Origin of the sequence: Pseudodesulfovibrio hydrargyri (assembly GCF_001874525.1) — a bacterium.
GTDB classification, from domain to species: Bacteria; Desulfobacterota; Desulfovibrionia; order Desulfovibrionales; family Desulfovibrionaceae; genus Pseudodesulfovibrio; species Pseudodesulfovibrio hydrargyri.
In genome coordinates this window covers 1,861,242-1,917,287 of the sequence record NZ_LKAQ01000004.1, presented here as the reverse complement: position 1 = coordinate 1,917,287, position 56,046 = coordinate 1,861,242, and the positions used below count along the sequence as shown (strand labels likewise).

51 protein-coding genes (2 of these 51 running past the window's edge) are annotated in these 56,046 nt (G+C 65.6%); 21 read left to right on the top strand and 30 right to left on the bottom strand.

From position 1 onward, the window contains the following. The 4 genes in view from BerOc1_RS13195 to BerOc1_RS13180 are tightly spaced (at most 42 nt apart) and all read left to right on the top strand, a layout consistent with a single transcriptional unit that may run on beyond the window. Nucleotides 1-821, top strand: the 3' portion of a protein-coding gene (locus BerOc1_RS13195; RefSeq protein WP_071546137.1) for a 2-hydroxyacid dehydrogenase. It extends 160 nt beyond the left edge of the window; only the last 821 of its 981 coding nucleotides appear in the window; the start codon falls outside the window, past its left edge; the stop codon is at nt 819-821. 12 nt (nt 822-833) lie between these two features. After that, a complete protein-coding gene (locus tag BerOc1_RS13190; RefSeq protein WP_071546136.1) occupies nt 834-2,177 on the top strand; it encodes a glycerate kinase type-2 family protein in 1,344 nt (447 codons plus the stop codon). Between the two features lie 42 nt (nt 2,178-2,219). Beyond that, a complete protein-coding gene (locus tag BerOc1_RS13185; RefSeq protein WP_071546135.1) occupies nt 2,220-2,867 on the top strand; it encodes a phosphatase PAP2 family protein in 648 nt (215 codons plus the stop codon). 41 nt (nt 2,868-2,908) lie between these two features. Continuing rightward, nucleotides 2,909-3,160: a zinc-ribbon domain-containing protein gene (locus BerOc1_RS13180; protein ID WP_071546134.1), complete on the top strand. Its 252-nt coding sequence runs from the start codon at nt 2,909-2,911 to the stop codon at nt 3,158-3,160. An 89-nt stretch (nt 3,161-3,249) separates the two neighbouring features. On the opposite strand, the gene BerOc1_RS13175 is transcribed toward BerOc1_RS13180, so the two are convergent. From BerOc1_RS13175 to BerOc1_RS13150, 6 genes are all read right to left on the bottom strand, one after another. Then, on the bottom strand, nt 3,250-4,998 hold the full coding sequence (locus tag BerOc1_RS13175; RefSeq protein WP_071546133.1) for a M14/M99 family metallopeptidase: 1,749 nt from the start codon (nt 4,996-4,998) through the stop codon (nt 3,250-3,252). Then, nucleotides 4,949-5,659, bottom strand: a complete 711-nt coding sequence (locus BerOc1_RS13170; RefSeq protein WP_071546132.1) for a hypothetical protein — start codon at nt 5,657-5,659, stop codon at nt 4,949-4,951. The genes BerOc1_RS13175 and BerOc1_RS13170 overlap by 50 nt, the downstream gene beginning before the upstream one ends. Then, nucleotides 5,656-6,915 (bottom strand): L,D-transpeptidase family protein, encoded by a 1,260-nt coding sequence (locus BerOc1_RS13165; protein ID WP_071546131.1) that lies wholly within the window; start codon nt 6,913-6,915, stop codon nt 5,656-5,658. Before BerOc1_RS13165 ends, BerOc1_RS13170 begins: the two co-directional genes overlap by 4 nt. Nucleotides 6,916-6,975: 60 nt before the next feature. Further along, a complete protein-coding gene (gene pyrE, locus BerOc1_RS13160; protein ID WP_071546130.1) occupies nt 6,976-7,533 on the bottom strand; it encodes an orotate phosphoribosyltransferase in 558 nt (185 codons plus the stop codon). 1 nt (nt 7,534) lies between these two features. Continuing rightward, on the bottom strand, nt 7,535-8,833 hold the full coding sequence (gene purB / locus BerOc1_RS13155; RefSeq protein ID WP_071546129.1) for an adenylosuccinate lyase: 1,299 nt from the start codon (nt 8,831-8,833) through the stop codon (nt 7,535-7,537). A 128-nt stretch (nt 8,834-8,961) separates the two neighbouring features. After that, nucleotides 8,962-9,279 carry an FmdB family zinc ribbon protein gene (locus BerOc1_RS13150; protein WP_071546128.1) on the bottom strand — a complete coding sequence of 106 codons (318 nt, stop codon included), beginning with the start codon at nt 9,277-9,279 and terminating at the stop codon, nt 8,962-8,964. A 423-nt stretch (nt 9,280-9,702) separates the two neighbouring features. Here BerOc1_RS13150 and BerOc1_RS13145 point away from each other — a divergent pair, with 423 nt between their 5' ends. Next, the gene (locus BerOc1_RS13145; RefSeq protein ID WP_071546127.1) at nt 9,703-10,206 is read left to right on the top strand and encodes a hypothetical protein; all 504 of its coding nucleotides are present in this window, start codon (nt 9,703-9,705) and stop codon (nt 10,204-10,206) included. Between the two features lie 68 nt (nt 10,207-10,274). On the opposite strand, the gene BerOc1_RS13140 is transcribed toward BerOc1_RS13145, so the two are convergent. Next, entirely contained in the window at nt 10,275-10,523 is a 249-nt protein-coding gene (locus BerOc1_RS13140; protein WP_071546126.1) for a hypothetical protein, read from the bottom strand. A 161-nt stretch (nt 10,524-10,684) separates the two neighbouring features. Continuing rightward, complete coding sequence (locus tag BerOc1_RS13135) at nt 10,685-11,296, bottom strand: hypothetical protein (protein ID WP_071546125.1); 612 nt, start codon at nt 11,294-11,296, stop codon at nt 10,685-10,687. Between the two features lie 174 nt (nt 11,297-11,470). On the opposite strand from BerOc1_RS13135, the gene BerOc1_RS13130 reads away from it, so the two are divergent. The 5 genes from BerOc1_RS13130 to BerOc1_RS13110 all read left to right on the top strand — a co-directional run bounded on the left by BerOc1_RS13130 (nt 11,471) and on the right by BerOc1_RS13110 (nt 17,354). Next, nucleotides 11,471-11,743 (top strand): acylphosphatase, encoded by a 273-nt coding sequence (locus BerOc1_RS13130; protein ID WP_071546124.1) that lies wholly within the window; start codon nt 11,471-11,473, stop codon nt 11,741-11,743. Nucleotides 11,744-11,859: 116 nt separating this feature from the next. Further along, a complete protein-coding gene (locus BerOc1_RS13125; RefSeq protein WP_071546123.1) occupies nt 11,860-13,275 on the top strand; it encodes a HAMP domain-containing sensor histidine kinase in 1,416 nt (471 codons plus the stop codon). An 11-nt stretch (nt 13,276-13,286) separates the two neighbouring features. Next, nucleotides 13,287-14,669: a sigma-54-dependent transcriptional regulator gene (locus BerOc1_RS13120; protein WP_071546122.1), complete on the top strand. Its 1,383-nt coding sequence runs from the start codon at nt 13,287-13,289 to the stop codon at nt 14,667-14,669. A gap of 114 nt (nt 14,670-14,783) precedes the next feature. Then, nucleotides 14,784-15,737 carry a chemotaxis protein gene (locus tag BerOc1_RS13115; protein WP_071546121.1) on the top strand — a complete coding sequence of 318 codons (954 nt, stop codon included), beginning with the start codon at nt 14,784-14,786 and terminating at the stop codon, nt 15,735-15,737. A gap of 27 nt (nt 15,738-15,764) precedes the next feature. Continuing rightward, entirely contained in the window at nt 15,765-17,354 is a 1,590-nt protein-coding gene (locus tag BerOc1_RS13110; protein ID WP_071546120.1) for a DUF885 family protein, read from the top strand. A 21-nt stretch (nt 17,355-17,375) separates the two neighbouring features. On the opposite strand, the gene BerOc1_RS13105 is transcribed toward BerOc1_RS13110, so the two are convergent. The 4 genes from BerOc1_RS13105 to BerOc1_RS13090 form a co-directional block, all read right to left on the bottom strand. Then, nucleotides 17,376-19,115: an HD-GYP domain-containing protein gene (locus BerOc1_RS13105; protein ID WP_071546119.1), complete on the bottom strand. Its 1,740-nt coding sequence runs from the start codon at nt 19,113-19,115 to the stop codon at nt 17,376-17,378. 31 nt (nt 19,116-19,146) lie between these two features. Next, nucleotides 19,147-19,527, bottom strand: coding sequence for a response regulator transcription factor (locus tag BerOc1_RS13100; protein WP_071546118.1), 381 nt, complete (start codon nt 19,525-19,527; stop codon nt 19,147-19,149). 113 nt (nt 19,528-19,640) lie between these two features. Beyond that, nucleotides 19,641-22,148 (bottom strand): ATP-binding protein, encoded by a 2,508-nt coding sequence (locus BerOc1_RS13095; RefSeq protein ID WP_129586538.1) that lies wholly within the window; start codon nt 22,146-22,148, stop codon nt 19,641-19,643. Beyond that, nucleotides 22,136-23,407 carry an ABC transporter substrate-binding protein gene (locus BerOc1_RS13090; protein ID WP_084641522.1) on the bottom strand — a complete coding sequence of 424 codons (1,272 nt, stop codon included), beginning with the start codon at nt 23,405-23,407 and terminating at the stop codon, nt 22,136-22,138. Before BerOc1_RS13090 ends, BerOc1_RS13095 begins: the two co-directional genes overlap by 13 nt. A 308-nt stretch (nt 23,408-23,715) precedes the next feature. Between BerOc1_RS13090 and BerOc1_RS13085 the strand changes: the two genes are divergently transcribed. Continuing rightward, nucleotides 23,716-26,520, top strand: a complete 2,805-nt coding sequence (locus BerOc1_RS13085; protein ID WP_242652991.1) for an SIS domain-containing protein — start codon at nt 23,716-23,718, stop codon at nt 26,518-26,520. Between the two features lie 131 nt (nt 26,521-26,651). Here the strand turns inward: BerOc1_RS13085 and BerOc1_RS13080 are convergent, their stop codons facing one another. Then, complete coding sequence (locus BerOc1_RS13080; RefSeq protein ID WP_071546115.1) at nt 26,652-27,392, bottom strand: GntR family transcriptional regulator; 741 nt, start codon at nt 27,390-27,392, stop codon at nt 26,652-26,654. 432 nt (nt 27,393-27,824) lie between these two features. Here BerOc1_RS13080 and BerOc1_RS13075 point away from each other — a divergent pair, with 432 nt between their 5' ends. The 7 genes from BerOc1_RS13075 to BerOc1_RS13050 all read left to right on the top strand — a co-directional run bounded on the left by BerOc1_RS13075 (nt 27,825) and on the right by BerOc1_RS13050 (nt 33,494). Beyond that, on the top strand, nt 27,825-28,109 hold the full coding sequence (locus BerOc1_RS13075; protein WP_071546114.1) for a UxaA family hydrolase: 285 nt from the start codon (nt 27,825-27,827) through the stop codon (nt 28,107-28,109). Nucleotides 28,110-28,111: 2 nt separating this feature from the next. Further along, nucleotides 28,112-29,275: a UxaA family hydrolase gene (locus BerOc1_RS13070; protein ID WP_071546113.1), complete on the top strand. Its 1,164-nt coding sequence runs from the start codon at nt 28,112-28,114 to the stop codon at nt 29,273-29,275. An 82-nt stretch (nt 29,276-29,357) separates the two neighbouring features. Continuing rightward, complete coding sequence (locus BerOc1_RS13065) at nt 29,358-30,308, top strand: tripartite tricarboxylate transporter substrate binding protein (RefSeq protein WP_071546112.1); 951 nt, start codon at nt 29,358-29,360, stop codon at nt 30,306-30,308. Nucleotides 30,309-30,449: 141 nt separating this feature from the next. Beyond that, nucleotides 30,450-31,973, top strand: a complete 1,524-nt coding sequence (locus BerOc1_RS13060; protein ID WP_084641519.1) for a tripartite tricarboxylate transporter permease — start codon at nt 30,450-30,452, stop codon at nt 31,971-31,973. Next, nucleotides 31,963-32,424, top strand: a complete 462-nt coding sequence (locus tag BerOc1_RS18705; RefSeq protein WP_165610821.1) for a tripartite tricarboxylate transporter TctB family protein — start codon at nt 31,963-31,965, stop codon at nt 32,422-32,424. The genes BerOc1_RS13060 and BerOc1_RS18705 overlap by 11 nt, the downstream gene beginning before the upstream one ends. A 233-nt stretch (nt 32,425-32,657) precedes the next feature. Continuing rightward, nucleotides 32,658-33,173 (top strand): periplasmic heavy metal sensor, encoded by a 516-nt coding sequence (locus BerOc1_RS13055; protein ID WP_071546111.1) that lies wholly within the window; start codon nt 32,658-32,660, stop codon nt 33,171-33,173. A gap of 18 nt (nt 33,174-33,191) precedes the next feature. After that, a complete protein-coding gene (locus tag BerOc1_RS13050; protein WP_071546110.1) occupies nt 33,192-33,494 on the top strand; it encodes an SHOCT domain-containing protein in 303 nt (100 codons plus the stop codon). A gap of 56 nt (nt 33,495-33,550) precedes the next feature. Here the strand turns inward: BerOc1_RS13050 and BerOc1_RS13045 are convergent, their stop codons facing one another. Further along, the gene (locus BerOc1_RS13045; protein ID WP_071546109.1) at nt 33,551-34,474 is read right to left on the bottom strand and encodes a transporter substrate-binding domain-containing protein; all 924 of its coding nucleotides are present in this window, start codon (nt 34,472-34,474) and stop codon (nt 33,551-33,553) included. A gap of 326 nt (nt 34,475-34,800) precedes the next feature. Here BerOc1_RS13045 and BerOc1_RS13040 point away from each other — a divergent pair, with 326 nt between their 5' ends. Together BerOc1_RS13040 and BerOc1_RS13035 are read left to right on the top strand one after the other, a co-directional pair. Beyond that, nucleotides 34,801-35,952, top strand: coding sequence for a PQQ-dependent sugar dehydrogenase (locus BerOc1_RS13040; RefSeq protein ID WP_071546108.1), 1,152 nt, complete (start codon nt 34,801-34,803; stop codon nt 35,950-35,952). A gap of 150 nt (nt 35,953-36,102) precedes the next feature. Further along, nucleotides 36,103-36,495 carry a DUF2721 domain-containing protein gene (locus BerOc1_RS13035; RefSeq protein WP_071546107.1) on the top strand — a complete coding sequence of 131 codons (393 nt, stop codon included), beginning with the start codon at nt 36,103-36,105 and terminating at the stop codon, nt 36,493-36,495. A 347-nt stretch (nt 36,496-36,842) separates the two neighbouring features. Here BerOc1_RS13035 and BerOc1_RS13030 read toward each other — a convergent pair whose 3' ends face one another. Further along, on the bottom strand, nt 36,843-37,331 hold the full coding sequence (locus tag BerOc1_RS13030) for a hypothetical protein (RefSeq protein ID WP_071546106.1): 489 nt from the start codon (nt 37,329-37,331) through the stop codon (nt 36,843-36,845). A gap of 285 nt (nt 37,332-37,616) precedes the next feature. Between BerOc1_RS13030 and BerOc1_RS13025 the strand changes: the two genes are divergently transcribed. Next, nucleotides 37,617-38,879 (top strand): cyclic di-GMP phosphodiesterase, encoded by a 1,263-nt coding sequence (locus BerOc1_RS13025; protein WP_084641510.1) that lies wholly within the window; start codon nt 37,617-37,619, stop codon nt 38,877-38,879. On the opposite strand, the gene BerOc1_RS13020 is transcribed toward BerOc1_RS13025, so the two are convergent. The 15 genes from BerOc1_RS13020 to cpaB form a co-directional block, all read right to left on the bottom strand. After that, nucleotides 38,876-40,576, bottom strand: a complete 1,701-nt coding sequence (locus BerOc1_RS13020) for an ABC transporter permease (protein ID WP_071546104.1) — start codon at nt 40,574-40,576, stop codon at nt 38,876-38,878. The two genes, BerOc1_RS13025 and BerOc1_RS13020, sit on opposite strands and share 4 nt — an antisense overlap. 2 nt (nt 40,577-40,578) lie before the next feature. Further along, on the bottom strand, nt 40,579-41,634 hold the full coding sequence (locus tag BerOc1_RS13015) for an ABC transporter ATP-binding protein (protein WP_071546103.1): 1,056 nt from the start codon (nt 41,632-41,634) through the stop codon (nt 40,579-40,581). 13 nt (nt 41,635-41,647) lie between these two features. Continuing rightward, the gene (locus BerOc1_RS13010) at nt 41,648-42,676 is read right to left on the bottom strand and encodes an extracellular solute-binding protein (protein WP_071546102.1); all 1,029 of its coding nucleotides are present in this window, start codon (nt 42,674-42,676) and stop codon (nt 41,648-41,650) included. 49 nt (nt 42,677-42,725) lie between these two features. Next, nucleotides 42,726-43,532 (bottom strand): protein phosphatase 2C domain-containing protein, encoded by an 807-nt coding sequence (locus BerOc1_RS13005; RefSeq protein ID WP_071546101.1) that lies wholly within the window; start codon nt 43,530-43,532, stop codon nt 42,726-42,728. Nucleotides 43,533-43,727: 195 nt separating this feature from the next. Further along, a complete protein-coding gene (locus BerOc1_RS13000) occupies nt 43,728-44,966 on the bottom strand; it encodes a glycerophosphodiester phosphodiesterase family protein (RefSeq protein ID WP_071546100.1) in 1,239 nt (412 codons plus the stop codon). A gap of 151 nt (nt 44,967-45,117) precedes the next feature. Then, nucleotides 45,118-47,265 carry a response regulator gene (locus tag BerOc1_RS12995; RefSeq protein WP_084641507.1) on the bottom strand — a complete coding sequence of 716 codons (2,148 nt, stop codon included), beginning with the start codon at nt 47,263-47,265 and terminating at the stop codon, nt 45,118-45,120. Nucleotides 47,266-47,433: 168 nt separating this feature from the next. Continuing rightward, nucleotides 47,434-48,795, bottom strand: a complete 1,362-nt coding sequence (locus BerOc1_RS12990) for an SPOR domain-containing protein (protein ID WP_071546099.1) — start codon at nt 48,793-48,795, stop codon at nt 47,434-47,436. A gap of 23 nt (nt 48,796-48,818) precedes the next feature. After that, nucleotides 48,819-49,775, bottom strand: coding sequence for a type II secretion system F family protein (locus BerOc1_RS12985; protein WP_071546098.1), 957 nt, complete (start codon nt 49,773-49,775; stop codon nt 48,819-48,821). Between the two features lie 10 nt (nt 49,776-49,785). After that, nucleotides 49,786-50,760, bottom strand: coding sequence for a type II secretion system F family protein (locus tag BerOc1_RS12980; RefSeq protein ID WP_084641505.1), 975 nt, complete (start codon nt 50,758-50,760; stop codon nt 49,786-49,788). Between the two features lie 3 nt (nt 50,761-50,763). After that, the gene (locus tag BerOc1_RS12975; RefSeq protein ID WP_071546097.1) at nt 50,764-52,194 is read right to left on the bottom strand and encodes a TadA family conjugal transfer-associated ATPase; all 1,431 of its coding nucleotides are present in this window, start codon (nt 52,192-52,194) and stop codon (nt 50,764-50,766) included. After that, complete coding sequence (locus BerOc1_RS12970; protein ID WP_071546096.1) at nt 52,191-53,384, bottom strand: CpaE/TadZ family protein; 1,194 nt, start codon at nt 53,382-53,384, stop codon at nt 52,191-52,193. Before BerOc1_RS12970 ends, BerOc1_RS12975 begins: the two co-directional genes overlap by 4 nt. Before the next feature lie 27 nt (nt 53,385-53,411). Next, nucleotides 53,412-53,564 carry a hypothetical protein gene (locus BerOc1_RS19145; RefSeq protein ID WP_165610820.1) on the bottom strand — a complete coding sequence of 51 codons (153 nt, stop codon included), beginning with the start codon at nt 53,562-53,564 and terminating at the stop codon, nt 53,412-53,414. After that, nucleotides 53,564-53,842, bottom strand: coding sequence for a hypothetical protein (locus BerOc1_RS12965; protein ID WP_071546095.1), 279 nt, complete (start codon nt 53,840-53,842; stop codon nt 53,564-53,566). Before BerOc1_RS12965 ends, BerOc1_RS19145 begins: the two co-directional genes overlap by 1 nt. A 19-nt stretch (nt 53,843-53,861) precedes the next feature. Then, nucleotides 53,862-55,286: a type II and III secretion system protein family protein gene (locus BerOc1_RS12960; RefSeq protein WP_071546094.1), complete on the bottom strand. Its 1,425-nt coding sequence runs from the start codon at nt 55,284-55,286 to the stop codon at nt 53,862-53,864. A gap of 9 nt (nt 55,287-55,295) precedes the next feature. After that, on the bottom strand, nt 55,296-56,046 hold the 3' portion of the coding sequence (gene cpaB, locus BerOc1_RS12955; RefSeq protein WP_071546093.1) for a Flp pilus assembly protein CpaB. Its footprint extends 62 nt past the window's final position; only the last 751 of its 813 coding nucleotides appear in the window; its start codon lies beyond the right edge, outside the window; its stop codon occupies nt 55,296-55,298.

Here is a 56,046-nt window from a genome sequence, read left to right as displayed (position 1 = left end):
TGACCGAGAGGATCGACGCCGAATTCTTCGACGCGGCCCCGAACCTCAAGGGGTACGCCAACTACGCCGTGGGCTTCGACAACATCGACGTGCCCGAGGCCACCCGGCGCGGGCTGCCCGTGACCAACACCCCGGACGTATTGACCAACGCCACGGCCGAGTGCGCCTGGTCCCTGCTCTTCGGCGTGGCCCGGAGGGTCGTGGAGGCGGACGCGGTCATGCGCTCGGGCTCCTGGGCCGGCTGGGGCCCCATGCAATTCATCGGCGGCGACGTGACCGGCAAGACGCTGGGCATCGTGGGCGCGGGCCGCATCGGCACGGCCATGGCCCGCATGAGCCGGGGCTTCGACATGCCGGTCCTGTACACCAGCTCGTCCGGCCGCAGGAACGAGACCCTGGACAAGGAGTTGAACGCCCGCCTGGTCTCCTTCGAGGAACTGCTGGAAGAGTCCGACTTCATCTCCCTGCACGCCCCGCTGAACCCCGGCACCCGCCATCTGTTCGGGGCCGATGCGTTCAAGCGCATGAAGAGGACCGCCTACATCATCAACACCGCGCGCGGCCCGGTCATCGACGAGCAGGCCCTGCTCGAGGCCCTCAAGGCGGGCGAGATCGCGGGTGCGGGGCTGGACGTGTACGAAAACGAGCCCGCCCTGACCCCGGGCCTGGCCGAGCTTGCCAACGTGGTCCTGCTGCCGCACATCGGCTCGGGCACGGAGTCCTCGCGCACGGACATGTCCATGCTGGCCGCCCGCAACATGCTGGCCATGCTCAAGGGCCACAAGCCCGAGACCTGCCTCAACCCCGAAATCTACGATTAGACCCGAGAGAACATGACCGCTTACGCCGAGAAAAAGGCCCGCCTGCTGCGCATCGTCGACGGTGCGCTCCAGGCCGTGGCCCCGGATCCCGCCCTGAGGGCGGCCGTGAAACGAGAGGGGAACATCCTGGCCGTGGACGGCCGGAAGTACGATCTGGACGACTACGACCGGGTGCTCCTGCTCGGCGCGGGCAAGGCCTCGGCGGCCATGGCCGCGACCATGGAGGACATCCTGGGCGACCGGTTGGACAGCGGACTGGTGGCCACCAAGTACGGCCACGGCCTGTCCCTGGCCCGGACCGAGGTCATGGAGTCCGGCCACCCCGTGCCCGACGAGGCCGGGGTGCGCGCGGCCGGTGCGCTGCTCGAACGCGCGGCCGACGCCCGGGAGCGGGACCTGATCCTGTTTCTCCTGTCCGGCGGGGCCAGCGCCCTGGCGCCCTCGCCGCTCGGCGCGGTCTCCCTGGCCGACAAGCAGGAGGCCACGCGCAGGCTGCTCGAATGCGGCGCGGCCATCGGCGAGATCAACGCCATCCGCAAGCACCTCTCGCGGTTCAAGGGCGGACACCTGGCCGAGACCCTGGCCCCGGCCACGGTCGCCACCCTGATCATCTCGGACGTGGTCGGCGACCGGCTGGACGTCATCGGCTCCGGGCCCACCGCGCCCGACGACTCCACCTTCCCGGACTGCCAGGCCATCCTGGACAAGTACCGACTGTGCCACCGCATGCCGGACAGCGTGGTCCGGGCCGTGGCCGACGGCTGCGCCGGGCGCGCCCCGGAGACGCGCAAGGCGGGCGACCTCTGCTTTGCGCGGGTGCGCAACTCCATCGTGGCGGGCAACGCCATGGCCGTTCACGGCGCGGCAACGGCCGCCCGCGACCTGGGCTACACCCCGGTGGTTGTGGACCTGGCCATGGAGGGCGAGGCCCGGGACCAGGCCGCCCGGCTCATCCGGTTGGCCGGGAAATACAGTCTCGGCGGGGGCGAAACACGGCCGCCCGTCTGCCTCCTGGCCGGAGGCGAGACCACGGTAACCATCAAGGGCGGCGGCAAGGGCGGCCGCAACCAGGAATGGGCCCTGGCCGCGGCCCTGGAGATGACCGCCCTGGGGGACGCGGGCGAGCGGATTTCGGCCATGAGCCTGGGCACGGACGGCACGGACGGCCCCACGGACGCGGCCGGGGGCATGGCCTTCCCGGACACGGCCTGCGGCGAGCGATCCGAGGCCGCAGGGCGAGCCCTGGCCGAGAATGACGCCTACCACTTCCTGGACGGCGCGGGCGCCCTGCTCAGGACCGGCCCCACCCGGACCAACGTCATGGACGTGGCCGCCGTGCTGGTGGACCCGGCCTGACCGGGTACGCCCGAAACGTCGGAGCATAGGAGAAGGCGGACCATGCGCACCACCCTGATCCGGACCGGATGGGCCGCCCTTGCCCTCGGAGGGCTCATCATCGTCTGCTATCTTTTCGTGGACCGGCCCGCGGCCGAGGCGGCCCTGAGCCTGCGCGGCACTGCCTGGCACGCCGCGGCCAAGGGGTTGTCCCAGGTGGCCAACCACCTGTTCTTCAACGTTCTGGTCGCGGCGGGGTTGATCGCTGGGGCCGTGGACGGGCTGGCCAACGGCCTGACGAACCGCTCGCGCGGCCTGCTCTATCTCTGCCTGTCCGTGGCCTGCGCCATGCTCGTCGGCGACGTGTTCAAGGAGCTCTTCGGCCGGGCCCGGCCGCCGCTGCTCTTCAACAAGGGCGTGTACGGCTTCTTTCCCCTGGCGGGAGGAGGCATGCATGCCTCCTTCCCCTCGGGCCACACCCTGCGCATCTTTTCGGCCATGACCGCCCTGGGGGTGCTCCTGCCCCGGCTGCGCGTGCCCGCCCTGGCGCTGGCAACGGCCGTGGGTATAAGCCGAGTGCTCGCCCTGCGGCATTACCCTTCGGACGTACTCTGCGGCGCGTTCATCGGTGTGACCGCCGCCCTGTGGGGCTGGCGGTTGGTCCGCAACGGGACCGGCCGACCGGCGGCTGGCCCCATTCAACCGGAATAAAATGATTTTCTTGAACGACAAACCATGGTAACCCCCTGCCCATGAAGTGCCCGATCTGCGGTGCGGCCGTCCGGCCGCACGCCTCCCGATGCCGCAACTGCGGCCGCCCCCTGGCCCGGACCAACGACGCCCTCAAACGGACCATGCCCCTTTCTCCGCGCCTGGCCATGCTCTGCGGCGCGGGGCTCGCGGTCGCCGGAGGCCTGCTCCTCCTGTACGGGGCCGACGAGTTCGCGACCGTGCTCCTGGGCCTGGGGTTGCCCCTCGCCCTCATCGGCCTGCTCATGCGCTGACCACTCCGCCCGGTTTACGCGACAAGCCCCCGCCGGAACGCATCCGGGCGGGGGCTTGTCGCGTGGACCGGGTGGCACGGGCCGTTCGTCTACCGGCTGGCCAGCCCGCTGGCGGTGAAGGTCATGGTCCCGATGTCGCCGAAGGTGGTGGCCTGGCGCACGGTCAGCTTGAGCGGAGCGCCATAGTCCACCTTGAAGGACTGGCCCTCGTCGAGGGGCCTGTCCCCGGTCGTGGCCACCAGCTTGTCGTCCGGGCCGTTGCTCCAGGCGGATTCGAACACGTACTCGCCCTCGGGCAGCCGATAGCTGCCCCCCGCGTTCCAGGGAATGAGCAGGTTCTGGCCGTGCCTGTCGCCCAGGCGCAGGGCCAGGACCGTGCGCGGCCGGATGTCCACGTAAAAACTTGCCTCGGGCGCGCCGGGCGTCTCGCGGACCACCCGGAACCGGGTGGCCCCGGGATGGTCGGATTTGAGCGCGTAGTGGGACAGGAAGTTGTCCGGGTCCAGGATGATCTCCCAGCCCAGATCCTGGCCGTTGTTGGCCCAGGGGATGGCCACGAACCCCTTGAGATTGATGACTTCCTTGAGGTCGCTGCCCCACATGCCCTCGAGGATGAGCTGGTCGCCGAGCACCGCGTTCAGGGTCTCGCCGTCGCGCACGAAGACCGGGTTGCCGTTGAGCCAGCAGACAAACACGGGGGTGTCGTCGCCCGGGGCGTTGGGCAGTTTGCCGGTCCAGCGGATCTTGGTCTCGGCCACCTTGCTGCCGTCCGAGCGCAACTCCAGCTCCGAGAACGGCTCCAGGACCATGCGTCGGGCGTTGATCAGGTTCACGCCGGGCCGGTCCGAAGCGAACAGGGCCAGTTCCGGGGAAAATTCGCTCGGCCCCGAGGATACGGACTTGACCGCCAGAGTCGTGCCCGGAGCCAGGTTGATGATCCCGTCGCTGCCCAGCGTGCGGCCGTTGACCGTGACCTTGATCCCGGTGCGGGCATAGGCCCGGACGTCCTCGTCCGTGAACTCGGGAGGGGTGACCTCCACGCCGAGCCGGTGCAGGAGCATGCGCGTGGCGGTCAGCTGCTGGCGGACCTTCCAACCGATCTGGCGGATGGACTTGGAGACCTCCACGGCTATGGCCGGGATGTTGTGCTCGGCCAGGGCGTAGCAGGTCAGGGATTTGCGCATCTCGGGATAATCGGTCCCCTGATCGAAGGTCCGGGTGTTGAACAGCTGGAACTTGTAGTCGCTCATGCCGATGTGGTCGTTGAGCTCATCCAGGACCGGGTTCACGGTCCGGGCCAGGTCGATCTGGTTGTAGACCAGGGTGTCCACGATGATGGACTGGCCGTACCGCTTGGGATTGCGCAGGTTGTCCACGTAGGTCGGGTTGTAGAACCCGCTGCCCTCGTGGAGATGGATGAAGGCGTCCGCCTGGTTGAGCAGAAAGCGGATGACCCGGGCCACGCGGTCCTCGTAGAAGCGGTTGTAGTTCTGGTCGAAACGCCGGTTCATGTCCACGTTGATCTGGCGCTTGCACAGATTGATGGACGGCACGTTGGCGCGCGGCAGGACGATCAGGTTGCCGCGCAGGACCTTGCCCTTGGACAGGAGCTGGGCCGTGATGTAGCCCGCGGACTCGTCGCCCTGGATACCGCCCTGGACCATGACCGTGGGGCCGGGCTGTTCGCCCTGCAGATAAACGACCCGGAGCGGATACTGGGTGCCCGCGAAAAAGGAGTGCTCCCACGACCCGGCCAGGGCGGGGGAGGCGGCGGACAGGAGGATCAGGCTAAGAAGCCAGAATGTGATAGAAGGGATATGTTTCGGCAAAAATGACATCGCCATCCTTTCCCTTGATCTCAAGGCGCAGCCCGAAGAGGTCCTTGCGCTCCATGCCCTCGGGCAGGAGGAAGGTGGTCCGGATGCGCTTGAAGCGTTGAATCTGGAACGACAGATCGTCCTTGTTGGTCTCGGCGTCCTCGGCCTGCCCGCCCTTGGTCAGGTAGATGAAGTCCGCCTGCCCGGCCATGGACTTGGAAGCCTGCAGATTGTTCAATTCGAAGGAGACGGTCAGCTTGCGCCCGGTCAGCTTGGCCTGCATGTTCTCCACGCCCACCTGGCGGGTGTCGGTGCGGGTGAAGATCTGGTTCAGGTTGATCTCCTCGCGCGGCTCGGGCTGCTGCTCGACCTCGGTCGTGGCCGCGGACAGCAGGGACTGCAACTCGGCCGGATCGTAGGATTCGAGGATCTTCTCCATGTTTCCCAGCCGCTCCAGGCGGACCTCGGCGTCCACCAGCCGCTGCTCCAGATCCTTCTTCTGGGACTGGAGGGCGGCGTTGACCCTAAAGCCGCGCACGCCCATGTAGATGCCGCCCGCGGCGCAGAGCAATAGAAAGACCTGGCTGAAGACGAACATCTTCAACCAGAACGGGCTGAGGCGATACCGGGTCACGTCCCGGTCGTCGCGCATGAAGAGCACGCTGTACTTGGAATCGCTCATCTCATCCGTCTCCACTGCTCGCTGTCGATTTTCCAGGTATCGCCCTCGGGCACCAGGATCAGGGTCTTTCGTCCCCGGTCCGAGTAGCCGCTGGCGTCGGCGAACTCCTGGTCAAAGGCCACCTTGAGCCCCATGGGATGCAAAGCGACTTTCAGATCATCAACCTCCAGTCTAACAGGAGGCTTCTCCTCCCACAACGTCTTTTTGTATTCTGCGATGTTCGCCGCACCCTTGCGGCCGCCCTGCTCGGCGTCGTGTTCGTAAAAATTCTCGTAGGCTTCGGCGTTCCCGGCGAGCCACGCCTCGCGCCACTTCTCCACCAGCGCCCTGGCCTCGCCCGCCTTGGAGGCCAGGTACTTGGCGTCCAGCTGTTCCGAGGCCGGGACGTACTCGCGCCCGGCGATGCGCCAGCCGCCCTGGTCGTCCTGGACCCAGTAGAACCGCTTGCCCGTGGTCGAGGCCATGCCCCTGGTGCGGTAGTACTGGTCGAACCAGGTCACCCAGTAGCCGGGGCCCGGGACGGCCCGGACGTTGCCGACCATGACCTGTATCCAGGGCTGGGAGGCGAAGATGTTGCGCTTGTGCTCCTCGAACCCCTCGAAATCCAGTCCCTCGGACAACTCCAGCATCGGGCCATCGTAATAGGAGAAGAACTTGTCGTCCTTGGCCCCCCAGTCGCGGGCCCAGGCCTCGAGGGTCTTGGCCAGGGTCAGGGCCGTGACCTCGCTCTCGCCCGGATCGGCGGACCAGCTGACGTCGTCGGCGATGACCACGGGCGTGCCGTAGGAGGCCTCCAGGGCCACGTCCTTCATGTCCGGAACCTTGAGGGCCACGCAGCCGAGCGTGTCGCGCGGCAGGAAGGTCTTGCCCCGGCCGTGCAGCCAGATGCCGGACCCGGTCTTGCCCTTGATGCGGTCGATGGGGTTGGGATAGTTCAGGGAGTAGGCGATGTTGCCGTACAGCCCCCAGTCCAGTTTGCGGTTGATGCGATGGCCCACGAAGTAGACGCCCTCGGGAGTGCGCATATCGCCCTCCACGGCCTTGTCGCCCATGGACTGGCCCGTGGTGCAGGGGAAGCGGCGCACCTCGTGCAGTGGAGACTGCTGTTCGAGGACGATCAGTTCCTGGGCTTCCTTGTCCACGGCGATGATCCGCTTCGGCCCGTAGGTGTGGGAGGAGAGCAACGGCGTCCAGCCCCCGGCCAGGGCCGTGGTCGCGGACAAAACGATTGTCAGGACGATGAAAACTACCCGCATATACTCTTACTACCGCTCCTGGTTGCCCCCGAACCGGACCTCGCGTCTCCCCGGCGAGCCCTATTTCCCCGCCGCCAGCAGTTCCTTGCGGGTGAAGATGGCGTTGAGCTCAAGCCCCGCCTCCTTCAACCGCTCCCGGCCGCCCTCTTCGCGGTCCAGGACGGCCAGGACGCCGACGATCTCGAGCTCGGCGTCGCGCACCCGCTCGGCCGCCGTGATCAGCGTGCCGCCGGTGGTGCAGACGTCCTCCAGCAAAACGACCTTGTCGCCCCGCTTGAAGTTGGCCAGTCCCTCGAGATACTGGTTGGTGCCGTGGCCCTTGGATTTCTTGCGGATGATGAAACCGGGCAGAGGGCGTTGCTCCAGAAAGGAGACCACGGTCACCGAGGTGACCAGCGGGTCCGCCCCCAGGGTCATGCCGCCCACGCCCTGCACAGCGTAGTCTTTGAGCATTTCGACGAACAGCCGGCCGATGAGGTAGCCGCCCTCGGCATTCAGCGCCGTCTGCTTGCAGTCGAAATAATAGTCGCTCTTTTTCCCCGACGTCAGCGTGAAGTCGCCCTCCTTGTAGGAGAGCTTGAGCAGGAGCTTGGCCAGCCTTGATTTGAGTTCCGTCATCCTAGTTTCCCTCGAAAACGCGGTCGAAAACCACATCCTCATACCGTTTGTAATACGAAGGGTCGAAAGCTTCGTCAAGATCGTTAGAAGCGAGATGCTTGTTTACTTCCGGGTCGTTACGGACCTCGTCCTCGAACTGGACGCGGTTTTCCCAGCAGCGCATGGCCACCTTCTGGACCATCTCGTACGCCTCCTGGCGCTTGAGGCCCGTGTTGATGAGCTTGTTCAGGACCCGCTGCGAGTAGAAGAGGCCGAACGAACTCAACAGGTTGCGCTCGATGACGTCCTCCTTGACCACCAGCCGTTCGAGCACGCCCGCCATGCGGTGGAGCATGTAATCGACCAGCGCGGTGGAGTCCGGCATGATGACCCGCTCCACCGAGGAGTGGGAGATGTCGCGCTCGTGCCACAGGGCCTGGTTCTCCATGGACGCCACGGCGTTGCCCCGGATGACCCGCGACAGGCCGCAGAGGTTCTCGGCGGAGATGGGGTTCTTCTTGTGGGGCATGGCCGAGGAGCCCTTCTGGCCCTTGGTGAAGCCTTCCTCCACCTCGGAGACCTCGGTGCGCTGCAGGTGCCGCAATTCCAGGCCGAGGCGCTCGATGCCCCCGGCCAGCATGGCCAGGGCGGTGAAATACTGGGCGTAGCGGTCGCGCTGGACGATCTGGGTGGAGTGCGGGTCGGGCGTCAGGCCGAGGAAGGCGCAGGTGCGCTCCTCCAGCTCGGGGCCGGAGTGGGCGAAGGTGCCCACCGCGCCGGACAGCTTGCCCACGCGGATGTTTTCCAGGGCGGCGGCGAAGCGTTCCCTGTGCCGGGCGAACTCGGCGTAAAACCCGGTGAACTTCAGGCCGTAGGTGGTCGGCTCGGCGTGGATACCGTGGGTCCGCCCCATGCACAGCAGCCCCTTGTGCTTGAAGGCCAGCCCCTTGAGGACCTCGAGCAGACGGTCGATGCCCTCGGCGATGATCCCCCCGGCGCGGGTCAGGAGCAGTCCGTTGGCCGTGTCCACGATGTCCGAGGAGGTGCAGCCCAGATGGATGTAGCGGGAGCTCGGTCCGACCTTTTCCTCCACCGCGGACAGGAAGGCGATGACGTCGTGCTTGGTGGTCTCCTCGATTTCGAGGATGCGGTCCACGTCGAAATCCGCCTTGCCGAGAATCTCGTCGCAGGCGGCCTGGGGGACCTCGCCCATTTCGGTCCAGGCCCGGACCACAGCCAGCTCCACTTCCAGCCAGACCCGGAACTTGTTCTCCAGGGTCCACAACGCCCGCATCTCGGGACGGGAATACCGTTCAAGCATCGTCTTGTCTCTCTCCGTGTTAAGGGGTGTTCGGCCGCGCGAACGGCATACTATGGCAACGGTGCCGCAAAAACTCAAGGGGCGCGAACCCATAAAAAAAGGCAGCGGGTGCTGCCTTTGGCGCGTGTCTAGGACGCGGACCCCGCGCTGGACGTGTCCGACTTGGCGGGACAGGTCGAGGCCGGGGCCGATTCGGGCTTGGCCGGTGTCGAGGAACCGGCGTCCGCGGCGGGCGTCTGCGCTTCGCCGGGCTTGTTCCCGGCGCTCTTTCCGCCGTAGCCGTCCGCGTACCACCCGCCTCCCTTCAGATGAAAGGAGGAATGGGAAATAAGCTTCTTGGATTCCCCGCCGCATTCGGGGCAGGGTACTTCATGGTCCTGGAAACCGGACTGCCACTCCTCGAAGATGGCGTGGCAGACTTCGCATTGGTACTCGTAGATAGGCATGACGTAACAAATTCCTTCGACGGAAAAGGCGAATATTCTCTGCGCCTCATGCGGGGCGCGATTGCAATCCGGAGCCGCGCGGCGGCGGCCCGGTGACGCGATGCGCCGCCGCAAACGCGGCGCACGCGAACGACTGGCTAGGCCGCGGCGGCCTTGGCTTCCCTGATGCGGGCCTTGATGGCCTTCTGACGGCGGTGACGCTTGCGGTCCAGTTCCTTCATGCGTTCGTGCTTCTTGTGGCGTGCCATGATTGTCTCCTTAGATATTTCGGCCCGGTAAGGGCATTTCTTTCTTGCGAGCCGCACTTCATATAACAACTGCATCCCGTTTGTCTACCCCCCGGGCGCCCGATTTCCCCTTGACTCCAAACGGTATGATGTCCATATTCCCGTCTCCAAGCCCCCATTCCAAAGGATCGGTACAATGCTCAGAAGCGTCAGCGTGAAAAATGCGATCAAGGATGCCGTCGAAATCTTCCAGTTCGACCAGTGGCTCCGCTTTTACTTCGTGGTCCGGAAGGACGACAAGTTGTGGATCGAAATTCCGGAGGACAGGCTGAAGCGGATCGAGGAAGACTTCCCCGGCCTGTTCCGGTTCGCGGACATGATCAACGACGCGGAACTCGACTACCAGCGTTCCCAGGACAACGTCTGCACCTTCGTGGCCGCCCGCCTGGATGGCCAGAAGTACGAGGCCTCGATCCTGCCCCAGGTCTTCGACGACGCCAAGTTCAAGGTCGAGATGTACCTGTTCAACGTCTGGCTGAAGATGCACGAGCCCCACCTGGACGAGGCGTTCATGGAGTTCGGCGAATGGCTGGAGATGTACGAGGGCTGGAATTCCCTGGACGAGGTCAAGGAATACCGCACCAAGCTGCTCGAAAGCGGCACCGACCCCCAGGTCCCGACCTGCGGCACCGCCCAGTAGCCCGTCCGCCTGCGGCGCGCAAAAAGCCCCCGGAACCGATGGTTCCGGGGGCTTTTTGCGCGGGCCGGTCAGCGCTGCGGCTTTTGGCGCGGCCGCCTGTCCGGCTCCCGTTCCACGCCGGTGACCTTGCCGCCCTTGCCCTTGATGATGACCGTGCCCGGCTTTTTTCCGCCCCTGTCCTGGCGACCGTCGTTCCGGCCCCGGTCATCCTGTTTGGAGGCCACGAGCAAAGAATCCGCCGGGAAGCGGACGTCCGCCGCCCGGACCGGTGAGAGCATCAAGAGAGTGATGACCGTTGCCAGGATAATCTTCTTCACTCGGGCCTCCTACACCGCACGAAGCAAGGGGCGTGCCGCCGTCAAACCACAACGATTCCGGCAAGCTGCCCCCGTCCGTGCGGAACGTGCGCGCGCAAAAGTGCGCACCGGGAACCATCCGTTCCCGCCTGATCCGATGGTATCCGGCCCGCTCCCGCGCGTCAACGCTCGGCGGCAAGGCGCAGCCTGTCGTCCAGGTAGACCGAGAGCACGGCCTTGTCCACGGCCTGCCGGGTCTCCCGGTCGGCGGGGTCCACGAAGGCAGTGAAGGCCAGCATGCCCTTCCGGGTGTAGACGATATAGGCCATGCTGAGCACGGCTCCGCCGCTTCCCGCCACCTCGGTCTCGATGCGCAGGGTCTTCCGGTCCCGGAAATAGGTGGCGTCCTTGAAGACCGTCACCGGCTCGCCGGGCAGCCGGACGTCTTCGCGGATGGACCGGGCCAGGGAGCGGACCAGGAAGCTGTTGAAGTTGGAGATGTCGGCGTCCCGCATGGTCCGGCCGGGCTTGGCCTCCACCAGGAGGGCGCATGTCCGCCCAGGGCTCGGGTGGACGTAGCCCGCCCGCCAGTCCGGGGCGACCGTGCCCCGCACAGGCAGGGCGCAGCCCGCCAGCTCGTGGGCGTTCAACGAATCCGGCGGAGCCTCGTTCCAGCTCTCGGGCAGCCAGATGGTGTAGCCCAGGTCGGCATTGTAATAGGGCAGCGACGCCCGGGCCGGGACGGAAAGGACGATCATCGCCAGGACGGCGACGACGAAAAACAATATGCGCATGGGAATTCCTCGCTTCACGGGTGCGAAGCGCTCAGAGCAGGACGACACCATACAGCAGGCCGCCGGGACAGGCAACCGCAAAGGGGGCTATTTTCCTCATCTCCCACCCTTTTCTCTTTGCCGGTTTTACTGTATATTATAGACAAAGCGGAAACATGAAATCGGAGGTTCATCATGCTGAGCTACACATGCGTCGTCGAAGGAAAGGTCACTGGCGGCAATTTCCAGTCCTGGGTCCAGAGCACCGCACAGCTCCTCGGCCTGAAGGGCTGGGTGCGCAACGTTGCCGACCGCAAGGCCGAAATTCTGCTTCAGGGAGATGCGGCGAAGTTCACCGCCTTCCGCGAACACCTCCTGGCGGAGGCCCCCATCGTGGACCGGGGTGAGATAACGTGCAATACCATCGAATACGACAAGGTTTTCGACGTCTTTGAAATCCGGGGCTGATCCAGCCGTCCCGGACCCGTCGGCCTGCCCGCCGCGCCGTTGGCGTGACGGGCGGGATTTTTTTGGGTGCCCGGCCCGGTTTGCCCGGCCCCCGGGAATGCGGTAGGATTCGCGCCATGCCCAAGGCCCGCCACCTGACCATCGCCGCCAAACTGACCGTCTGGGCCTGCGCCCTGATCGTGGTTTTTTTCGCCACCTCGGCCTACCTTTTCCAGCAGGTCCGGAAGGACGCGGAGATCGCCGGGCTCATGGTCACCGAGAACCACGACCTGGACTCGGCCATCCAGCGCATGCTCGAGCGCCTCTACAACGTGCAGAACAACATCCGACGCTACCGCATCCTGGGCGGCGACCAGGCCGCCGTGGGCTTCATCGTCGAGGATCTGACCCGGTTCGGCGAGATCCTCAACAGGACCATCGAAAAGCACCCCCGCTACGCCGACGAGTGGAGGGAGCTGACCTCGGAGTACCAGATCACCCTGGACCCGGCCAACACCCCGGGCGAGAACCTGACCCCGGACGACACGGTCAGCGACTGGACCGATATCCTGGAGCAGTCCCTGCTGGACAACCAGGCCGACACCGAGGCGCGCCTGACGCAGCTTCGCGACGCGGGCCGCCACGCGGCAAACGTGGGCATGTACGGCCTGGCCTTCTGCCTCGTCGTGGGCGTGGGCGGCAGCCTGCTGCTGGCCTGGACCCTGAACCGCTCGCTCGGCGAGGTGCGCCGGGGCATCCGCGAACTGGGCACCGGAGCCACGCCCCGCGACGTGCGCATCCTGTCGCGCGACGAGCTGGGCGAGCTGGCCCTGGCCTTCAACGCCATGGCCGCGCGGCTGCGGCGCGAGGAGCGCATGCGCGCCGACTTCATCGCCATGCTCTCCCATGAAATCCGCACCCCGCTGACCTCGGTGCGCGAGGCCGTGGACCTCATCGGATCCGGGACCTTCGGCGCGGTCAACGAGAGGCAGAAGCGGTTCCTGGACATTGCCGAAAAGGAGTCCGGTCGCCTGTCCGGCCTGCTCTCGCGGCTGCTGTCCGTATCGCGCATGGAGACGCAGGAACTGGAGCTGAACCCGGAGCGCGTGGACGCGGCCGGGCTGGTGGACGCGGCCCTGGAGCGGCTCGCGCCCACGGCCAGGGGAGCCGACGTGACCCTCGAAGCCGAGGTCGGGCCCGGGCTGGCCGTGACCGCCGACCCCGCGCACATCAGCCAGGTGCTGACCAACCTGGTGGGCAACGCCGTCAAGTTCTCGGGCCGGGGCGGCAAGGTCCGGGTCAGCGCCGAGCGCAGCGGCGACGAGGCCCTCTTTTGCGTCCGCGACAACGGGCCGGGCATCCCGGAGGACGAGCGCGAACGCATCTTTCTCAAGTACTACCGCGAGCCCGGCGTGCGCGACTCCATAGACGGGGCCGGGCTGGGCCTGGCCATCTCCCGGCGCATCGTCCTGGCCCACGGCGGGCGCATCTGGGTCGAGAGCGAACCGGGCCGAGGCGCCACTTTCCGTTTCACCCTGCCCGCAACCGCCTGACGAGGAAAATCATGAGCAAACCGGACATTCCGACCATCCTGGTGGTCGACGACGACGAGAGCATCCTGGAGGTTCTCGAGGCGCGCCTGCTCTCCGCGGGATTGAGCCCGCTGTTGGCCGACCGGGCCGAGACCGCCCTGGAGATGCTGGCCGACGAGCCCGTGGACCTGATCATCTCGGACGTGAAGATGCCCGGCATGGGCGGCCGGGGGCTGCTCAGGGAGGTCATGGAGAACTGGCCGCACATCCCGATCATCATGCTCACGGCCCACGGGACCATCCCGGACGCCGTGGGCTCCATCCAGGACGGGGCCGCCGACTACCTGACCAAGCCGTTCGACGGCAAGGAGCTGGTCCGCCGGGTCCGCGCCCGGCTCGAAGCGCGCGGGGAAACGGCCGATCCGACGGACGCTTCGGCCCCGAGGCCCGCTTCCAAGCCGACGCAGCGAACCGCGTCCCAAGCCGAGCGAGGCCTGATCGGCGGCCCGGCCCCGGCCATGGCCCGTTTCCTTGAACGGCTGGACCGGGTGGCCAAATCCACGGCCACGGTCCTGCTCTTCGGCGAATCGGGCACGGGCAAGGAGCTGGCCGCGCGCATCCTGCACGAGGAAAGCCCCCGGTCCGACGGCCCGTTCGTGGTCGTGGACTGCGGCTCCACCCAGCCCACCCTGCTCGAGAGCGAGCTGTTCGGCCACGTCAAGGGGTCCTTCACCCACGCGGTAAAGGACAAGAAGGGGCTCATCGAGGAGGCGGACGGCGGCACCCTGTTCCTGGACGAGATAGGCAACGTCTCCCCGGACATGCAGGCCCGGCTGCTGCGCTTCCTGCAGGAGGGAACCATCCGCCGGGTGGGCGACAACCGCGAGCGGACCGTGTCCTGCCGGGTGGTGGCCGCCACCAACGCGGACCTGCCGAAGATGGTCGCGGAGGGGAAATTTCGAGAGGATCTCTACTACCGCCTCAAGGTGGTCACCCTGACCATCCCGCCCCTGCGCGAGCGGCGCGAGGACATCCCGGCCCTGGCCGACGGGCTGCTGGCAAGGCTCTGCGCCCGCCAGCAGCGGCCCTGCGCCGGACTCTCGGCCGAGGCCATGCGCCTGCTCGAATCCCACCCCTGGCCGGGCAACGTCCGGGAGCTGGAAAACGCGTTGGAAGCGGCCCTGGTCTTCTGCGCCGGGGACGTCATCGAGCCCGGCGACCTACAGCTGGAGACGCCGCCCGTCAACTCCCCGGCCGCCGGGACCAGCCTGTCCCTGGAGGACAACGAGCGGGAGACCATCCTCCGCGCCCTCGAGGCGGCGGGCGGGGTCAAGAAGGACGCGGCCGACCGTCTGGGCATCAGCCGCCGGGCCATCCACTACAAGATCAAAAAGTACGGCATAGGCGGGGAATAGCGAGTATTCCGCCGCGATTTGCCGCATGCCCGGGGTTGCGCCCGGCAAACCGCTTGTATATGTTCGGGGTCACCATACCGTCGGGCACGCGGAGGCCCCTGGAGAAACCTGTTCATGAGCGAAACCAAGATCCTGTTGGAATCGGGCACCAATGAGCTCGAGATCGTCGAGTTCTATCTCGACGAATCGCGCACGGGCGGCGGTTACCGGGGCTATTACGGCATCAACGTGGCCAAGGTGCTGGAGATCATCCAGATGCCCGAGCTGACCGAGATGCCCGAAGCGGCCCATCCGTCCGTGCTCGGCGCCTTCAACCTGCGCAACGAGATCATCCCGCTCGTCGACCTGGCCGGGTGGCTGCGCAAGAGCCGTGTCGAGACCGAGCCGCCCAAGGTCATCGTCACCGAATTCAACCGGACCAAGAGCGCCTTCCTGGTCTCGGGCGTGACCCGCATCCACCGCATCGGCTGGCAGGAGGTGGAGGCCCCGACCAACTACGTCTCCTCCCTGACGGTCAACTCCATCACCGGCGTGGTCAAGATCGCCGGCAGGATCACCTTCATCCTGGACATGGAGAAGATCTGCATGGACCTGAACCCGGGCGGCGAGCCGGACCCGGAGGCCACGGAGAAGGTCCGCGAGGCCATCGCCCACAGGAAGTACCGGGTGCTGCTGGCCGACGACTCGGCCATGGCGCGCAAGATGATCGCCAACATCCTGACCTCGGCCGGATTCAAGGTCCACACCGAGGAGAACGGCGAACAGGCCCTGCAATACCTGCTGGGGATCCAGAGGCTCGCCGAATCCGAGGGACGCCCCCTGGAGGACTACGTCAACCTGGTGGTCTCGGACGTGGAGATGCCCTCCATGGACGGCCACACCCTGACCCGCCGCATCAAGGAAGACAACGGCCTGCGCCATCTGCCGGTCATCCTCTGCTCCTCCATCGTCACCCAGACCCTGCACCACAAGGGCATCGCCGTGGGCGCCGACGCCCAGATATCCAAGGCCGAACTGGGCGAACTCGCGCCCAGGGCGCTGAAACTGCTCGAAGAGCAGGCAGGCTAGGCCCCGAAAGCCAAAGGCAAAGAACCCATGAAATCCTCAGTTGCCAAGAAGTTCTTCGCCTATCTGGCCAAGCACTATCCGGTGATGTGCGCCTCGGGCGCCTTCCCGCTCATGCCCCCCGTGACCGACGCCTCCAGGTGGCTGGACCGCCTGGACGACCTGTCCGGCCGGTCCATCGCCCGGCACGTGGCCGCCCTGACCGCCTTCCGCAACAATTTCCTGGCCGAAGCGGACAAGGCGACGGAACCGGCCGACAAGGCGCGGGCCCAGGCCCTGGCCTTGAGCGCGGGCGGGGTCATCGCCGAACTGGACGGCATCCGCGCCTGGGAACACGCCCCGGAACTCTACCTGCAGGTGGCCTTCACCGGCCTGGAGCAGGCCGCCGACCTGCCCGCCAAGAACGACCGGGCACGGCAGAAGCGGTTCATCAGCCGCCTCAAGTCCGTGCCCGCCATGCTGACCCACGCCACCGAGAACATCGAGGCCGCCAGCACGGCCAGCCGGTCCACTTCACAGACCATGATCCGGGACTGCGCCCGCTACCTGACCGAGCTGGGCGGACAGGAGCTGGGCCGGGCGGGCAAGGCCCCCCGATTTCTGGCCGACGCCCTGGCGGCCCTGCGCGAATACGACCGTTTCGTCACCTCCAGGCCCGAGATCCCGGACCCGGACGGCCCCTCCTTCCGATACGCCGCCGAGCACGTGCTGGGCACGGACCGCTCCATGGAGGAGCTGCGCGACCTGGCCGAAACCGAGTTCGAGGCGAGACTGACCACGTTGGACCGTCTCCAGGCCGGGATTGGCGGCGGGACGTGGCGCGAACTGTACGAGGGATACGAGGGACCGCCCACCGACGGCCTGGCCCCCCTGGACCTGATCATCCGGGAAATCCACCGGCTGCGCGCCTTTGTCCAGGAAGGCCCCCTGGCGGGCGTGTTCGCGGACTCCGGCCTGCGCATCGACCCCCAGCCCCGGCACCTGGCGTCCACCCTGCGGCCCATCCACCACGACCCCGTGCTCGGGGCCTGGGAGAACGAGCCGTCCCGGTGCTATGTCAGCCCGCACATATTTTCTGGCAACCGGTTCCGCGACACCCCGGCCCACCTGGCCCGCATGCGCCGCGAATTTCCCTTCCTGGCCGCGGCCCAGACCTATCCCGGCCGCCACCTGCTCGACTCACAGCGCCGGGCTCTGGCCGACCCGTGCCTGGGTCAGGTGACCAATCCCGTGTTCACGGCGGGCTGGCTGGCCTTTGCCGAGCACCTGCTGGACGAGCTGGGCTACCTGGAAACCGATCTGGACCGGCTGGTCCTGCACGTGCGCGGACTCAGGCGGGCGGCCCTGGCCCGCATCGACACCGAACTGGCCGTGGGCGGCCTGGACCAGGACCACTGCCTGGACATCCTGGACCGCGCCGGGTTCACCCGCGAGGAGGCATTGAGCGAAGTCAGGCTCATCCGCACGGCCCCGGGCCACCGGACCATGCCCGTGCTCGGCCTGCACGAGCTGACCGAACTGCGCCGCCAGTGGCGGCTGGACCTGCCGCTCTTCTGCAAGGCGTTGTTCGCCGAAGGACAGATGCCGCTTTCCGCCATCGCCCGGCGCCCGGTGCGCTGAATCCTTTCCGGAATGTGAGAATCAGAGACTGGACAGGTGGCCCAGGGACGACAGGTGCGTGGCCTTGGTCACCTTGACCTGTTCGGAAAGCATCTCGATGCTCTCGATATTGCTCAGGAAGAAGCTGGTCAACTCGCTGTCCAGTTTGCCCTCCTCCACTTCCCGGCCGAGGATCTTCATGGCCTCGCTGCGGGTGTAGGCGGGCTTGTAGTGGCGTTCCTGGGTGACGGCGTCATAGATGTCCACGATGGCCATCAAGCGGCTCTGGAGCAGGATGTCCTCGCCCTTGAGCCCGTCGGGATAGCCTGAGCCGTCCATGCGTTCGTGGTGCTGGCGGATGATGGTCAGGAGGTCTCCGTAGCCGTCCTGCATGGGGATGTGCTGGAGGATACGCTCGCTCTCGGCCGGATGGCGCTCGATCTCCCTGCGCTCGTCCCGAGTCAGGTTGCCGTAGGCCAGCAGCAGGTTCTCCAGTTCGTCGTCATAGAGATAGCGCAGGCTGGTCCCGTTGCGGCGCAGGACCCGGTCGCCCAGTTCGCGGACGAAATCCAGGGCGGACGCGTCCGGGACCATGGCCTTGTTCACGTCGCACAGCCGCTCGAAGGCGTGGCCCCAATCGAAGTCGTCGAACTGGCCCAGGAGCTGGAAGCGCGCCCGGACCACGTCCATGCGCCGTTTCGGCAGCCGGGTGCGCTTGGTCAGGACGTCCTCCTTGATGCCGATCTTGCCCACGTCGTGCAGGATGCCCGCGTAGTAGATCTCGCGCAGCTCGTCGTCGCTCAAAACCCTTCCCCGGTAGCCCCCGGCCTCGTTCAGGGTGTGCCCGAAGGCCACGGCCAGATGGGCCACGCGCTCGGAGTGGCCCGCCGTATACGGGTCCCGCGAGTCGATGGCCTCGGCCAGGGCCTGCATGATGGCGTCCATCAGCTTCTGGATACCCTCGAAGTTGAAGGCGTTGGAGACCGAGATGCCCGCCACCGAGGCCAGGGTGGTCAGGCTGCGCCGGTGGGCGGCCTCGAACACTCCGGTGTTCCTGGAGCCCAGAATGAGCACCCCCTCGCAGCGGTTGGGCGAGTTGATGGGGATGAGGATCATGGACCCCAGGCCAGGCAGCTCGTTGTCCCAGCGGGCCTCCTTTTCCAGGTCGTTGACGATCTCGCCCCGGCCCGAGCAGGCCACTTCCTGGAACAGCGCGCTGTCCACCATGGGCTGCAGGTAGGTGCCGAAGGGAAAGCCGAACTGCACGGCCAGGCGGAAGACCTTGCGCGACGGTTCCAGCAAAAAGATCATGCCCAGCTCGCCGGGGTAGTTTTCCAGGCGGCATTCGTCGATGAGCGCGTTGACCACGTCGCGCATGTGCAGGGAGGTGTTGATGTTCGGCACCGAGCGGTGGAACAGGGCCAGTTCGCGGTACTTGGCCAGGGCCTCTTCGGCGATGGATCGCCGGGCGTACTCCATGTCCACCAGTTCCTGAATGGAATAGGACAGGAAATTCAAGAGCCTGCCGCACTCGTCCCGGTCGTCTGGCCGGTCCGCGAGCAGGAACAGCCGCCCGGAGTGGACCTGGTCGAACCGGATGGGCACGCTGCTCACCCCGGGCCCGCCCTCGACAAAGGCGACCTCGGGGGCCGGCCCCTCGACGATGCAGACCTCGCCCTCGAAGCTGATGGCCAGGGAGCAGCGGCCGTCGGCCATTTCGGCAGCCTTGCGGAGAAGGTTGCGCAATACGCCGGGCCGTATGTATTTTTTCAAGGGTGTCATGCAGAGGGGGGCGGTCCGGGAGCGAATCCGTTTACAGCTCGAGAAGCTCCTTGGAGACGCGCAGGATCTCGTCCGGATCAAAGGGCTTGGTCATGTACATCATGGCCCCCAGCTCCAGTCCCTGCTTGCGGTCCACTTCCTGTCCCTTGGCGGTCAGCAGGATGATCTTCACGTCCTTGAGGGACGCGTCGTCCTTGATGATCCGGCAGACCTCGTAGCCGTTCATCTTGGGCATCATGATGTCGAGAAAAACCAGGTCCGGACGCTTGCTCCGGATGAATTCCAGTCCCTCCTCGCCGTCCGAGGCCGTATACAGGTCCACTTCGAACTCGTCCTCGAGCTCCTCGAGCGTCTGCTCGAGCAGCATTTTGATGTGGACCTCGTCATCAACTATGAGGATCTTCTTGGCCATCAGTCATCTCCTTGAAGCATACCTGTTGAATATGGAACACTATCTCCTCCCCCATTGGCACGACCATGCCACAAGAGGGCGGGGTATCGCAATTGGAATAACACAATGGTTCCTCATCCCTTGCAGGCGAAGGGCGGCAGGATGACCACCGACACCCCGCCGAGCGCCGAAAGCCGCTCCAGCTCCATTCCGCCGACCACTTCCGAGGAGATGAACACCGTGCCGCGGAATCCGTCCTCCACCAGAGGCCAGAACTCCTCGGCCGTGGCGAAGGTCACCTCGCCCGAGCACAGTACCCGCATGCCGTTGAGGTCGCATTCCCGCCCGCCGAGCACGATGCAGGCGCCGCCGCAGGCCTGGCCGCGCAGCAGCGATTCGGCCGCCCGGATCACGGTGGCGTCGTCCACCGGCTTGACCAGGGCCATGTCCCCGGCCTCGCCCTCGGCCCCGCCCAGGGCGGTAATGACCAGGATCGGGATGGCCCGGGTCTCGGGCAGGGCCCGCAGCCGGGCGATGACCTCGTGGCCGTCCATGCCCGGCATCATGATGTCCATGGTGATCAGGTCGGGCAGCACGGACCGGGCCGTGGCCACGGCGTCCGGACCGTTGGCCGCCTCGCACACGGCGTATCCCCGCTCCTCGAAGACCTGGGAGAGGTACTCGATGAGGGCGGGATCGTCATCCACCACCAGGACCAGGGGCGAGGTCCGGGTCCGTGCGTCCGGGACCTCTCCGCCTTCGGGCGCGCGGCAGGAGGGTTCTGCGTCGCCCTCCCCGGCCCGGGCCTCATCCTCGGCCAGGGGGATGGTGAAAGTAAAGACGCTGCCCCTGCCGGGCTCGCTCTCGACCCAGATGGACCCGCCGTGGCGCTCCACGATCTGGCGGCAGATGGGCAGCCCCAGGCCGGACCCCTCGGGCTTGCCGGTCAGGGTGTCGCCCACCTGCTTGAACTTGTCGAAGACCATGCGCAGATCGGCCCGGTCGATGCCCGCGCCGTTGTCCCGGACCGAGACCCGGACAAAGCCGCCCTCGCGCTCCGCCGAGCAACGGATGGGACCGACCTCGGTGAACTTGACCGCGTTGGACAGCAGGTTGACCACCACCTGGACCAGCCGGTCGTGGTCGCCGCGCACGGGCGGCAGGTCGTCCCCGACGTCGATCTCGACCGCGAGCCCCTTGGCCTGCCACAGGCCGCGCGTGGCCTCCACGGACTGACGCAGGACCCCGGCCACGGGCACGTTCTCGTCACGCCACTGGACCTCCCCGGCCTCCATGCGGGCGATGTCCAGGACGTCGTTGATCAGTTCGGTCAGCCGCTCGGCCTCGGCCACGATGATGTCCATGTTGCCGCGCACCTGGCCGATGGGCTTTTCCACCCCCCGATCCCCGGCAAGCAGCGGGAAGACATAGCGCTCCAGCTTGTTGCGGATGATCTTGGAGAAGCCGAGCACCGAGGTCATGGGCGTGCGCAGCTCGTGGGAGACCGTGGAGATGAAGTCCGTCTTGAGCTGGTCCAGCTCCTTCTCGCGGGTGATGTCGCGGACCAGCAGGACCCCGCCCAGGCACTGGCGGCCCGGGGTCTCCGCGAAGATGGTCGAACCCACGGCCTTGCCGGTCCGGCCGCGCGCCAGGGGAATCTCGGCTGACAGCACCTCGGTGGTGCACCGCCGGATGCGGTCGGCCAGGCCCGTGACCTCCACGGGGAAGAGCCGGGCCGGGGACCGTCCCTTGCACGGGGTGTCGCCCAGGTCGAAGAATTCGCGCATGGCCGGGTTGATGACCGACACGGCCCCGGTCACGTCCACCACCAACAGCCCGTCGGCCAGGTTGTCGATGATCGCCGCGAGATAGGCCATGTGGTCGCGCAGGTCGGCGGTGGCCTTGCCCACCTCGTTCTCCATCTCGGAGAAGAGCAGGGCCAGCTCCTGGCCCATGGACATCATGGCCCGGCCGAGCACCTCCAGCTCGTCCCGGGTGCGGATGTCGATGGCGGCCGAAAAATCGTGGGCCGCCAGCTTGCGGGCGTAGTCGGTCAGCTGCCCCAGCGGCCGCGAGATACGCCGCATGACCAGGTAGAGGATGCCCACGCAGCCCCAGAAGATGAAGAAGAGCAGGATCTGCATCTTGAGGACCACTTCCCAGAAGTAGGCCATGATCAGCTCCTTGCCCATGCCCACGTGCACGAACCCGGCCAGACCGGCCAGGACCGGCGCGCAGATGTCGATGACCGCTCCGTGGGGAGGAATATCCAGGGAGGAGACGGCGATTTCGTGCTTCAGCCCCCGGACGTCGTGCAGCATGGGCGGAAATTCGGGCACAAATGTGTGCGAGACCACCAGTCCGTCGCCGTCCACCACGAAGACGTAGGCCACGCCCTCGATCTCCAGATACTGGTCAATCACGGACTGGACCGTGGCCGCGTCCCGGTTGAGCAGGATTTCCTGGCTGGCCCCGGCGATGGACTGGGCGATGGCCGTGCCCTTGCTGACGTATTCGCGGGTCATCAGCCCGTACAGGGTCCAGGCGGTCATGGCCGAGGTCGCACTGGCGATGACCCCGAACAGGCAGAAGGCGATCAGGCCGGTCTTCTTGAACAGGGACATGCCCTTTATCGCTGCCATGCCCGCCACTGCCTTTCGTCCATGGGCACGAACCTGCCGTCCCTGACGGTGGTGAAATAGACGCGGTCCAGGCCCTGGTGCCGGTCGGGGCCGAAACGCAGGGGCACGTCGATGCCGATGTCCGCCTCCGTGAGGGACTCGGCCGCGGCCCCCAGCCCGGGCGTGAGGGACGCGGCATAGGCCTCAAGGATGCGGACCATGGCCTTGGCGTTGAGGAATCCCTCGAAACTGGTGAAGCTGTAACGCACGGGGGCATACTCCCGGGCGGCCATGGCCGGGGCGTTCGGCGCGTAGCGGTCCATGAGTTCGCGGTACTCGCGCACCGCGGGCAGGCTCAGGTCCTCGTAGCTCGGGACCACCTGGGAATTGACCAGATTGAACGTGTAGTCGCGGCCGTTCTCGCGCTCGGCCGCCAGCAGCAGGGAGAGCAGCTTCTCGCTGCCCACGAAGGAGACGTTGGCGATGGGCACGTTCAGCCCCATGTCGCGGGCGTCGCGGATCAGGGCCGCGCAGGCCGCGTACGAGCCGATGGACAGGACCGCGTCCGGGTTGGCGCGCATGAGGATCTCCACCTGCCGCTTCATGGACTCGGCGAACCGAGCCCCGCGCCGGTAGGTGGCCTCGCCCACCAGGGCGTACCCGTGGGACTTGAGCGCCCGGTGCGCCCCGTCCCAGCCGCTGCGCCCGAAGGCGTCGGCCTGGTAGAAGACCGCCAGCCGCTTGCGGTTCAGGGCCAGGAAGCGGTCCACCAGACCGGCCAGCTCCTGGCGGTAGGAGGCGCGCAGATTGAAGACGAACCGGTCATAGGGCGGCTCGCGCTGGGGTTCGGCTCCGGAAAAGGGGAAAAAGAGGAGCTTGCGCCGCCCGCCGTACCCCTTGAGCAGGGGCAGGACGCGGGTCACCGTGGGCGTGCCCACGTAGCTGAACAGGCACAGGGGCTCGTCGCCCTCCAGAAACCGCATGGTGTTGTCGATGGCCGGGCCGGGCTGGTAGCCGTCGTCCAGGATGCGGATGGAGACCGTCCTGCCGTTGACGCCGCCGTGCTCGTTGACAAAGGTGAAGTAGGCCATGGAGCCCCTGTAGAGCTCCACCCCCAGGCCGTCGCTGGGACCGGTGAAGGCGGCGGACATGCCGAGCGAGTATCCGTCCGAACCCGCCCGGGCGCGGGAGTCCGGACACGCCAGGCTCGCCAGGCACGCCAGGCACGCCAGGCACAAGACCAGCGGAATGAACCGCCGACGCGCCCTGCAGGACATCATGCCGCCCCCCTTCGTTTCGCCATGTTCCTCCACGATTTGACCAGGAATTTGAGCGAACCATACCATGTCCATTACATATTGAAAAGATTGTTCTAATCACTTTTTCTATGCAAAACCGCCCGACCCATCGCATTTTTCGAAGCCCCGGCCCGGCTCCCGGCCGCGCCCTTGCCAAGGGCCACCATGTACAGTAATTCAGGACGCGGGCAGGATGCCCGGCGCACCATGTCATCCGCGCCGCCCTGCCGCCCTAGATTGAAACCATCCACCAGGAGTATACGACCGCCATGTGTGGTATCGCCAGTTTCTTGAGCAATAAAAAATGGTTGGAAACGCCGGACACCGGCTGGCTCCTCACCCTCGAAAACGCCTTCTCCGCCGTGCGCGAGACCCCGGACCTCCTCGCGGCGTCCAAGCCGCTGAATGAGCTGGCGGGTCGGTTTTATGATCTGATGTCGTTCGGGGTGCACATGCGGCTGGTGGGGGATGCGGAGGCGCTGGGGGCGTTGTCGTCCATCCGGGACACCATCCGGGCGTTGCGCAAAGCGGCGGCCGTGAAGCTGGAGCAGGGGCCGCGCACGGACGAGTTGGAGTCGCTGCGCGAGGCGTTGGACGACTATCTGTGGCAGATCGAGCGCGAGGTGCTGGTCAACGTGGACCGGACGCTGGCGCTGATGCCCAAGGACCTGGCCGGGGACGTGGATGCGCGGGACCGGCATTTTCTGGCCTGGGGGGCCGAGCAGGTGCTCCAGTCCATCGACAAGCTCGAGGTGCGCGGCCGCGACTCGGCGGGCGTGGCCCTGGCATTCGTCCTGCCCGAGGGCGTGGACCCGGAGGCCGGTCTGACCGCCGCTCAGAAACAGGAATTGGCCGACCGCTCGTCCATCGGCAACGCGGACACCCGCCAGGTGCTGGTGCGCAAGCTCGCCGACGGCCGGACCGCCTGCCGCTTCCTGTACAAGGTCGCCCAGCTGGTCGGCCAACTCGGGGACAACGGCGCGGCTCTGCGCGAATTCATCAAGCATGACGAGCTGTTGTGGACCATGTCCCAGGGGCTGCGGACGCTGAACATCATCGCCCACACCCGCTGGGCGTCCAACGGGATCATCTCGGTGCCCAACTGCCATCCGGTGGACGGCCTGGTCGAGGGCGACATGTCCACGGGGCTGGAAAAGACCATGTTCGTGCTCAACGGCGACGTGGACAACTACCGCACCCTGGTGGAGGAATCGGTCCTGTCCAAGGGGGCGCACATCCCGTCGGCCATCTCGACCGACGCCAAGATCCTGCCCGTGCTCTTCCACCTGGGCGTGGAGGAGAGCGACGACGCCGAGGAGCGGTTCCGCAACGTGCTCAGGCGCTGCGAGGGGTCCCTGGCCGTGGTCATGCAGAATTTGAACGACTTCGACTCGCAGTTCCTGGCCCAGAAGGGGTCGGGCCAGTCCTTTTACATCGGCCGCACGCAGGACGGCTGGCTGGTGGCCAGCGAGGCCTACGGCATGGCCGCCCGGGCGCGGTCGTCCTTCCCGGTGGCCGTGCACCGCCAGGGCGGGGTGTCCGTGGTCCTGCGCGACACCGACCCCGCGGACGCCGTGCCCGTGGCCCGCTACCTGGACAACGGCGAGCCCGTGGCCCTGGCCGAGGAAACGATCGAGATCTTCTCGCGCGACATCTTCCGGGGCGAGTACGCCCACTACATCGAGAAGGAAATCCACGAGGCCCCGGACTCGGTGCGCAACACCCTGCACGGTAAATATCTCAAGAAAAACGGCGGCGTGGAGTTTCTGCCCGAAGGATTCGGGCGCGGCCCGGCCCTGGTCGGGCGGTTCCGGGACAAGACCCGGCCCATCCGGCGGATCATCTGCGTGGGCCAGGGCACGGCCGCCGTGGCCGCCATGGCCGTGGCCCGGCTGCTGCGCCGCACCCTGGCCGACACCGGCATGGCCATCGAGTCCTACACCGGCAGCGAACTCATCGGGTTCATGGGCGACGAGGGCATGGACGACGTGTTCCTGATCCCGGTGTCGCAGTCGGGCACGACCACGGACACCAACCGGGTGGTGGACCTGTGCCGCGACCGGGGCGCGTGGGTCAACTGCATCGTCAACCGGCGCAACTCGCCCCTGGTCCAGAAGTCGGACTCGCACATCTACACGAGCAACGGCCGGGACGTGGAGATGGCCGTGGCCTCGACCAAGGCGTTCTACTCCCAGATCGCGGCGGGCAAGCTGCTCTCCCTCTGGCTGGCGGACATCCTCGGGACCATGGACAAGGGGGCCATCCTCAAGGAAATCGAGGCGTTGGAAGGACTGCCCGCGAGGATCGACAAGGTCCTGGAGAACAAGGAACAGATCGCCGAGGTGGCCCGCAAGTACGCGCCCGTGCACCGCTACTGGGCCCTGGTCGGCAACGGCGCCAACTGCGTGGCGGCCCAGGAGGTGCGCATCAAGCTATCGGAATTATGCTATAAATCCATCCCGTGCGACGTCACGGAGGACAAGAAGCACATCGACCTGTCCACCGAGCCCCTGACCCTGGTCATGGCCTCGGATTTGCCGGAGATGGTCGTTACGGACACGGTCAAGGAGACGACGATCTTCAAGGCGCACAACGGCTCGCCCATCGTGTTTTGCGCCGAGGACGAGGACCGCTTCGACCGGGTGGCCGAGGCCACGGTCAAGGTGCCGCGCGCGGGCGGCGGCCTGGATTTCGTGCTCGAGACCGTGGCCGGGCACTGGTGGGGCGTGTCCGCCGCCAAGGCCATCGACGGCCACGCCGAGCCGTTCCGCAGGGCCCGGGTGCTCATCGGCGGGATGCTCGAGGGCAACACCACCTTCGATCGCGAAAAACTGCTCATCGCCCTGAACGAATGCGTCGAGCGCATCGCCTCGGGCGCCACGGACTCGGCCCTGCCCGCCCGGGTGGCCGCATCCCTGGCCAACTACATGCTCTGGCTGGTCAACCAGGCCCGGGCCATCCAGGCCACCGAGGCCCGCCTGCCCGACATCCTGACCATCCTGAACAAGGCCATCGAGGAAATGACCCGCCCCATAGACACCATCCGCCACCAGGCCAAAACCGTCACCGTCGGCATCAGCAGGCCGCAGGGCTAGGCAACGCGGGAAGCGGCCGGAGCCGACGATGCCCGCACGTTCGGGCGGGCATCGCCGGTACGCTTCACCGCCGCGAAACACGGCGGGTGATCTCCCTCTTCCGCATCCCGCAGCCGTTCGGCGGTAACGGCCTAGCCCCCCAGTTCGGCGTAGTAGTAATACCCCTGCGTCAGCATATGGGTGATGCGGTGCTCCACCGGCCTGTCCGTGATGTCGTAGGCCACCCGTTCCACCCGGAGGATGGGTTTCCCTGCCTCGATGGACAATCGCCTGGCATCTTCCGCCGAGGCCTCCACCGCACTGACCAGTTCCCTGGCGCGGGAAATGGTGACGTTGTATTTCCTTTGGAAATAATCGTAGAGCGTGTTGGGGATGGATTCCAAAGACTCGTCCTCAAGCCCCTGGAACAAACGATGGGGCACGGTGATATATTCATTGAACAGCGGGAGGTTGTCCACGATGCGGATTCTCCGGATGCGGATGACGTCGTCGCCGACCTCCATGTTCAGGGCGTCGGCCTCTTTCGCCGTGGCGCCGTCCCGCTCGCCCGATCCCCGCGTGACGCGGATGTTCATTGACGTGGGCAGCGGGCAGACGCCGTCTTCCCGATGGATTTGAAAGAATTTGAACAAGGCCTGATCGGAGTCCAGCAAGGCCACGGCCGTGCCCTTGCCCTGGTAGCGCGTCAGCTTGTGTTCCCGGGTCAGCGAATCCAGGGCGCGCCGCAAGGTGCCGTGGCTCACCTGGTACTCCTTTGCCAAATCCGTCTCACAGGGAAGGAAGGTGCCGGGAGCCCATTCTCCCTCCGCCATCCTTGATAAGATGGACGCCTTCACCTGCTTGTACAAGGGGGTGGATTTCAAGGCTCTCATTATTTCTTCAATTCTCCGACCGGTATGTAGTTCGACCCATATAGACTGACTTTTGCGCAGACGGCACAGCATCCGCGGCGCCCCTTTTTTCGACCAGGGGCGCGAGCCGCTCGCCGCCGGGTGCCGCGCCCGGCTTCGAACGAACTATGACAGGTGAACCGCGTTCAACACGTCGCGGCGCGATTGTCAACAATGACGCAGTGTCCGTTCCCGCCCACAGGGCGGCTGGATCTGCCTCGTTCGGTTTCGTTGCTTGATCCAGACAGTATATTATATCATATACAAAAGCAATCTGTCCATTGCCGGGCGAAGCAGTCCGCCTTCCATGCCCATGGTTCCGCGCTTTTCACCGATGTGCCTTTTTTTATTTTGCCGGTTGACGTCTTATATAAGATATATTACCACAGACTCAAACAGACCAAGGAGGTCAAAATGGACATTCATTTTCTGGTGCATGAAGCGGGCGACTCGGTTGGCGTAGTCGTCGTGGAAGGCGTCAAGGCCGGCCAAAAGCTCAACGGCTGGATCATGGCGGAAGACAAGACCGTGACGTTCGATGTGCTCGAAGACATCCCCATCGGTCACAAGATCGCTCTCAAGCCTCTGGCCAAGGACGACACCGTCATCAAGTACGGGACCGACATCGGCCGCGCGGTGATGCCCATCAAGGCCGGCGAACATCTCCATGTCCACAATGTAAAGACCAAAAGGTGGTAGAAATGAAAAGCACCAAGATTCTGGGATACCGTCGCGAAAACGGCCGCGTGGGAGTGCGCAACCATGTCGTGATTCTCCCCCTCGACGACCTGGGCAACGCGGCAAGCGAGGCGGTGGCCAACAACGTGAAGGGCACCCTCGCCCTGCCCCACCACTATGGACGCCTGCAATTCGGCAAGGACCTGGAACTGCATTTCCGGACCCTGATCGGCACGGGCTGCAATCCCAACGTGGCGGCCGTCGTGGTCATCGGCATCGAACCGGAATGGACCAAGGTCATCACCGACGGCATCGCCAAGACCGGCAAGCCCGTGTTCGGATTCTCCATCGAGCAGAACGGCGACCACAACACCATTTGCGCCGCTTCGCGCAAGGCCAAGGAACTGGTGCAATGGGCCACCGAGCTGCAACGTGTGGAATGCGACGTCAAGGAACTGCTGGTCTCCTGCAAGTGCGGCGAGTCCGACACCACGTCCGGCATCGCCTCGAACCCCACCGTGGGCAACGCCTTTGATACGCTGTACGAAATGGGCAACACGCTGCTCTTTGGCGAAACGTCGGAAATCACCGGCGGCGAACGCCTGGTGGAGGCCCGTTGCAAGACGCCGGAGGTCGGCGAGGCGTTCATGAAGATGTGGAACGACTACAACGACTTCATCGTCGCCAACAAGACCAACGACCTGTCCGACTCCCAACCCACGAAGGGAAACATCCTCGGCGGCCTGACCACGATCGAGGAAAAGGCCCTGGGCAACATCCAGAAGATCGGCAGGAAATGCATGGTGGAGGGCTGTCTGGAACCGGCGGAAGCCCCCATGGGGCCCGGCCTGTGGTTCATGGACTCCTCGTCCGCGGCGGCGGAAATGGTCACCTTGTGCGCCGCCGCCGGCGCGGTCGTGCACTTCTTCCCCACCGGGCAGGGCAACATCATCGGCAACCCCGTTCTTCCCGTCATCAAGCTGGGGGCGAACCCCCGCACCGTGCGCACCATGGGCGAGCACATCGACCTGGACGTCTCCGGCATCCTGCGCCGCGAGATGAACCTGGATCAGGCAGGCGAAAAGCTGCTGGACCTGATGATCGATACCGCCAACGGCCGCCTGACCAGTGCGGAAGTCCTCGGTCACCGGGAATTCGTGATGACCAAGCTGTACCGGAGCGCCTAGGAGGACTCGGGGTACGATCGCAGAAACATATCAGTGGGCGGTACCATACCGCCCACTGTCTTATCCAACAGGAGTTTTTGGTATGAAATCCTTATGGAATCTGACTGTGGCCCTGGCATTCATTCTCATCACGTTCGGCTCCGCCCTGGCCGGTTATCCGGAAAAGGACATCACCTACGTGGTTCCGTTCGGCCCCGGAGGCGAATCCGATATTTCGGCCCGCATACAACAGGCGAATTTCCGCCGCCTGTTCGGCAAGAGCATGGTCATCCAATACAAACCGGGCGGCGGCGGCGCCGTGGGATGGAGTTCCCTGCAGCAGTATCCCGCCGACGGCTACACCATCATGGGCACCAACCTTCCCCATATCGTCCTCAAGCCCCTGCAAAAAGGAAACGGCTTCAATCTGGAGGACATCATCAACGTATATTTCTTCCACTACACCCCGGACGCCATCGTCGTCCCCGCCGACAGCAAGTTCAAGACGCTGGCCGACCTCGTCCAGGCCGCCAAGGATAATCCCGGCATGATCACCTTTGCCGGGACGGGCTCCTACTCCAACAACCATTTCGCCAAGACCCGTTTCGACAAGATCGCGGAGATCAAGACCACCTACATTCCCTTCAAGACCACCGGCGACGCGGCCATGGCCATGCTGGGCGGCCAGGTCGCCGCGCACTGGGGCTACACCACCGTGGGCATCGCGCAGGGAGACAAGGTCCGCCTGCTTGCCATAGCCGGCGAAACCCGCCACCCGCTGTTCCCCGGCGTCCCCACGTTCAAGGAACTGGGCTATGATTTCGTCGGCGGCGCGTATCGCGGCCTGGCCCTTCCCAAGGCCTCGAACGAAACGACCCGCGAAGAGGTCTCCGCCATGCTCGACAAGCTCAATCACGACCAGAAATTCCGCGAGCAGATGGTTCAGGCGGGATTCACCATGGTGGACGTCCCCTACGACGAGATTCCCGCCTTTCTCGATAAGCTGAAAGTGAATTATTACGAGGTCGCCAAGGAACTCAAACTGATCAAGTAGCCGCGAAAGGCCGCCGTCTCGGGGAAGAGTTTTTTTACGCGGTAAAGTTCTTTTTTTCACAATCCTTGCCCACAAGGACAAACGGACTCTAGCAGAGGCGCGCGGCGCACGCCGCCGCGCGCCTCACAACAAGGATGCAACATGGCAGGTATCGAATATATCCTGGAGGTGCTGACTCCGCTGAACCTGATGCTGTGTATCGCCGGAATAGTGGCCGGCACCATCATCGGAGCGCTTCCGGGCCTCTCGGCGACTATGGCCGTGGCCGTTCTCGTGCCACTGACTTTCACCATGCACCCGGCGTCCGCACTGATCATGCTGGGCGCAATCTACACCGGCGCCATCTACGGGGGTTCCTTTGCCGCCATTCTGGTGAACACGCCGGGCACGCCTTCCGCCATCGCGACCACATTCGACGGATTTCCCATGGCGAAACGCGGAGACGGCGACCTGGCCGTCACCTGCGGCACCATCGCCTCGGTCGTGGGTGGCGTCATCGGGGCGCTTTTTCTGTTGTTCTTCGCACCGATGCTGGCCGAGTTGGCGCTGCGCTTCGGCCCGGTCGAATATTTCTGGCTGGCCCTGTTCGGCTTGACCCTGATTTCCGCCCTCTCCGAAGGAAGCCTGCTCAAGGGCTGGGCCGGAGCCAGCTTCGGCATGCTCTGTTCCACAGTGGGCGTGGCCGTTATCGGCGGCGACGTGCGCTATACCTTTGATTCGGAGTTGCTGCTGGGCGGAATCGATATCGTTTCCGCGCTGATCGGCCTGTACTGCGTCCCCGTGCTCCTGGACCTGGTCATGACCCGCACCCGGCATCTGGACATGCCCAGGAAAGGCAAGGGGTTCCGACTCAAGGAGGCCTCGAGATACGCCCTCAACGACAAATGGAATCTGTTCCGCAGCTCCGTGTTGGGCTCCCTGGTCGGCATCCTGCCCGGCGCGGGCGGCTCCATAGCTAGCCTGATATCCTACTCCGAGGCCAAGCGCTCCTCGCCTCGGTCGGCAAATTTCGGCAAGGGCGAACCGTCCGGAATCTTCTGCACCGAAGCGGCCAACAACGCCACCGTGGGCGGCGGCTTCATCCCCACGCTGGTGCTCGGCATCCCCGGCACCCCGCCCGACGCGGTCATCATGGGAGCGCTGCTCGTGCAGGGGGTGAAGACGGGCCCGGCCCTTTTCAGCGATGAAGGCGGCATCGTCTACACCTTCATTTTCGGCCTGCTGCTGGCCACCCTGCTGATGTTTCCGGTCGGACTGCTTATCGGCAAATACGCCTATCGCTCCATCGCCACGTTTTCCAAGTCGATTCTGGTCCCGGTCATCGCCTTCATGTGCGTCGTCGGTTCCTTCGCCATCAACAACAACGTGGGCGACTCGCTGATCATGGTCTGCCTGGGAGGCGTCGGCTGGATTCTCAACCGGTTCGGCTTCCCGCCCTCTCCCATCGTGCTGGGCATCATTCTCGGCCCCATCGCCGAGCAGGGCTTTGTCCAAAGCTGGCTCATAGGTACGGCCGCGGGCAACATCTGGGGCAGCTTCTTCGGGCGGCCCATCGCCCAGATCATCATCGCCCTGATCGCGCTCGTCGTCTTCTACCCTTTCCTCTCGAAAAAAATCCACGGCAAGTTCCATGGACCCACAGGAGTGCATGCCAATGAAAACTAGACAAGACACGGGCAGCCTCGTCGTTTCGGCCGGGCTCGCCCTGCTCGGTTTTCTCGCCTGGTCGTACGCGGCCGACTTCTCCCCCATGGGAGCCATTTTTCCGAAGACCTTCGCCATCGTCCTCATGGTCTGTTCGCTGGGTTACATAGCCCTTTGCCTCGTCAGGGGAAAAGAGGAGGCCAAGACGGCCGGCGGGGAACAACGGTGGAGAGGGCTGCTCCTCTTTGCGGTGCTCCTCCTCTGGTGTCTGCTGCTGAACAAGCTCGGCTTCATCATATCCAGCGTGATCAGTTACACGATTCTGGCGGCACTGACGGACCACGACCGGAAGGTGACCCCGCAACGGCTGGGCCGGCACGCCGCGTCGGGCCTGGTCATCGCCGGACTGTTCTATCTTGGATTCAGCCAGGGCCTCGGCGTGCCGCTCCCGCAAGGCTTGCTGCCGTTCTGACGGGAGGCCGTCGAGGAAACGCGCCCATCGTCACCATCGAAAGCCACGGCCGGGACGGCTCCCGGCGCAAGCGCATAGGACAAGGCCCCCCGGCATCCTCCTTGGATGTCGGGGGCCTATCCGTTCCGGCCCCTGCCCTCCGTGCGGCGATGCGGGCTTCCTGAAAAGGATACTGTATCTTTTGGCAGGATGTGCTATGGTGATTGCCTAAAAATCCAGTAGGAGGCTTTATCATGATCAATCGAAACATCACTATGGCGACTCTGGCTATCGTGCTGCTCTTCGCCGTCTCCGCCTTTGCCCAGATGGGCATGGGACCCGGCGGCGGCATGATGGGTCCCGGCATGATGGGCGGCGGCCCCGGCATGATGGGCGGCGGCCCCGGCTACGGCGGCAACTACCAGCTCACGCCGGAACAGCAGAAGGCGTACCAGGAGATCGTCGGCAAGTACCAGGCGCAATTCGCCAAGTTGTCCGAGCAGATGTGGAACAAGCATGCGCAGCTGAACGCCGTCCTGGCCCAGGACAAGGTCGACGCGGCCCAGGCCAGGTCCCTGGCCAAGGACATCGGCGGCCTGGCGGCCCAGACCTTCGAGACCCGAGTGAACATGCTCGTCGACATGCGTGAAAAGGGCTTCTCCTATTACGGCCTGGGCATGATGCACGGCGGCATGATGGGCGGCCCCGGCATGATGGGATACGGGCACGGGTATCGCGGCGGCTACGGATACGGCGGCGCGCCGCAATAGGCACCCGAAGGAGACGCCATGATCGACGCCCATATCCTCCTGACCGCCCAGCAGCCCATGTACAACGGGAGCGGACGCCCCGGGTGGGGCATGAACATGATGTACTCGCCCTTTGGCGGGTGGTTCATGATCCTGCTCCTGGTGGTCGTGGCCGCCGCCGTCTTCCTGTTCTTCAGGGGAAGCACCGGCAGGGACGGCGACACCGGCGGAGGCCCGGCCGGCCATGCGGAAACGCCCATGGACATCCTCAAGCGGCGCTACGCCGCCGGGGAGATAACCAGGGAACAATACGAAGAGATGAAGCGGGACCTCTCGGAATAGCTGGCGGGTCCGTTTGAAAAACCGGCCGGACAGACTCTGCGCGGCCGGTTTTATTTCTAGCGGCGCTCGGTTTCCGGCAGGCAGCGGGCCTCGCCGTAGGCGGCCAGATGGGCGGCGGGCAGGATACTCTGGGTATAGGCCTGCTCAAAGGCCGGGTCGAGACGTTCCGGAATCCATCGTTTGAAGGCCTCGTACAAACGCCTGGAGATCGCCAGCCGGATCATGGCCCGATTGACGCATTCCATGATCCCCGGCCCTTTTCCGGCTCGGGAGCAAGCCAGATAACCGAAGATCGGATTCGGCGGGCATTCCACGGCATTGACCACGGCGACCCGGTCCTCAATCCCCTGCTCGGCGATCATGTACCCGACGCCCAGCCCGTCGTGCACGAACCAATCGATCCGCTTCTCGGCCAGCATGTTCAGGAGCTGTCCCACATCATGCGCCGTGACCGTTCGCCGCAGCCCGGCGTTGGAGATCAGCGGGTCCACGTACCGGGCGAAGGATGCGTAGTTGATCCCGGGGATGTAGCCGAAGGTCAGCGTATGATCCGCGACCAGGTAGGCCAGTGAGGCGGAGCCGTCCGGGGCCAAACGCAGATAGTCCTCGCGGCGCATGATGATCATCATGGAAAAGGTCACCCGGCACGGCAGGCCGGAATACAGGGCGTAGGCCCCGCGCTCCGGGGTCTTGTTCACCCCGCAGACCACAAACCGCTCCCGCCCCGAGCGCAGTTCCTCAAAGATGCGTTCCGGGCTGGCCAGAATGAAGACGTGCCTGTACTCCGGCAGTTCCTTCTGCACCTCCCGGGCCACGTCGATGCCCATGCCCTGCGGCTGCATGCCGGGGGCGGCGATGAAATACGGGGGATAATTGAAATAGGGCCAGTAGACCACCGGCTTGCCGTCGGCATGGACCGCGCCCGCCGCGCCGAGCAGCAGGGCCAGGAGAAAAAGGACGCCATCCAAAATACTGCGCATGCCTTGTCGTCCATATGTAACGCAGAAGCATGATCTCCCCGGGCCTGGACCGGCAAAACGGCGCCTGCGATTTTTCCACAGAGTCTTCGGGACACTGAGAACACAGATTTTTGGCAATGGCAATATAAAATGCACCAACAAATACTCTTTTTTCAAAACAATCTGCACTTGCCGCAGAAACGGCCGCCCCGCCCGGCGGCCTCGCTTCCGGCTTCCGGCCCGCGGGACCCCACCCCATCTGTCCATGGCCGCCGGTTTATGCTATGCTGTAACGACCCGCGCCCCGCCCCGAAACGGCGCGGATCACCCCAGCCACGGAGGCAGCCATGTCCAGACATATCCTCATCGTCCCCTTTTTCCTGCTCTTCCTCGCGGCCGCACAGGCCGGGGCCGAGCCCTATTTCTCTCCGGAAAGGACCGACTCCGTCCAGGGCGTCCGGGCCGTCACCCTGCTCACCGGCCTCGACCATCCGTGGTCCATGGCCTGGCTGCCGGACGGCGGCCTGCTGATCACCGAGCGGCCCGGACGGATGCGCCTGTTCAAGGACGGCAAGTCGACAGTCGTGCCCGGCGCACCCGCCGCCCTGGTGTACGGCCAGGGCGGATTGCTGGACATCGCCCCGCACCCCGATTTCAAGAAGAACCGGCTGGTCTACTTCACCCTGGCCACGGGCACGGAGTCGGCCAACCGCACGGCCCTGGCCCGGGCCCGGTTCGACGGAGAACGGTTCCATGACGCCGAAGTGCTCTTCGCCGCCTCCCCGGCCAAGTCCGGGGGCCAGCATTTCGGCTCTCGCCTGGCCTGGTTGCCGGACAAGACCCTGGTCCTGTCCGTGGGCGACGGCGGCAACCCGCCCCAACGCGTGGACGGCATGCTCGCCCGGGACCAGGCCCAGAACCGGGCCTCGCACCAGGGCAAGCTCATCCGCCTCAAGGACGACGGCGCCCCGGCCGAGCCGCCGACCTTCGCCGACCCGGCCGCCGCGCCCGGCCTGTACACCATGGGCCACCGCAACATCCAGGGCATGGCCTTCGATCCCCTGCGCGGGACCCTGTGGGTCAGCGAGCACGCCGCCCGCACCGGAGACGAGATCAACCGCATCGAGCCCGGCCGCAACTACGGCTGGCCCAAGGCCTCCTGGAGCAAGGAGTACACCCTGCCCGTGGACGTGGCCGACCACCACTCCCTGCCCGGCATGGTCGATCCGGTCGTGGTCTGGAAGTGGCGGTTCGCGCCCTCGGGACTGATGGTCTACACCGGCGACGCCTTCCCGGCCTTCAGGGGCGACCTCCTGGCGGGCGGCCTGCGCAGCGAGACCATCCGGCTCATCGAGCTGGACGAAAGCGGCAAGGTCCTCGGCGACAAGGACCTGCCCATGGGCCAGCGCGTCCGCGACGTCCGGCAGGGGCCGGACGGCCTGATCTACGTACTCACCGACGAGGACGACGGCAGGCTCATCCGGCTGGAACCGCGCTGAAACGGGCCGGCTACGATTTACTTCCACCACCCGATCGGCTAGCATGACGCGGGTCCGGGGCCTTCCCTGGCGTGCCCCGGACCCGATCCACAAAACTCAACAAAACCAAGCGGTCAAGCCTCCATCTTGAACGTTTCGAAGGACCTCTCCATGCAGATGACCGTCACCACTCCGGCCCTGCTTTTTCCGGCCATCTCCCTGTTCATGCTCGCCTTCACCAACCGGTTCCTGTCCCTGGCCGCGCGCATCCGCACCCTGCACGACCAGTACCGCCTCGCCCCGGACCAATCCATCCTCGCCCAGATCGACAACCTGCGCAAAAGAGTCCACATGATCCGGCACATGCAGGGATTCGGGGTCATGTCCATGCTCGCCTGCATCTTCTCCATGATCTGCATCTTCCAGGAATTCGAACTGGCCGGACAGCTCCTGTTCGGCGTCAGCCTGCTCTTCCTCATCCTGTCCATGTTCTACTCCTTCCTCGAAATCCGCATCTCCCTCAACGCCCTCGACATCCTCCTCCAGGACATGGAGCAGCGGTAGGAACGCGCCGCCCCCGGCGGCCGGAGGAAGGGGAGAGGGGAACCCTTTGAGAAGGGCTTCCCCTCTCCCCTTCCCCGGACCCCCATCCCCTCTTCCCTCCTAAACTTTTTGTTGCCGCTTCGCGGATGGCAAGAGCACGGAACGTCTTCATTTTTGAAAACCAATGGCACGGCCCGACGCGTTCGCACGACCCTGCCGAAGGCACACAAAAAGTTTGGGAGATTCTTAAGAACCTTTTTCAAAAGGTTCTTAAGCGGGGTCCGGGGCAGCGCCCCGGCCGCCGGAGGCAACGCAAAAGGGCCCGGACAAAGTCCGGGCCCTTTTGCAGGCATGGATAACGGCGGCGGCTAGATGTAGAGGGTCTTGAAGTTCTGTTTGACGTCGGGGAATCGTTTGAATTCCTTGTATTCACGGGCGGCCTTGCCCATGTAGCCGACCAACTGGGAGACCATGTCGCCGCGCGGTATCTTGCGGCTCCAGGACTTGACCACCAGGTCGCCGTTGGTCTGCAGCTCCACGGCAAAGACCAGGACCGTGGACGGGGTGATCTCCTCCTCGTGCCCCACGGTGTCGACCACCAGGTCCACCTTGGAAAAGGTGTCGCGGTATTGGGCCACGGCCCGGTTGATGGCGGCGATCTCCTGATCGGACAGGGCCAGCCGTTCCAGGGAGACGGATCCCCGCACGGACACCAGGCCGGACAATCCGCGCTCGGGCGAGCCCGGCCAAAACAGGTCGGTCTGGAAATAGACCAGCCCGGCCACGGCAACGAGGAAAAAGAATACGGCAAAGGAACCGACCGGGAACCGCTTCCCGGAGCCTGCCCTCTTCGGCATAATACAAACCGCCTTAAAGTCAATTTTTCCAACATGAAAGAATGTGGAAAACACACACGGCAATTTGACGATTAAACCATTTTCCGTTGCTTGGCAACGCTTTTCGGGTGACGTCTTCATGGCGAAAACGGTGTCGCGCGCACGTCCTGGGCCGATTTCGTTGATACCGGACAATCGATTTATGAATGCGTTATTAATCAGACGGTTAAATTGACAGCCTCGATCCTTAACAGTTGTCGTATACATTCCGTTGTTGTATGCTGTGTAATCATGACGGAGCAAAACATGCCCGAAATCCGCATCTCGGTGGACCAGCTCCGACCGGGCGTATTCATCCGGCTGCAACAGACCAGCTGGTTCGAGCATCCGTTCCTGTTCAGCAATTTCAAGATCAAGGACGCGGACCAGATCGCCCTGATACAGAGCCTGGGCATCACCCACGTCATCTGCATCCCCGAAAAGTCGGACGTCCTGCCCGCCGCCCCGTCCAGGCCCGCGCAAGGGAAGTCCGTGGCCGAAAGGCCGGTCCCGCGCGAGGTCATCGACCGGCTGTGGGAGGTCAAGAAGGAGCGCACCCGGCGGCTGAAGCAGAAAAAGGAGCGCATCGCCCAGTGCGAGAAGCGCTTCAACACCTGCATCAAGACCTTCAACGACATCCTCAAGGGCGTGGTCGCCGGGCAGGCCGAAGCGGCCGTGGCCGCCACGGATTTCGTCTCGAAGTTGACCGACTATTTCCTGGACGACCGGGAGTCCACCCTGCATCTGATGAACGTGGTGGACCGGGGCGAATCGGCCTACTCGCATCCCATGAACGTGGCCGTGCTGTCCATGATCGTGGGCAAGGAGGCCCGCCTGAGCGCCGAGGAAATGATCGTGCTCGGCCTGGGCGCGCTGTTCCACGACATCGGCAAGGAGCGGCTGCCCAAGAAGCTGCTGAAAAAGCGCGGCGAGCTGACCCGCCCGGAGCAGGAGCTGCTGGAGCGGCATCCGGCTTACGGCGCGGCCATGCTGGCGGACATCGACGTCTTCCCGCCCGACGCGGCCGAGGTGGTGGCCCAGCACCACGAGCGCATGGACGGCTCGGGCTATCCCAAGGGGTTAGATGGCGACGGCATCGACCGGCTGGCGCGCATGGTGGCCATCGCCGACGCCTACGACAACCACTGCAACCGGCCCGACCCCCTGGAGTCCCTGACCCCGTACCTGGCCCTGTCCTTCATGTTCGGCCAGCAGAAGCACCTCTTCGACGTGGGGATGCTCGCCCTGTTCATCCGCTGCCTGGGCGTGTACCCGCCGGGCACCGTGGTGGAGCTGTCCAACGGCGAGGTGGGCATGGTCATGGCCGTGAACCCCAAGAACCAGCTCAACCCGAGCGTCATGCTCTACGACCCGGACGTGCCCAAGAGGGAGGCGCTCATCGTCGACCTTGCCGACGAGCCGGACCTGCGCGTGGAAAAATCCATCCGGTTGGCCCAACTCTCCCCGGAAACGCTCGAATACCTCTCCCCCCGCACCCGCATCACCTACTACGTGGAACCCGGTTCCTAGTTCCCGCTTCCCCCGGACAAGGCGTCCCGCCGCACCAGGCCTATGACCGCGCCGAGCGCGCCGGTCAGGACCAGCAGCAGCGTGCCGTAGGCCATGGACAGCCCGATCTCGTATTCGAAGATGGCGTTGACCATGGCGATGGACATGGGTTTGTTGGACGCGGTGTAGAGAAAGGCGGACACGGTGTATTCCCCCACGCTGTGGATGAAGACCAGCAGGAACCCGGCCAGCAGGCCGGGCGAGAGCATGGGCAGAGCCACCCCCCTGAGGGTTTGGAACCGGCCCGCCCCCAGGCTGGCCGAGGCCTCGAACAGGGTCGTGCTCAGATTTTGGAAGGAGACGTGCACGATCTTGACCACGATGGGCAGGGACTTGATCAGGTAGCCGAGCGGCAGGAGGAAATAGGAGCCGAGCAGGATGGCGTTGAAGGCGAAGACGTTGGGCGTGCTGTTGGCGTTGATCAGGTTCACGGCGATGGCGCTGGCCGGCATGGCCCAGGGCAGGATGACCAGGAATTCGATGAGCCAGCGCAGCTTGAGCCGGGTCTTCTCGATGATGAAGGATGCGGGCACGGCCACCGCCAGGCAGCCCAGGGCGGCCAGCAGGGACATGTTCACGCTGTTCAGGAACGGGCGGAACTTCCGGGCTCGGGTGAAGACCGCCTCGAAGTTGTCCAGGAAGAAGTGTTCCGGATAGATGCTGACCATCCAGGAGGCCGAGTCCACGAAGGAGAGCAGGACGATGGCCGCAAACGGCAGGACGACCATGGCCACCATGAGCCAGGCCGCGCCGCGCATGGCGTACCGGGCCAGGGGATTGCGCACGTCCGCCGGGCGCATGGGCGTGCCCTTGACCTGGGCCGCGAACAGGCGTCCCCCCTCGTAGTAACGGAGCACCGCGAAGAAGATCAGCGAGATGACGGTCAGCACGACCACCTGCACGGCGGCCACACCCATGTAGTTGTTGGCCTTGGCCAGGAGGATCTGGGTGGTCAGGACCTTGTACGGCCCGCCGATGATGCTCGGCGCGGTGAACGAGCCGATGCCGGTCATGAAGGTAACGGCCGCCGAGGTGACCAGGGCCGGGGTCAGATACGGCAGGATGACCGAGGTGAAGACCTTGAGCCGCGACGCGCCGAGGCCGCGCGCGCTCTCCACCACCGAGCCGTCGATGTGCCGGATGGCCAGGGAGACCGCGATGTAGAAATAGACGTACTGGGTATAGGTGTGCACGAACAGGATGCCCGGCAGCCCGGCGAAGTCCCACGGCGCACCGTTCAACCCCAGCCAGGTCTCCACGGTCTTGGTCACCAGCCCGCTCTCGCCGTAGAGCTGGACAAAGGCGAAGACGATGATGATCCCCGGCATCATCACCGGCAGCAGCAGGATCTTGTCCACCAGCCCGCGCAGCGGAAATTCGAAATAGTGCACGAAAAAGGCGAGCGCGGTGCCGGTCGCCCCGCAGGCGAGCACGGTGAGCAGCCCGAGGACCACGGAATTCCACAGCACGGCCAGGTCCGTGGCCGAGGAGAAGAAGGTTAGGTATCGCGCCAGCCCCGCCCCGGCGGCCGTTCCCTTGTCCGGGGCCAGGCTGACCATCAGCGTGGACAGGGCCGGGTACAGGACAAAGCCCCCCAGGAACCAGATCAGGACGGCCGTGAGCAGCCGGAGCGGGAGACGGCGCTTGTCCGCGAGCACGGCTACGCCTCCAGGACCATGACCGCCCGGGCCGGAAAGGACACGCGCACCGTGTCGCCCGGACGCGGGGCAAAGTCCCCGGCCACGGTGTTCAGGGCCGCGGCGCGCAGGTCCATGCCGCCCGCCCGGACCCGGTAGTCGATCCACACCCCGTTGAGCTGCGCGTCCGTGACCCGCCCCTCGAACACGTTGTCGTCATCCGGGGACGCGGGGGCGTCCGGGGACGACAAGCGCACGTCCTGGGGCCGGACGGCCACGTACCGGCCCGGCCCGGCGCTCCCGGCCCGGATAGGCCGCCCGCTCGGAACAACGGCCAGCCCGTCGCGCCAGTCCGCCTCGATGAGGTTGGTGTCGCCCACGAACCCGGCCACGAACCCGTTGCGCGGGCGGCCGTAGATATCGGCCGGGGTGCCGGTCTGGACCAGCCTGCCCCGGTCGAACACGGCGATGCGGTCGGACAGGGTCAGGGCCTCGTTCTGGTCGTGGGTCACGAAGATGGTGGTGATGCCCAACTCCCGCTGGAGGTTCCGCAATTCCTCGCGGGTGCGGTCGCGCAGCCGGGCGTCCAGGTTGGACAGCGGCTCGTCCAGCAGGAGCACGCGCGGCTCCACGGCCAGGGACCGGGCCAGGGCCACCCGCTGCTGCTCACCGCCGGACAGTTCGTCGATGCGCCGTTCCTCGAACCCGGACAGGCCGACCATTTCCAGGTAGCGGGCCACGGTCGAACGAATCTCCGCCTTGGTCCGGCGGCGCACGCGCAATCCGTACTCCACGTTGCGGGCCACGGTCAGGTACGGGAACAGGGCGTAGTTCTGGAAGACCATGCCCACCTCCCGCTTTTCGGGCGGCAGCCGGGTGATGTCCCGGCCGCCGAGCAGGATCGAGCCCGACTGCGGGGCCAGGAACCCCGCGATCAGGCGCAGAATGGTCGTCTTGCCGCAACCGGACGGCCCCAGGAAGGTGAACAGTTCGCCCCGGGCCACGCAGAGGTCCACCCCGGCGCAGGCCGTGGTCGAACCGAAGGTCCGGGTGACCCCCTTGAGGACCACTTCGTCCATGATCCGGCCTCCGCTATTGCTTGTCCTTGGCCGAATCCTTGACCTCGGCGTCCCACTGCTGCATCCACTCGGACTGCTTGGAGGCCAGGGCGCCCCAGTCCACGTCCATGATCTTGAACTTGATCTTGGCCATCCATGCCGGAGCTTCGTCCAGAGCGTCGGGCAGGGTCGGCATGCGGTTGAACTTCCGGGCCAGCATGGCCTGGGCCTCGGCCCCGCCCGCGTACTCCACGAACGCCTTGGCGGCCTCGGGGTGTTTGGCCCCCTTGATGACCGCGATGGCGTCGGTGATGACCGGAGAACCGCTGGCCGCGTCGACGGTCTTGAGCGGCATCTTGTTCTTGGTCTGGTTGTCGATGACGTCGTTGAGCACCGAGAAGCTGATGGCGGCCTCCTTGCGGCCCACGGCCTGGAACAGGAGGGAGCCGCTGCCGTAGTAGCGCTTGGTGTTGGCGTCCACCGCCTTGAGGAAGGCCCAGCCCCGGTCCAGCTCGCCCTTCTTCTCATATTGCTGCAACAGGGCGGAATAGGTGGCCCGCGCGGACGAGGACAGGGCGTTGCGGAAGACCAGCATGCCCTTGTATTTGGGATCGGCCAGATCCTTCCAGTCCTTGGGGGCCTCGGCGGCGGTGAGCATCTCGGTGTTGTAGAACATCAGCACCGGGGTCTGGATGGTCCCGATCCAGTAGCCGTCCTTGTCCTTGAACAGGGGATCGACCTTGGCGGCCCAGGTGGGCGTGAAGGGCTGGAAGAGGTCCTCCCCCTTCAGCTCCTGGTAGACGGAGGAAGGCGCGCCGTACATGACGTCGGACTGCGGATTGGCCTTTTCGGCCCGCACCCGGTCGGCCAGCTCGCCCTTGAGGTTGATGAACTCGACGGCCACGCCGGTCTTGGCCTCGAAACCGTCGGCCACGGCCTCCAGCATGGACTCGCCGTGGGTGGAGTAGACGACCACCTTGTCCTCGAGGTTTCCGGCAATCGCGGCCGTGGCGCAGAGCGCCGCCACCGCCAGGCCCGACAGCAGGCTGAAAATCCGTTTCATCACATTCCTCCAGATGGGTTGCAGTATGGTTGGCGGGCGCGGCCCGCGCCTACAGGGCTATGGAAATGGCCGCAACGTCGTCGTGGACCTTGAACCGGGGATAGCGGGCGCATGCCGCGTCACCCGCTTCCGCGCTCCGGACATGGTCCCGGACCCCCTTGAGCCCGCCCGCGCGGAACAGCTCGGCGAACAGGTCGAAATCCTCCCGCTCGCCGGGATCGCACTTGGGGATGAACAGGCCGTCGGTGAACAGCAGGATGTCCGTGATCCCGTGCAGCGGCAGGGAACCGGCGTTCAGGAAGTCCATGGCCGCGGGCTCGCCGTTGAACACGCCGTAGGTCACGTTCATGCCCCGGCGGACCTTGACGATTTGCTCGTGCATGACGTCGAGAACCGCGCCCTCGCTCTCGCGGGAGGCCTCCCGCCACATGGTCAGGGTCTCGAGGTCGTGGTTGAACTCGGCGCAGTGCACCCGGTGGGTGCCGTCCCCGTGCAGGGTCATGACCAGGCAGTCCCCGATCTGGACCCACTCGAAGCGGTCCTCCCCCACCCGGACCACGGCCGCGCTGGTGGACCACAGGTTGGCCCTGTCGTCCATGTCCACGCCGTGCTTGCGCATGGCCTCCAGGATCGCCCGGTTGGCCTCGTCCGCCAGTTCCCGAAGCGGCCGGTCGCTCCCGCGAAAGACGCTCCCGGCTATGGTAGAGGCCAGGTACCCCCCGGTCAGGCCGTGGCCGAACCGGGCCGTGGACAGACTGGTGGCCCCGTCGAACACGCCGAACAGGTTCTTGTCAACCACCAGAAAGTCCTCGTTCAGCAGGCCGGTCCCCTGCTCGAAAACGGTATCGATTCTCATAGGTTGTCCTTTTCCGGTTCCTGCCACACTGGTACCGGCGCGACCGTTCTGTCAAATCGATACCGTCTATTCGGCTTCCGGTCACATCGACGGTTTCAATAAAAGTGTGTAATCTCCCGGTTTCGCGGAGGGTTTACCGGGCAAAAGAAAAGGGCCGGAGCGGACTCCGGCCCGAATGGGGTCGCGGGAAGCGGGTTAGAGCCCCTTGCAGTTGGCGTAATAGGTCACGGTGCCGGGCCAGTCGCTGAAGATGCCGATGACGCCCACCTGCCGGGCCAGGACGTCCACCAGGGTGAGCATGTCGCCGGGCTTGCGAACCACGTCCTTGACGGACTGGTAGTACCAGCCGCCGCCGTCGGCCAGCAGCCCGGAGCGCTCCAGGGACCAGGTGATGATCTTCAACCCCGCGTCCTGGGCCGCCCTGGCATAGGCCGAGGGCACGATCCTGCCGTCCTGAACCGTGACCAGGACCCACAGGGGCGGGGCCACGATCCTCACGCCGTCGGCCTTGAGCTCGGCCGGGGTCGGGGACCATGTCTCGGGCTTGTCCTGGTTGAATCCATCGAGGCCGTCCTCATCCAGGAACACGGCCTGCTCGCCGAATTCGGGATCGTTCTTCAGCCAGTAGAGCACGTCGGCCAGCCGGAAGGACTGGGCAAAGACGTCGGACGGGGCCACGCCCGCCTCCTTGTACTCGTCGAGCATCTGCTGGGCGTATCGCTCCTGGGTGTAGTCGCCGTCGAACGGCATGGGCACGCTCGGGGTCTTGAGCTCCGGGGTCATCTTCACGCCGAGCTTCTTGAACAGGGCGATGGACTCCTTGTGGGTCATGACCGTGCCCGTGGCCGTGTACAGGTCCGTGCGCCAGGACGGGGTGCCGCCCAGAAATTCCTCGGGCGTGGTGGCCGCCGGGTTGGAGGCGTCCATCTTGCCCTTGAGCCGCTTGAACTCGTCCACGGTCAGGTCGCTGGTGCAGCACATGGCCGTGGCCGGTTCCAGGACCTCGCCCGTGGCCGGGTCGACCTTGGCGGGCGTGAACGGCTTGGAGCACTTGGCGGCCAGTTCGGGAATGGCCAGGATATTGGTGGTCGTGGCCAGGTCGCACTGGGAGTGGCGGCAGACCAGCTGGCGGTCCCTGGTGAAGGCAACGTCGCACTCGAGCACGCCCGCGCCCATGCGCGCGGCGGCCTCGTAGCTCTCCTTCGTGTGCTCCGGGAACTGCATGGGCGCGCCCCGGTGGCCGATGGAGAACGCGGTCCGCTTGAGCGGCTTGTCCGCGCACATCTTCAGCGACTCCTTGAGCGGGCCGTCGTCCATGTTCTCGATCAGATAATAGGGGCGCGGCCCCACCTGGACGTTCTCCCCGGCAATGGCCCCGGCCGCGCTTGCCAGCAGGCAGGCCGCGGCCGCGACGATCAGTGTCTTGAAGCGCATGATATCCTCCTAAAAGCGGTGAGAGGTTCGGACGGTGGACAGGCCATCCGACGGAACATACCACGTGGCGTAAGCCGCGCGCATTGCGGGAACGCGGCGGGCAGGAGGACTTTCGGTGACGGAGGGGCCGGGCGGTGCCGCGGGGCTGCGTCTATCGGCCGGACAGCAGGCGGCCGATGGAGGCCATCAGGTCGTGCTTGAGGATCGGCTTCATGATGAAGTCGCCGATGCCGATGTCGCGCAGCCGCTCGTAGGACACGGCGTCCGAGAAGCCGGTGCACAGGATGATCGGGATGTCGGGCCGGATCTTGAGGACCTCGTGGGCGAACTCCATGCCGGTCATGTTGGGCATGGACTGGTCGGTGATGATCAGGTCGAAGTCGCCCGCCTTGAACTTGAAGGCCTCCAGCGCCTCGATGGACGAGGTCCGGGTGACCACCTCGAAGCCGATGGATTCGAGCATCTCCCGGCCGATGTCCGTGAGCGGCTTCTCGTCGTCCACGAACAGGATGCGCCCCTCGCGGAACACCAGGTCCGCCGGGATATCCGCCTCGGGCCGGGCCAGTCCGGAGCTGCGCGGCAAAAAGACGTGGAAGGTCGCGCCCTGGCCGGGAGAGTTCTCCAGCTCCAGGTAGCCGTCGTGCCGCTTGACGATGCCGTGGACCATGGCCAGCCCCATGCCCGTGCCCTCGCCCTGCTTCTTGGTGGTGAAAAAGGGATCGAAGACCCGCTCGGCCACGTCCGGCTCAATGCCCGGCCCGGTGTCGGACACGGTCAGGCGCACGAACCGCTCGGGCTTGCCCAGTCCCTCGGGCGGCAGCACCGGATCGCCGGAACAGACGTCGGCCAGGGTGATGGTCATGGTCCCGCCCGAGTCCTTCATGGCGTGGGAGGCGTTGCCGCAGAGGTTGAGCAGGATCTGGTGCATCTGGGTCGGGTCGGCCATGACCTGGTCCCGGTTGGTCTGCAGCCGGGTGTAGATGGCCACGTTGCTGGGCACGGAGGAGCGCAGCAGCTTCAGGGCCTCCTTGACCAGCGGGGTCAGGGTCATGGCGTGCCGCTCCTGGGGTCCCTGGCGGGAGAAATTCAGGATCTGGGTGACCAGGTCGCGCGCCCTCCGGCCCGCCCGGGATATCTCGCCGACGCGCCGCTCCAGGCCGGAATCCGGCTCGGCCCCGGACTCGATGATCTCGGCGTAGCCCAGGATGACGCCCAGGATATTGTTGAAGTCATGGGCGATGCCCCCGGCCAGGGTGCCGAGCGCCTCCATCTTCTGGGACTGGCGCAGCTGGTCCTCCAGCCGCTTGGGCTCGGAGATGTCGAACAGGTAGCCGCGCAACTCCTCCCCGCCGCCCTCGCCGTCGGCCACCGTGTCGCAGCTGACCATCAGGTGGCGCTTGAGCGGCCCGCGCGCGAAGGCCACCTCCTGGTTGGACACCCTGCCGGTGGCGGCCAGGAGATCGCGCAGGGACTCGCCGCCCCCGGCCCGGTCCCACAGGTCGAAAATGTTCGCGCCCAGTGCGTCGTCGGGCAGGCGGAAATCGAACATCTCGGCAAAGGCCGTGTTGCAGTCCAGGATGCGTCCCTCGCTGTCCGCCGCGAAATTACCGGAGATGTTCTTCTCGAAGAGCAGCCGGTAGCGCTGCTCCGAGGCCTGGAGTTCGCGCAGGACGGCCGCGCGCTTGGCGATGTCGAGTCGCAGGCGCCGGTTGACCGCGTGGAGTTCGCTGGTCCGGGCCTCTACCTTGGAGGCCAGGGTTTCGTTCAGGTCCCGCAGCCGGTTCTCCGCGTCCCACTTGGAACCCAGGGACAGGGCGATCTGCTTGAGCTCCGGCGAACGGAACGGCTTCTGAATGTAGAGCAGCTTTTCGGGCGGCTGAACCCGCTTGTTGAATTCCTTGAGGGGAACCTTGTGGCGGGCCGACAAAAGGACGATCTCCACGTTCGGGTCGCGTTCCCGCAGGGCCTCGGCCAGGTCGATGCCCGACAATTCCTCGCCCAGGTCGGACAGATGGATGTCCACCAGGGCGATGGCGAACGGCTCGCCGTCCTCCAGGGCGTGCTCCATGGCCTCAAGCCCCCCGGCCGCGCCCGGGGCCTGGACCACCTCGAAGACCGGACGGGCCGCGTCCTCGTCGATCTCCTCGCGGGACGGCAACCGGGCGTCGTCGCCAAACAGCGCCTCCAGGGCGGACGGCTCCTCGCTCTCGAAGCAGAGGACGTCGCGGTAGAGCGTGAGCATGGACTCGTCATGGTCCACGGCGAGGACGCGAAAGCGTTTGGTGCGGTCGGCTGCCAAGTTGACTCTCCCCGGTCGGTTCAGGCGTCATGCCCTTGACGGGAACATACGGAAATTCCCTGAAAAAGGGAAGTTTCCCCGGCACGCGGACACCCCGGATCGGCGGCGATGCGCCGGCGATCCGGGGTGACGTGCGGGCCGGTGCCTGTCAAGGCGTGCTCGCCGTTGTCAGAGTTGGGCCGTGACCACGGGCCTGGGGTCCACGCGCTCGAAGACCGGGGCGCTGTCCAGGTTCAGGATGGCCAGCACGTCCGGCCGTTCGGCCTGTGCCTCCTTGACCGAACCGAACTTGCCCACCAGGACGCGGTACCAGACGCCTTTGTCGCCGAGGTCCACCTGGTTGACCCAGGTCACGAACCCCTGCTTCCGGAGCTTCTCGCAATGGGCGAAGGCGTTCCTGTAGTCCTGCCAGGAACTGACGTGCAGGCCGTAGGTCTTCTCATGGGGCATTATGGTCTGATCCCCGGAACCCGCCACCGGCTCCTCCAAGGCCGCCTTGACGACCCTGGAGGAAGGGGGAGGCGAGCCTGCGGACGCGGGAGATGCCGCAGGCTCGCCGGGGTTCTGCTTCGAGTCGGGGAAGGACTGGCGAAGCAGAGGGTTCGGGGTGGAACCGCTTGATTGGTGGGCGCCGCCCTGGAAGCGGGCCGCCAGGCGGGCGCGCTTCAGGTTGTCGGCGGCCTTCACGTAGTAGCTGGGAGAGAGTTCGATGGCCTTCTCGAAATAGGGCACCGCCTTGGCGGGCTGGTCCTCCGTCAACAGGACGTATCCGAGATTGTTGTTGGCCTTGGCTTCGCCCCCGGCGTACTTGAAGGATTCGAGGGCCTCGTCCAGTCGGCCCATGCGGGCCAGGGCCAGGCCCAGATTGTTGTAGGTGCGCGCGGACACCCCGCCCGCCTGCAGGGCCCGGCGGAAGGTCTCCACCGCCTCGGCGTACTGCCTGCGGGCGATGTGGACCACGCCCAGATTGTTGTAGATCTCGTCCACGCCGTTGCCCTGGTGCAGTTCCAGGGCGGCGGAAAACTCCTTGGCGGCCTTTTCGTATTCCTTGTTCCGGTCATGGATGATGCCCAGGAAATTGTGGGCCTTCCAGAGCATGGGATTGAGGGCCACGGCGCGGTTCAGATGCGCCTCGGCCTCGCCGTTCAGCCCGGCCCGGAAATACACGCAGCCCGCCGCCTCGTTGGCGATGGCGTGGTCCGGGTTCTTTTCCAGAACCGCGTTGTATTCGGCCAGGGCCTGTTCATCCAGCCCCTGGGAGACCAGCAGGTTGCCGCGTTTGACCCGGGCGTCGAGATTGTCCCCGTCCAGCTCGATAGCCTTGTTGAAGTGGATCAGGGCCATTTCGGGCTTGTTGCGGCGGACGTAGCCGTCGCCCACCTGCTCGTGCTGCTCGCTGGTCAGCTTGACCGGGGAATCCTCCCCGTAGGCCAGCTGGTCGAAGGTCTTGTCGTCGTACGATTTGCCCATGCAGCCGGACAGGACGATCCCGGCGAACAGGGCCACGGCGATGATGAAAAACTTTTTCATGACGGTCTCCTTTGCGGTTTGTCCTAATGGCTGTTCATCTTGAGGAACATGTCCATGCACATGATTCCCGCCGGTCCGAGAATGACCACGAACAGCGAAGGCAGAATGAACAGCACGAGGGGAAGCAGGAGCAGCACCGGCATCTTGGCGGCCTTCTCCTCGGCGCGCTGGGAACGCTTGACGCGCATGGCGTCCGAGTAGACGCGCAGGGTCCGGCCGATGCTGATGCCGAAGGCGTCGGCCTGGATGAGCAGGGAGGTCAGGCTGTTCAGGTCGTCCAGGGCCGTCCTCTCGGCCAAGGCCCGCAGGGCCTCCGCGCGGGACTTGCCCGCGCGCAACTCCAGGGTGAGCAGCTTGAATTCGGAGCTGAGGATCGGACCGGAATGACGCGTCTCGTGACAGACCCGGTCCACGGCCTGGTCCAGCCCCATGCCGGACTCCACGCAGACCACCAGCATGTCCAGGGCATCGGGCAACTCGTCGCTGAGCGCCAGCCTGCGCCGAACGATCCTCTTGGACAGCCAGTATTCGGGCCCGTACACGCCCACCGCAGCCAGCACGACCGCGCCGAAGGCGGCCATGGCCACGGAAGTGTCGGGCAGAAAAAGCACTTTGACGAGCAGGAAACTCCCGGCCAGCCCCACGCCCAGAACGCCCTTGAGCCCCTGGAAGGTTCTGTGGGAATCCGCCTTGCGCAGCCCGGCCTGGATCAGGCGCAACCGGCCCTTTTCGATCTCGGCCGTCTCGGAGGGGCCGATCCTGGTACCCAGCCGCCCGAAGAAATCCACGGCGCCCTTGAGGGCCTGCCCCAGCGGCGCGGCCAAGGCGTCCGAGCGCTTGACCGCCGTGCCCGAGACACGCTCCTTGAGCCGGGCCGAGTCGCTGGCGCCGCCCAGATAGCCGATCAGGCCGTAGCCCGCCAGGAGCACGGAGACAAAGCCGATGCCTGCCGCGAACAGGGGAATGATCTGGATGTCCATGGCCGCCTCCCTACACTTTGATCTTGATGATCTTGCGGATGATGATCGCGCCGATGGTCATGGACACGGCCGCGCCCCAGGCCATGTTCTGGCCCATTTCCCGAGACCACAGCAGGCTGATGTAATCGGGGCTGATGAGGTACAGAATGCCGGTCAGAAAGAACGGCAGGGCCGTGAGGATATAGGCGGATACCCTGCCCTCGGCGGACAGGACCCGGATCTTGCCGAACAGGGCGAACCGCTCGCGCACCAGGGCGGCGATCTTGGCGATGATCTCGGCCAGGTTGCCGCCGGTCTCGCGCTGGATGTTCACCGAGACCACGAAAAACTTCAGGTCCGAGCAGTCCACGCGGCCCTGCAGGTTGGTCAGCGCGCGGTCCACGTCCATGCCGTAGTTCATCTCGTCCAGGGTCTTGCCGAACTCGGGGCCGATGGGGGCGTCGAATTCGTCGGCCACCATGCGCATGCCGCCGCCGAAGGTGTGCCCGGCCTTGAGCGCGCGGGCCATGAGGTCGAGCGCCTCGGGAAGCTGCTTCTGGAACCGGTCCATACGCCTGCGCTTCCTGCCCTGCAGGTTCCAGATCGGCAGGTAGCCGAGCAGGAGCGCCCCGGCCGCCGAGACCCACAGTCGGCCCGACAAGGTCCCGGCGTAGAAGCCGACCACGGCCAGGAGCATGCAGACGAGCAGGTACACGCCCGCCGTGCCCTTGGCGTCGGCCTGGTACAGGAGCCGGTTGAAATTGGCGGACCAGCGCATGCCCTCAAGCAGACGGTTGAACAGCGGCACTTCGCTCATGGCGGACTCGCGCAGGACCAGGTCCACGGAGGCGGCGTCGAGGTCGGCGCTCAAGGCCATGGCCCGGAGGCGGTTTTTGACGCGCCGCTCGGCCTTGTCCGATCCGGACTGCATGAGCGAGCCGACGCCCATTATGAGCAGGAAGACGACGAGCACGGCCACGCCGGCGATCATCAACGTCATGGTCATGACTTACTCCTTCCCTCTTGTGGGCCTGGGGGTGACCTGAAACATGTCGGCAGGGAACGGGAAGCCCATGCGCGCGAGCTTGGCCGCGAACTTGGGCCGGATGCCCCGGGCCGTGAAATGGCCCTCCACCTTGCCGTCGGCGCTCATCCCGGTCTGTTCGAAGGCGAAGATCTCCTGCATGGTGATCATCTCTCCTTCCATGCCGGTCACTTCCTGGATGGAGATGACCTTTCTGGTGCCGTCCACCAGCCGGGTGGCCTGGATGATGACGTCGATGGCCGAGGAGATGTAGCGCTTCATGGACAGGGGATTCAGGTTCAGCCCGGCCATGGAGATCATGGTTTCCAGGCGCATGAGCGCGTCCCGCGCGCTGTTGGCGTGGATGGTGGTCAGGGAGCCGTCGTGGCCGGTGTTCATGGCCTGGAGCATGTCCAGGGCCTCGGCCGAACGGACCTCGCCGACGATGATCCGGTCCGGACGCATGCGCAGGCAGTTCTTGACCAGGTCGCGCATGGTGATCTCGCCGCGCCCCTCGATGTTGGCCGGGCGGGTCTCCAGACGGACCACGTGCTCCTGCTTGAGCTGCAGCTCGGCCGCGTCCTCGATGGTCACGATGCGCTCGTCCTCGGGCACGTTGCGCGACAGGCAGTTCAGCAGCGTGGTCTTGCCCGAGCCGGTGCCGCCGGATATGAGCACGTTGAGCTGGGTCTGGACGATGCCCTTCATGAGCAGGGCCATCTCCGGAGTCAGGGAGTTGAAGCCGATCAGGTCGGCCACTTCCAGCGGGTCCTTGGAAAACTTGCGGATGGACAGCGAGGGGCCGTCGATGGCCAGGGGCGGGATGACCGCGTTGACGCGCGAGCCGTCCAGCAGGCGCGCGTCGCACAGGGGCTGGGATTCATCGATGCGCCGCCCGACCTTGGAGACGATGCGGTCGATGATCTTGCGCAGGTGGTCGTCGTCCTTGAACCGGGCCGGGGTCAACTCCAGCTTGCCCGAGCGCTCCACGAATATCTGCTTGTAGCCGTTGACCAGGATATCGTTGACCGTGGGGTCCTGGACGTAGGGTTCCAGCGGCCCCAGGCCGATGACCTCGTCCTGGATCTCGGCCAGCATGCGCTTGCGCTCGGCCAGGTTGAGCGGCGCGTTGCGGAACTCGCCCCAGAGCAGCCCTTCGGTGACCTTGGATATCTCGCTGCGCATCTCGGTCTCGCTCAGGGAATCCAGGAGCGAGAGGTCGATCATGTCGATGAGCCGGCCGTGGATGCGGGTCTTGAGTTCGAAATAGTGCTCCGCGGCATCGTCTTTGGGGGCCGCCTTGGGCTGGGGCCTGGCCTTGGCCTTCGGGGCCGCCTTGGGCGTGGCGCTTTCGGGCGCGGCCGCCTGGACGGTGCGCCGGGACGCGTTCCGATTCAGTCTTTCCGCGAGGTTCATAAGGCCGCCCCCGCCAGGTTTTCATTGGCTCCCGATTCCTTGCCCTTCCTGCGGAAGAGCGAGGAAAACGGCAGGGACAACCGCTTGGGGGACTTCCTGGCCTTGGGGGCCAGATCCGCGACCAGGGCCTGGACGGCCTTGGCGGACACCGACTTGGGATAGGCCTGGACCAGGGGGGTGCCCTGGTTGATGGCGGAGAGCACGGTCTCGCCGTCCTCGGGGATGGACCAGGGTATCTCGCGGCCCAGGACCTCGGCCGCCTCGGGCAGGCCGATGGAGCCGTTGCGGGCCACGCGGGTGGCCACCAGGCGCATGCGCCGGTCCGCGTCCGGGTCCTGGCCGCCGAGGGAGTCGGCCAGCCTCGAGACCCGGGCCAGGCACGGCAGGGAAAGCTGCATGGCCACCAGGATGAGGTTGGCCAGCTCCGCTTCCTTGGGCAGTTCGTCCTCGCCCGGAGTGGCGGCGTCCACGACCACGAAGTCGTAGCTGTGGCGGAGCTGCTCCAGGATGAGGAACAGGGAGTGTTCGTCCGGGCGCTCGCCCGAGACCGGGCCGGGCAGGACGTGCAGGCCGGATTCGTGCTCGGTCACGACGCTGCGCAGGTAGGTTGCGTCCAGCCGGGAAATGTCGGCCACCAGGTCGCCCCAACTGTATTCGTACTTGAGGTCCAGGAAATAGGGGATCTCGCCCAGGGGCGGGCGCAGGTCCAGGAGCACGGTCCGGCCGGGCGCGCGTTCGTTCAGGGCGCAGGCCGTGTTCACGGCCAGGGTGGTGGTCCCCACGCCGGGCTTGCAGCCCATGACCGTGAAGATGCGGCCCTTGTCGCCGTCGTCCACGACCAGGCTCAGCCGCATGGCCGTACGCATGACCGCGGCGCGCAGGTCGTTCTCGTCCAGGGGAAACTTGAGGTATTCGCGGATGCCGCTGCGCATGGCCCGGATGAGGATCTCGGGGTCGGCCACGTCGCCGGCCAGGTAGACGTCCTCGGCCTGCCCCGATTCCAGGGCGTGGATGATGTGCGGCATGTCCTCTTCGACGGTGTCGCCGGGTTCGTAGATGAGCACGCCCATCTCCTCGGCGTCCTCGCCCACCAGCCGGACCATGGGATTGGCGCCGATCATCCTTTCCAGGCGATCACGCTGTTCCTTGTCGATGACGGCCAGCGATATGGGTATCACTCGGTTGTTCATGGTTCCCCCTTTTCCCCCTCTCCCTTTCTACTCGGTGCTGACAAAGACGCCCGCGTGGACGCCCTTTTCCCCGTCAGCCCGAAGGTCTTTGAAAAACGCCAGATCCAGGACAAGCACGAGCAGCATCAGGAGCATGAGCACAGTCTCGCGCCAATATTCGAAACACGCCCGCTCCGCCATCACTTGGGCTCCACCACGCCGAAGATCGAACCGAACTTCCGCTCGGACTCCTTCTTGGGACCGTCATGGTACTTCTCGGCGACCTTGGCGGCGTACCTGCCGTCCAGTCCCACCACCGGGGCGTCGGAACCGGCCTCGGGGTTGGCGGTCTGGTCGGCCACGGCCATGCGCACCGAACTGCCGAAGGGCGGCGTGGATTCCCGGCTCTGGAACATGGTCCCGCAACCGGCCTGGAGCATGATGCCCACCATGGCGAGGTAGATGAGAATATTGCGCATGCCGCTTCCTCCTCTCGGATCAGTTGGGCCAGGAATGGCCGAATTCCCCGTCGAAACCGGATTCGGGACGGATCACGGTGCCGGGTTCGGCGGCGCCGGTCCGCCCGGCCGGGACGTGTCCGCCGGGCCCGCCCTGCCCTTCGAGCAGGCCGAAGAGATAGAATTCCTTGTCGTCCGGCTCGCGGAACCCGTCGGTGGGCAGGGTCTGGGCGGCCATGTCCACGGGCTTGGCCAGATGGACGGTCACCAGAACGACCAGTTCGGTCTTGTTGCTGGAAAAATCCTTGGAGCTGAACAGGGTGCCGAGCACCGGAATCTCGCCCAGTCCCGGAAACTTGTGTGAATTCTCCTTCAGGGAATCGCTGATCAGGCCCGCGATGACGAAGGACTGGCCGTCGGCGAGCTCCACCACGGTATTGGCGCGGCGGGTGGAGATGGTCGGGACCTCGTACCCCTGGACGGGCACGGACTTGGAGTAATCCAATTCCGAGACCTCGGGGTTGACCTGCAGGTTGATCCTGCCGGTGGACATGACCGTGGCCGTGAACTTCAGCCCGATGCCGAACGGCTTGTAATCGATGGACACGGTGCCCAGCGCGCTGGGCATGGGAATGGGCACTTCGCCGCCGACCAGGAATTCGGCGGGCTCGCCGGACACGCAGGTCAGGTTGGGCTCGGCCAGCATGCGCACCAGGCCGTTGGACTTGAGCGCGTCGAGCATGCCGTAGACGCTCGTGTTGCCGGTCCGATAGGCCCCGGTCATGTTGATGTTGTCCGTCAGGTTGAAGATGCCCTTCTCGGCGTCGTAGCTGGTCAGGTTGTTGATGATGGAATAGATGGAGAAATTGGAGCCGAAGGCCGCGAAGTTGATGCCCAGGCGCTTGATCACGGAGCGGGACATCTCGGCCACGCGGACCTCGAGCATGACCTGGTGGATGCCGTCCACGGAGAGCAGGTTGACCACCTTCTCGGGCGCTGCGGCCTCGGCCAGGGCCAGGACCGAGGAGAGGTTCGTGGCGCTGGATACATGGCCGGACAAGGTCACGGAATCGCCGGACGAAAGCACCTGGACGTTGTGCTCGTCGGGCATGATCTCGTGGATCATCCGCTTGAGGTGGGTCACGTCGGGGGTGACCACCACGTCGACGACGTCGGACACATGGCCGTCGGTCCACATGGTCAGCGTGGTGGAACCCAGCGCCGAGCCGGTCAGGTAGATTTGCCGGGGCGACAGAAGCACCATGGAGACCACGTCGTCGGCTCCGAGGGAGACGCGGGATATCTTGGACTCGGTGTTGATGACCGTGGACTTGCCGACCACCAGCCGGATTTCCTTCTGGGCCTCGGTCTCGTACACCGCGGCCTGGGCCGCGGCCGAGGCCAGCAGGAGCACCAGCACGGCCAGGGCCGCGTGGACGATGCGTATGGATCGTTGACTGCGCATGACGGTCTCCTAGAACTTCACCGAGGAACGGGTGCCGCCCATGATGACCTCGACCTTGGAAGCCTGCCTGCTCGCGGCCCGGGCGGCCTGGGGACGCAGGGCGGCTAGGGTCTTGGGCACCGTGGAGCCGCTGGTCAGGACCCGTTCCTTGTCCTGCTCGTTCCGCAGGGCGAAATTGAGGGTTCCCCGGGTGGCGGCCAGAGCCAGGCGTTCGGATTCCTCGGGCGTCAGTTCCAGGGTGTAGACGTCCACCGACGCGGCCTCGCCGTCCTTGTCGGGCGGGGACAGCTGGGTCCCGGTGGCGATGACCTTGATCTGCTCGAGCACGAGCTTGGTCACCGGCTCCTCGTCCTTGCCCTGGGTCATGGAGACGATGACGTCCACCCGGTCGCCGGGACGGACGAAGCCGGACAATCCCATGACCGAGTTACCCTTGACGGCCATGGCCCGCTTGCCGGGCTCGATGAGCGCGGACACGCCGCCGCCGATGACCGATTCGTCGGCCAGCTTGAGAGGGGTCAGGGCGTCGCCCCGGCCCACGGGCTGATTGAGCACGCGCCCGGCCAGCTCCTGCGGATCCGCAAAGGCGCCGGAAGGAGCGGAGTCGGCGGTGAACTTGCGGACCTCAATCATTTCCCCGGTCAGCCTGACGCCGCGTCCGAGGTCCGTCTTGGCCACGACCACCGGCACGGTGGCGTCGGCCGAGGCCGCCGGGGCGACCCGCTTCACGCTGCTGGCCCAATTGAAGATGAGGGCGCCC

Excerpts from the sequence above, each read along its gene's own strand:
- BerOc1_RS13190 (WP_071546136.1), top strand. The coding sequence starts at position 834 with ATGACCGCTTACGCCGAGAAAAAGGCCCGCCTGCTGCGCATCGTCGAC.
- BerOc1_RS13185 (WP_071546135.1), top strand. The coding sequence starts at position 2,220 with ATGCGCACCACCCTGATCCGGACCGGATGGGCCGCCCTTGCCCTCGGA.
- BerOc1_RS13180 (WP_071546134.1), top strand. The coding sequence starts at position 2,909 with ATGAAGTGCCCGATCTGCGGTGCGGCCGTCCGGCCGCACGCCTCCCGA.
- BerOc1_RS13175 (WP_071546133.1), bottom strand. The coding sequence starts at position 4,998 with ATGTCATTTTTGCCGAAACATATCCCTTCTATCACATTCTGGCTTCTT.
- BerOc1_RS13170 (WP_071546132.1), bottom strand. The coding sequence starts at position 5,659 with ATGAGCGATTCCAAGTACAGCGTGCTCTTCATGCGCGACGACCGGGAC.
- BerOc1_RS13165 (WP_071546131.1), bottom strand. The coding sequence starts at position 6,915 with ATGCGGGTAGTTTTCATCGTCCTGACAATCGTTTTGTCCGCGACCACG.
- pyrE (WP_071546130.1), bottom strand. The coding sequence starts at position 7,533 with ATGACGGAACTCAAATCAAGGCTGGCCAAGCTCCTGCTCAAGCTCTCC.
- purB (WP_071546129.1), bottom strand. The coding sequence starts at position 8,833 with ATGCTTGAACGGTATTCCCGTCCCGAGATGCGGGCGTTGTGGACCCTG.
- BerOc1_RS13150 (WP_071546128.1), bottom strand. The coding sequence starts at position 9,279 with ATGCCTATCTACGAGTACCAATGCGAAGTCTGCCACGCCATCTTCGAG.
- BerOc1_RS13145 (WP_071546127.1), top strand. The coding sequence starts at position 9,703 with ATGCTCAGAAGCGTCAGCGTGAAAAATGCGATCAAGGATGCCGTCGAA.
- BerOc1_RS13135 (WP_071546125.1), bottom strand. The coding sequence starts at position 11,296 with ATGCGCATATTGTTTTTCGTCGTCGCCGTCCTGGCGATGATCGTCCTT.
- BerOc1_RS13130 (WP_071546124.1), top strand. The coding sequence starts at position 11,471 with ATGCTGAGCTACACATGCGTCGTCGAAGGAAAGGTCACTGGCGGCAAT.
- BerOc1_RS13125 (WP_071546123.1), top strand. The coding sequence starts at position 11,860 with ATGCCCAAGGCCCGCCACCTGACCATCGCCGCCAAACTGACCGTCTGG.
- BerOc1_RS13120 (WP_071546122.1), top strand. The coding sequence starts at position 13,287 with ATGAGCAAACCGGACATTCCGACCATCCTGGTGGTCGACGACGACGAG.
- BerOc1_RS13115 (WP_071546121.1), top strand. The coding sequence starts at position 14,784 with ATGAGCGAAACCAAGATCCTGTTGGAATCGGGCACCAATGAGCTCGAG.
- BerOc1_RS13110 (WP_071546120.1), top strand. The coding sequence starts at position 15,765 with ATGAAATCCTCAGTTGCCAAGAAGTTCTTCGCCTATCTGGCCAAGCAC.
- BerOc1_RS13105 (WP_071546119.1), bottom strand. The coding sequence starts at position 19,115 with ATGACACCCTTGAAAAAATACATACGGCCCGGCGTATTGCGCAACCTT.
- BerOc1_RS13100 (WP_071546118.1), bottom strand. The coding sequence starts at position 19,527 with ATGGCCAAGAAGATCCTCATAGTTGATGACGAGGTCCACATCAAAATG.
- BerOc1_RS13095 (WP_129586538.1), bottom strand. The coding sequence starts at position 22,148 with ATGGCAGCGATAAAGGGCATGTCCCTGTTCAAGAAGACCGGCCTGATC.
- BerOc1_RS13090 (WP_084641522.1), bottom strand. The coding sequence starts at position 23,407 with ATGATGTCCTGCAGGGCGCGTCGGCGGTTCATTCCGCTGGTCTTGTGC.
- BerOc1_RS13080 (WP_071546115.1), bottom strand. The coding sequence starts at position 27,392 with ATGAGAGCCTTGAAATCCACCCCCTTGTACAAGCAGGTGAAGGCGTCC.
- BerOc1_RS13075 (WP_071546114.1), top strand. The coding sequence starts at position 27,825 with ATGGACATTCATTTTCTGGTGCATGAAGCGGGCGACTCGGTTGGCGTA.
- BerOc1_RS13070 (WP_071546113.1), top strand. The coding sequence starts at position 28,112 with ATGAAAAGCACCAAGATTCTGGGATACCGTCGCGAAAACGGCCGCGTG.
- BerOc1_RS13065 (WP_071546112.1), top strand. The coding sequence starts at position 29,358 with ATGAAATCCTTATGGAATCTGACTGTGGCCCTGGCATTCATTCTCATC.
- BerOc1_RS13060 (WP_084641519.1), top strand. The coding sequence starts at position 30,450 with ATGGCAGGTATCGAATATATCCTGGAGGTGCTGACTCCGCTGAACCTG.
- BerOc1_RS18705 (WP_165610821.1), top strand. The coding sequence starts at position 31,963 with ATGAAAACTAGACAAGACACGGGCAGCCTCGTCGTTTCGGCCGGGCTC.
- BerOc1_RS13055 (WP_071546111.1), top strand. The coding sequence starts at position 32,658 with ATGATCAATCGAAACATCACTATGGCGACTCTGGCTATCGTGCTGCTC.
- BerOc1_RS13050 (WP_071546110.1), top strand. The coding sequence starts at position 33,192 with ATGATCGACGCCCATATCCTCCTGACCGCCCAGCAGCCCATGTACAAC.
- BerOc1_RS13045 (WP_071546109.1), bottom strand. The coding sequence starts at position 34,474 with ATGCGCAGTATTTTGGATGGCGTCCTTTTTCTCCTGGCCCTGCTGCTC.
- BerOc1_RS13040 (WP_071546108.1), top strand. The coding sequence starts at position 34,801 with ATGTCCAGACATATCCTCATCGTCCCCTTTTTCCTGCTCTTCCTCGCG.
- BerOc1_RS13035 (WP_071546107.1), top strand. The coding sequence starts at position 36,103 with ATGCAGATGACCGTCACCACTCCGGCCCTGCTTTTTCCGGCCATCTCC.
- BerOc1_RS13030 (WP_071546106.1), bottom strand. The coding sequence starts at position 37,331 with ATGCCGAAGAGGGCAGGCTCCGGGAAGCGGTTCCCGGTCGGTTCCTTT.
- BerOc1_RS13025 (WP_084641510.1), top strand. The coding sequence starts at position 37,617 with ATGCCCGAAATCCGCATCTCGGTGGACCAGCTCCGACCGGGCGTATTC.
- BerOc1_RS13015 (WP_071546103.1), bottom strand. The coding sequence starts at position 41,634 with ATGGACGAAGTGGTCCTCAAGGGGGTCACCCGGACCTTCGGTTCGACC.
- BerOc1_RS13010 (WP_071546102.1), bottom strand. The coding sequence starts at position 42,676 with ATGAAACGGATTTTCAGCCTGCTGTCGGGCCTGGCGGTGGCGGCGCTC.
- BerOc1_RS13005 (WP_071546101.1), bottom strand. The coding sequence starts at position 43,532 with ATGAGAATCGATACCGTTTTCGAGCAGGGGACCGGCCTGCTGAACGAG.
- BerOc1_RS13000 (WP_071546100.1), bottom strand. The coding sequence starts at position 44,966 with ATGCGCTTCAAGACACTGATCGTCGCGGCCGCGGCCTGCCTGCTGGCA.
- BerOc1_RS12990 (WP_071546099.1), bottom strand. The coding sequence starts at position 48,795 with ATGAAAAAGTTTTTCATCATCGCCGTGGCCCTGTTCGCCGGGATCGTC.
- BerOc1_RS12985 (WP_071546098.1), bottom strand. The coding sequence starts at position 49,775 with ATGGACATCCAGATCATTCCCCTGTTCGCGGCAGGCATCGGCTTTGTC.
- BerOc1_RS12980 (WP_084641505.1), bottom strand. The coding sequence starts at position 50,760 with ATGACCATGACGTTGATGATCGCCGGCGTGGCCGTGCTCGTCGTCTTC.
- BerOc1_RS12975 (WP_071546097.1), bottom strand. The coding sequence starts at position 52,194 with ATGAACCTCGCGGAAAGACTGAATCGGAACGCGTCCCGGCGCACCGTC.
- BerOc1_RS12970 (WP_071546096.1), bottom strand. The coding sequence starts at position 53,384 with ATGAACAACCGAGTGATACCCATATCGCTGGCCGTCATCGACAAGGAA.
- BerOc1_RS19145 (WP_165610820.1), bottom strand. The coding sequence starts at position 53,564 with ATGGCGGAGCGGGCGTGTTTCGAATATTGGCGCGAGACTGTGCTCATG.
- BerOc1_RS12965 (WP_071546095.1), bottom strand. The coding sequence starts at position 53,842 with ATGCGCAATATTCTCATCTACCTCGCCATGGTGGGCATCATGCTCCAG.
- BerOc1_RS12960 (WP_071546094.1), bottom strand. The coding sequence starts at position 55,286 with ATGCGCAGTCAACGATCCATACGCATCGTCCACGCGGCCCTGGCCGTG.